This window comes from Coriobacteriia bacterium (assembly GCA_041658765.1).
Taxonomy (GTDB): Bacteria; Actinomycetota; Coriobacteriia; order Anaerosomatales; family JBAZZO01; genus JBAZZO01.
The window spans coordinates 1-48,341 of the sequence record JBAZZO010000017.1 but is presented as its reverse complement, the minus strand read 5'-3'; the positions used below and the strand labels follow the sequence as shown (position 1 = coordinate 48,341).

Genomic DNA, 48,341 nt, shown 5'->3' with positions numbered 1-48,341 from the left:
CTACAAGCTCAACGCCCGCAAGAACCCGAGATGGAAAGAGGAGGTGAAGGCGTCCGACGTCGAGTACCTTTATTGTGAGGCAACGAATCAGTCGCTCGAGTACCTTTTATTCTGAGGCATCACGGAGGTCGCCCGTCATCAGAGGGCGGCCGCGGCGACCTCCCGGATGCGGCGTAGAGCAGCCGAAGGGTCGGCGCTGCCGAAGACCGCGTTGCCCGCGACGAGAGAGCGGGCGCCCGCAGCTACGACCAGCGGCGCACTACGTTCGTCGATACCGCCGTCGACCTCGATGAGCGGAGACACGCGCGCTCGCTCGCACAGCCGCCGCACTTCCGCGATCCTCTCGACGGAGGATCCGATGAAGGCCTGCCCGCCGAATCCGGGCTCGACGCTCATCACGAGTATCAGGTCGAGGTCGCCCACCACCCTGGCGAGCGCCTCGACGGGGGTCGCAGGCTTGATCGAGACGCCCGCCTTCGCTCCGGCCGCGCGGATCGTCCGCACTAGGCCGGAAAGATCGCCGGAGGCCTCCGCGTGGACCGTCACCATATCGGCTCCCGCGTCGAGGTACCACGCCACGGTCCGGTCGGCGTCGTCGATCATCAGATGGACGTCGAGGGGCACGCGCGCCACGTCCTTCAGGGCGCGCACGACCGGCGGCCCGACCGTCAGATTCGGGACGAAGTGGCCGTCCATCACGTCGACGTGGATGAAGTCGGCGCCCGCGTCCTCCACGAGTGCCACGGCTTCGCCCAGGCGGGTGAAGTCCGCCGAGAGTATCGATGGTGACATGAAGATGGCCTCGGTCATCTCGCTCCCCTTCTGGACACTTCAGTCGTCGACGAGACCGAGCCCGTGGAGCTCGTCGCGTGCCTCTCTGCCCATCAGCGTCTTGCCGCCCTCGGAGGGAGAGAGCCCCTCGTAGAGGACGGAGCGGACCTGCTGGGTGATCGGAAGTTCCACCCCTGACCGCTTCCCGAGTTCGCCGACGGAGATGCACGAGAGGGCGCCCTCCGCGACCATGTGCGTGCGGTCGGTGAACTCTTCGACAGTGCCGCCTTGCGCGACCAGTTCGCCGAGAGCGCGGTTGCGCGAGTGACGCGAGGTGCACGTGGCGATCAGGTCGCCCATGCCCGCCAGACCCATGTACGTGAGCGGGTTCGCTCCCCGCGCGCGCCCTAGCCTGCTCATCTCGGCCAGGCCTCGCGTCATGAGGGTCGCCTTCGTGTTGTCGCCGTATCCGAGACCGTCGGACATCCCCGCAGCGACGGCGATCACGTTCTTGCTCGCCCCGCACAGCTCCACGCCGACGACGTCGGGATTCGTGTACACGCGGAAGGTGCGCGTCATGAACGCATCCTGGAACAGGCGGCCCACTGTCTCGTCATAGGCGGCGACCACGGTAGCCGAGGGGACGCCCTTGCCGACCTCCTCGGCGTGGTTCGGGCCGGAAAGACCCGCTAGGCGGCGGCGATCGCCGAGAACGTCCTCGAGGACCTCCGTCATGAGCATGAGCGTCTCGGCCTCGACGCCTTTCGAGAGGACCACCACCGGCGTCGTGGAAGGCAGGTGCGGCCGCATGGTCTCGGCCGTCGACCGCACTCCCGCGCTCGGAGTGACCATGACGACCGCCTCGCATCCCCGCAGCGCCTCTTCGATGTCTGTCGTGGCCGAGACGCGCTCGGGGAGGACGACGTCCTTCAGGTAGAGAGGGTTCCGGCGTCGCTCGGCGATCCCCTCGGCGATCTCCGGCTCGCGCGCCCAAAGGCCGACCTCGTGGCCCTTCCCGCCGAGCAGCCACGACACGGCAGTGCCCCACGAACCCGCACCGACGACCGCCACCCGCACGTCAGTCCCCTTCCCCCGCGCCCGAAGCGTTGCGACGTCCGCCGGGACGTCCGATACGTATCTTAGGCTCTTCGCCTCGGACGAGTCGTACGAGATTCGCGCGATGGCGCCAGACGACCAGCGGGACCCCCAGCAACGCGAAGACGAACAGCACCGGTCGATCCGGGTAGAGCACCCATATGGCGACGGGGAAACACAGGGCCGCGAGGATGGACGCGACCGAGACGATCCGGAACACCAGCACCAACACGGCGAAGACCGCGATGAGAAGGGGGAACGCCGCAGGCATCAGGACGAAGATCGCTCCGGCCGCGGTCGCGATGCCCTTGCCTCCACGAAGGCGGAAGTACGGCGAGTACATGTGGCCGGCCATCGCGGAGACACCCGCCGCGACCACGAGCAGGTCCGTCGCCCAGCGGCTCCAACCCGCCGCGAAACCGAGCGCGACGCCGGCGGCGGCGGCTCCTTTCGCGATGTCGAGCAGTGCGACCACGAGCGCAGGCTGCCAGCCGAGATTGCGCAGTACGTTCGTCGCGCCGGTGTTGCCTGACCCCATCGCGGTGATGTCCGCTCCGTAGCAGCGCCGCGCGATGACCACGCCGAACGGGACGCCGCCGACGAGATATCCCACCAGGATAGGGATGGCGATCCGCAGCGCCGTCGCCACCGCTACTCCTTGGACCTGAACTTCAGGATCACGGGCGTGCCCGCGAGGTCGAACCTCTCCCGAAGCCGGTTCTCGAGGAACCGGCGGTACCCGTCGTCGACCAGACGGGGATGGTTGGCGAAGAAGGTGAATCCGGGCGGTGCGTGGTGCGTCTGGGTCGCGTAGGCCAGGCGCAGCGTCGCCTTCCCCTTCGAGACCGTGTGACCGCCCGCGCGCAGGTCGGCCAGCAGGCGGTTGAGCGCGCCTGTGGCTGTGGTGCCGGTGTACGCGGCATAGCACGTGTCCACGGCGTCGAGCACCCGGTCGATGCCCGAGCCGGTCAGCGCGCTCACCCTCAGGAGCGGCGCGAAAGAGACGAACTGCAGCTTCTCCGCCGCATCGGCGACGAGGGTCTCCTTGCGTTCGGCATCCCCGGCTTCGTCCCACTTGTTCAAGAGCACCACCATCGCGCAACCTCGCTCCTCGGCGAAGCGGGCGACACGCTGGTCCTGATCGGTCACGCCGATCGTCGAGTCGACCATGAGGAGTACGACCGACGCGCGGTCGATCGCCTTCATCGCGCGAACGAACCCGAAGTACTCCACCGAGTCGTCTATCTTCGACGCGCGGCGAAGTCCTGCGGTGTCGACCAGGCGATACCGCACCCCATCGCGCTCGACGACGGTGTCGATAGCGTCGCGTGTCGTGCCCGCGACCTCCGAGACGATGGCACGCTCCACACCGCAGAGACGGTTGAGCAGGGAGGACTTGCCCGCGTTGGGGCGCCCGATGATCGCGACGCCGATCTCGCCAGGCTCCTCGACGTCGGGGATCTCGGGCAGAGCGGCGACGAGAGCGTCGAGCAGATCGCCGGTGCCGTGTCCGTGGAGCGAACTCACCGGCCACGGATCGCCGAGCCCAAGGGACCAGAACTCGTGGGCGGCGTCCTCGCGCCCCGGCGTGTCGAGCTTGTTGACGACGAGGAAGACGCGCTTCCCGCCGCGCTTGAGCATGCGAGCCACCTCGGCATCGCCGCCGAGAGGGCCGGTCGTGCCGTCGACGAGCAGGACGATCGCGTCCGCCTCCTCGGCGGCAGCCACGACCTGCTTCCTTATGTGGCCTGTGAACGCGTCCTCGGCGCCCGATTCGATGCCGCCCGTGTCCACGAGCATGAACGCGCGGCCGTTCCACTCGCTGCGGTGGTAGCTGCGGTCGCGCGTCACGCCGCGCGTCTCGTGGACGATGGCGTCCCGGGCCTCGGCGATGCGATTCACGAACGTCGACTTGCCGACGTTCGGACGTCCCACGACGGCGACGATCGGCAGAGCCACCGGTTCAGACCTTCCCATCAGTCGGCATGGAGTGTCCTCAGCGATGAGAGGAGCCCCGCGGCGTCGGCTCGAATGATGCGCACGTCCGCACCCGCGAGGCGGGGCAGATCGTCGGCGCTCACGTCGTCCAGCAAGAGCCCGTCGCAGTTTATCACGATGTCCGGGACGAGGTACGTGGCCGATGCGGACGCTTCGGCATCGCGGGAGACCGCCTGTGCGATGTCCCGGCCCGAGAGCAGACCGGCCACGGAGACGTTCCCGCCGAGAAGCGTGTTGCGGACCGCCAGGACGCGAACGTCGAGGCACGCCTCTTCGAGCACGCGGGTCAGGACGGGCGCGAACGACTCCCCCGTCACGAGCACGGCGGATGCCGTTCCGGGCACGCTCGCCGCCGCCTCCTCGAACTCGTCGAGGAAGGCCCTCACCATGCCGATCCCGTTCTCGTATTGGGGGAAGCCGTCGTACTCCTCGGCTGAGGGGACACGGCGGCCTGCGGCGAGATGGAGTTCGTCCGCGGCGTGTACCCAACGCCGACCCGTGGACTCGAGACGCGACTGCCGCCAAGGCGCGATGACGTCCAGCACGTCGCCGGACTCTCGCATGCCTGTGAACGAGCGGGTGATGCGGCTCTGGTGGCTCGTGAAGCCGACGGGCACGACGCCCACGGATGCGATGCCGTCGAGGTCGGAGAGCCAACGCAGCGTGTCGTCGAGGACGGCGCCATCGTTCTCGCCGGGGACGAGGACGATCTGCACGTGAGCGACGATGCCGTCCGCGGTCAGACGCGCGAGCGCCTCAAGGGCATGGTCCTCGACGGCAGGGCACACTAGGCGTGCGCGCACCTCGGGGTCGACGGCGTGGACCGAGACGTGCAGAGGGCTCAGACGCTGCTCTAGGATGCGCGCGATGTCGTCGTCGGTGACGTTGGTGAGCGTGACGAAGTTGCCGTCGAGGAACGAGAGCCGAAAGTCGTCGTCCCGCACGTAGAGTGATGGTCGCAACCCCGGCGGCAGCATCGAGACGAAACAGAACTCGCAGGCGTTCAGACACGTCCGCATCGGCTCGAAGAGCCGATCGTGGAAGGTAAGGCCGATCCGCTCACCCGGGTCCGGGTCCACGGTCGTGTGCCGCGTCGTTCCGTCGATCCCGGTCACGGCGACCTCGAACGGCGGCTCCGCGGTGAGCCACGCCCAGTCGATCACGTCCCGGACGGGCCGGCCGTCCACAGCCACGACGGTGTCTCCCGCGAGTATCCCCGCGCGTGCCGCCGCAGTGCGCCGGCGCACTGCGGCGACCCGGCCCCCGGTGACGTCAGTCCCGGTCATCGCCGCTGTCGAGCACCGATATCGCTTCGATGACGTCCGCCATCTGCTCGTGGGGCGTCGACGCGCCCGCGGTCACGCCTACCGTGGTGACGCCCGCGAACCATCCCGGCTCGAGTTCCTCGGACGTCTCGACGTGGTGGGTCCTCGGGTTCACACAGCGGCATATCTCGGCGAGACGCGTCGTGTTCCCCGAGTTGTGACCACCGACGACCACGATGGCGTCGACACGACGGGCGAGTTCCTCCGCTGCGCGCTGACGCTGCGCTGTCGCGCTACAGATCGTGTTGCAGACCTTCAACTCCGACACCCTCGGGAGCATCGCGGAGACGACCTCGTTCAACCTTGCCAGCGACTGCGTCGTCTGTACGACGACGCCGACCCTTCGCGATGGGAGCTCGTCGGGCAGGTCGTCGACGCTTTCCACGATCAATGCGGTCCCCCCGGCGTGCGCGAGGATCCCCTCGACCTCCGGATGGTCCGCCTCGCCGACGATCACGACCGCGTATCCCTGCTCGGTGAGGTCGGCGGCGCAACGGTGTGCGGCCGTCACGAAGGGACACGTGGCATCGACGACTCTGAGACCTTTTCGGGAGGCCGCCGAGATCGTGGCGGGATCGACGCCGTGCGAGCGGATGACCAGCGTCCCGCTCTCCACATCGTCCAGGGACGTCGCGACGTCCACACCCTGTTCCAGCAGAGCGCGTACGGCTTGAGGGTTGTGGATGAGAGGGCCGAGCGTCCGGACGGCACCTCCCGCGTGGGCGGCCTCACCTGCGAGCTTGAGTGCGCGCTCGACGCCGTAGCAGACACCCGCGTACTTCGCGACCTCAACTCGCACGATGCACGCTCCTTGCTTCCTCGACCTGTGCGGCGATGGCGTCCATGACCGTCGCTGTCAGTTCCGCCATGATCCCCCGCCTGTCACGTCCTTCGTATCCTTCGGAGATCAACGGCTCGCCGAACGCTATCGTGACGGGCGCTATCCGCGGCAGGCGCCTCCCGCGCGGCCACACCCTCTCGGTACCCACCAGTCCTACCGGCACGATCGGGACCCCGGCGCGCAGGGCCAGGAATGCGACACCGTCGTGCACGGTGCGTCCGTCCCCGCCGGCCCGTGTGCCCTCGGGGAAGATGCCCACGAGTACGCCGGCACGCAACGTGTCCGTCGCGACGGCGATCGCGGACCGGTCGGCCATGCCTCGCCGGACCGGAAAGGCACCGATCCGAGGCAGGAACCATGCGGAGATGGCGTTCCCCCAAAGCTCCGCCTTCGCCATGAAACGCACGGGCCGAGGCAGGCAGCACCATAGGAGGACGGGGTCCACATACGAGACGTGATTCCCGGCCAGGAGCGCACCTCCCTCGATCGGCACGCGATCGATACCGACGACGCGCACGCGGAAGACCGCGAGAAGCAGCGGCGCGACCGTCGCGCGCAAGAACCGCGCGAGGGCGCCCTCCATCAGGCCTCCCGAACGAGCGACGCGATGCGCTCGACCACCTGCTCGATGCTCAAGCCCGTCGTGTCGAGTATGACGGCGTCCTCCGCGACGGCGAGCGGGCTCGTCTCTCTCGCGCTGTCCGCCGCGTCCCGGGAATCGAGCCGCTCGCGAACGTCCGCTTCGTCGATCTCGTGGCCGGCGTCAGAGAGGTCGACCTGACGGCGTCGGGCCCTCTCCTCCGACGAAGCGGTGAGAAAGACCTTCACCGCCGCGTCCGGGAAGACCACCGTGCCGATGTCGCGGCCTTCGACGACCGTGTCGCTCGCGCCTGTCGCCGCGCGTTGCTGCGCCACCATCGCCGCGCGCACGAGCGGGATCCTAGCGACGGCGCTCACGGCGGCGTCCACCGCCGGGGCCCTGATGAGAGCGGTCACGTCCTCGCCGTCGGCGAAGACGCGCAAGGGGACCGGATCGCCTTCTTCGCCTTCGAAGCGGACGTCGACCGAGGCCGCGAGCGCCCCGAGCCGGTCAGCGTCGTCGAGAGGCACACCGCGACGCAGCGCGACGTGGGAAGCCGCACGGTACATCGCGCCGGTGTCGAGATACGCGAACCCGAGGCGGCGAGCAAGGGCACGCGCGACCGTGGACTTGCCGGATGCCGCGGGTCCGTCGATTGCGACGATCATGCTCGAGACTCCGCTCGTCTTGGGGTCGTCAAGATGGCGTGATGATACCACGCTCGACTCGCCGCTCTCACGGTCGCATGAGCGAGGAGACGTCCCGCATGAAGTCAGGGTACGAGACGTCCACGGCGTCGAAACGCGCGATGGCGACCGGCGCGAGAGCGACGAGCGCGGCCACCGCCCACGACATAGCCAGACGATGGTCCCCGAGGCTGTCGAGCCTGCCTCCGGTGAGTCTCGCCGGACCGTCTACCTCGAGCCAATCGGGACCGCTGCGGGCATCCGCGCCCAGCGAGCGAAGGCCGGCGGCGACTGCCGCCAAGCGGTCCGACTCCTTGACGCGCAGCTCGCTCACGCCCTCGAAACGCGTGGTACCGCGAGCGGCGGTCGCCACGACCGCAAGGATGGGGACCTCGTCCACAAGGCTCGGAACCTCCTCGGCGCTCACGACCGTGGCGCGCAGCGCGCCTCCATGCTCCGCGGTGACGGTGCCCACGGGCTCCCCCGCCATCACCTGTTCCGTGGACATGGACACTTTCGCGCCCATCCGCCTGAGGACCTCGAACGCGCCCGTCCTCGTGGGGTTCAGACATACGTAGCGGACGACGACCGTGCTGCGCGGGACGAGAAGTCCGGCGGCTACCAGGAACGCCGCCGAGGACGGGTCGCCGGGGACGTCCACGTCGCACGCGATCGGAACGCACGGCCCGTCGACCCACGCGGAACATGCGGCCTCGTCCGTCCCGACCTCCACCCCGAACGCGGGCAGCAGCCTCTCCGTGTGGTCGCGGCTCGTCATGGGCTCGCTGACGACGGTCCTCCCACAGGCGCGCAATCCCGCAAGGAGCACGGCAGACTTGACCTGCGCGCTCGCGATGTCGGAGACGAACGCCATGGGCCGCAATCCCCCGCCGCGCACCGTCACCGGGAGCATGCCGCCGCCCCGCGACTCGAACCGAGCACCCATGTGCGAGAGCGGATCCGTCACCCGCGCCATCGGACGCTTCGACAGCGATTCGTCGCCGACGAGGGTCGCCTCGACGTCCCATCCGGCGAGCACCCCCATGAGCAGTCTCGCGGTCGTCCCGCTGTTGCCGCAATCGATAGGCGCCGTGGGAGAAGTGGGTCCGCGGTCGCCCCATCCATCCACATAGACGTCGAGCCCGCCGCTCCCCGAGTCGCGGACCGCGATCCCGGCGCCGAGCGCCGCGACCGCGGAGAGCGTCGAGCGCACGTCGGCGCTGTCGAGCACTCCGGTGATGTGCGAACGGCCCTCGGCGAGCGCCGCGAACAGCACCGCGCGATGCGACAGCGACTTGTCTCCCGGAACGACGACCGCGCCGCGAAGAGGGCCGGTGGCGGAGCCTATGGTGCGGTCCGACGGGGTCACCCTCGAAGCCTCCGCATCCGTGGAGCGAAACCGTCCGCCTCGAGCGATGCCATGAGTCCCTCACGGTCGCCCTCTTCGGTCAGGAGCAACCTCAGCAGCGCCGTGTCCTCGGACTGATGATCGATCTCGATATCCTCGATGTTACACCCCGCCCTGCCGACCGCAGTCGTCACGGCGCTCACCATACCCGGACGGTCGGTGATCGGGATGACGAGTTCGCTCAAGGCATCCGCGTCGGCGACCCATCGCGCCGGAAGCGAGCGGCGGACCTCCGCTGCCTGCTCGAGGAAGGCGCGCAGCGCGCCCGCGTCCCCGGAGCGCACGGACGTCGCGAACGACAGCAGCTCCTCCGCGAGTTCCTCGGCACCTGAGGCGACGGCGTTCGCGTTGTCGAGGCAGATGCCCGTCCACAGGTCGGGACTGCCCGCGGCGATCCGTGTCGTGTCCTTGAACCCGCCGGCCGCCAGCCGCAGTATCTCCGCGTTCTCGCCGGCATGCCGATTCGCAAGCTGCACGAGGGCAGCGGCCGCGACGTGCGGGATGTGACTCACGACCGCCACCGCCTCGTCGTGGATCGCCGCGTCGATCGAGATGACCCGGGCGCCCAGCGAGACGGCGAACCGGTGGATCTTCCGGTATGCCTCCATGTCGGTGTCCTCGGTCGGCGTGAGGACGTAGTACGCGCCCGAGAACAGGTCGGGGTCGGCAGCCGCGATGCCACTGAGCTCCGAGCCGGCCATCGGGTGACCGCCGACGAAGGAGTATCCCCCTCCCGCGTATCGGCGTGCCGTCTCGACGATCGCGCCCTTCGTGGACGCGACATCGGTGACGACGCCTTGGTATCCGGCGTCCGCGAGCCGCTCCAGCCACGCTACTACGCCGCGCGCCGGCGTCGCGAGCACCACGAGATCGGTGGCGTCGCTCCCGAACCAACCTTCACCGAGAGCCTGGTCCGGCGACAGCGCCTCGTCCACGATCCCGTGCTCCATGGCGAACGAGCACGTCTCCTGGTCGACGTCGACACCGCGCACGAGCGGCGGCTCTCCGGATCGTTTCGCGGCCGCGGCAAGGGAGCCACCCACGAGCCCGATGCCGACGACGGTGAGCGAGCGGAAACTCACGCCAGGCCCCAATGCTTCTCCTCGAGCGCGGCGATGGGATCCAGCGCTCGCATCAACGCCTCGAAAGAGCGGACGTCCAGTGACTGCGGCCCATCGCAACGGGCATGTTCGGGGTCCGGGTGGACCTCGACCATGACGCCGTCCGCTCCGGCGACCAGTGCCGCGCGGCACATGGGCGCGACGAGGTCCCGCCTGCCGGTGGCGTGTGACGGGTCGACGATGATGGGCAGATGAGTGAGGGTCTTGAGAGCGGCGACGGCCGCAAGATCGAGCGTGTTGCGCGTGTACGTCTCGAACGTGCGGATGCCGCGCTCGCACAGGATGACGTCCCGGTTCCCGCCCTTGAGGACGTACTCCGCGGCCGAGAGCACCTCCTCGATCGTCGCCGAGAGCCCACGCTTGAGCAGCACTGGCCGGCCGATCGTGCCCAGTTCCTCGAGGAGCATGAAGTTCTGCATGTTGCGCGCTCCGACCTGCAACACGTCCGCCCATTCGGCGACCGTGTCCGAGTCGCGCACGTCCAAGACCTCCGTCACGACGGGCAGACCGACCTCGTCGCCCGCAGCCCGAAGGATACGCAGCCCATCGAGGCCCATCCCCTGGAAGGCGTAAGGGCTCGTCCGTGGCTTGTACGCTCCGCCGCGCAGCATCGTCCCGCCCGCCGCTCTGACGCCACGCGCCGCCGCGAGCATCTGCTCCTCGGACTCGATCGAGCAGGGTCCCGCGATCACCGCGAGGGCTCCTCCGCCAACCGACGAGCCTCTCACGCTCACGACCGTGTCCTCCGGCTGGAAATCCCGGCCGACGAGCTTGTAGGGCTTGAGGACCCGCACGACCTCTTCGACACCGGGCAGGCCTTCGAGCTCGAGGTTGTAGATGATCTCGCGCTCGCCGATGACCCCGATGATCGTCTTGACGTCGCCGCGGGACAGGTGAGCCTCGGCGCCCGCCTCTCTCAAGCGCTCGACGACGTGGTCTATCTCGAGCGTCGTGGCATGGTCACGCATCACGACGAGCATGTCGTTCGCACCTCCACAGGTCCATCGATCCAAGGGTCACGGAGCGCGGGCCGCACCCGACTCCTGGTCAGACGGTGCCGAGCCGCGCGACGATCGCCTCGAATGCCTCACACGTCGCGTCGGTGTCCTCCTGCGTGCCGACCCCCACCCTGAGAGCGGAGATCGCCGGGAAACCGCGCACGATGACGCCTTCCTCGAGCAGCGCCTCGAACACTTCGACCGGCCGCGGGGTCTTCACCCAGACGAAGTTCGCTTCGGAGCGGACGTACGCCACGCCGAGCCGGTCGAAGCACGCGTACAGGTACGTCTTCTGCTCCTGGTTCTCGGCGCGCCGGCGCCGTACCTCGGCATCGGCGTCGAGCGAGTGATACGCCCCGATCTGCGCCACCGAGTTCACGTTGAACGGCTCCCGAAGAGCCTCGACGGCGACGCGCAGCGGCTCCGGCACCACGGCATATCCTACTCGCGAACCCGCCAGCGAGTAGATCTTCGAGAAGGTCCTCGTGACGACGAGAGGGCGTTCTCCGTCGAGATACTCGAGTGCGTCCGGGTACTCGGGATCGGTGACGAACTCGAAGTACGCCTCGTCCACGACGACCAGCACGTGCGACGGTATCGCCTTCATGAACCGGTCGAACGTGTCGCGCCGGTAGATGGTGCCCGTCGGGTTGTTCGGGTTGCAGAGGAAGAGTAGACGGGTGCGGTCCGTCACTGCCGCGAGCATCGCATCGAGGTCGTGGGCGTCGCCCCCGTCGAGCGGGACTCGGACCCCTATGGCGCCTAGCTGCGCGGTGACCATCGGGTACACCACGAAGGACGGCCACGCGAAGACGACCTCGTCGCCGGGGCGGATCACCGCTTGCGCGATCAGGCGCAACAACTCGTTCGACCCGTTGCCGATGAGGAGTCGGCCTTCGTCCTGCGCCAGGTGCGTCGAAAGGCGCCTCTTCAGCGCTCGACATGCCCCGTCCGGGTATCGGTTGAGGTAAGGGAGGACGGCTCTCATGCCCGCGATGGCCTCGGGAACGGGACCGGCGGGATGTTCGTTGCTCGAGAGTTTGCGGATGATCTCGCGGCCGCTGCGCTCCCTGACCTCGCTCGCCCGAAGACCCGGGGCGTAAGGCGTCAGCCCCGTCAGATCCTCTCGGATGATCGTCTCCCAGGACACGCGTCCTCCACCCGCTCGCCCACCGCCGGCTCCCGGCGCGGGGTTGGGGTGGATTGTCGCGCCACCGGCGTCGGAAGGCAAGCGGCGGCGCCTGGTCAGGCCTGGTCGGTCTGCCACGGACACAGAACGGGACGCAGACCGAAGGTCTCGAGAGTACCCGTCGGACCGTGCAACGTCAGCGTCGCCACGGACGCCGGAGGGACCGCGAATCCCCATGCGGCCTGGTGCGGCAGTCCCAGCCAAAACGTCAGTAGCGCGCGCACGACGCCTCCGTGCGTGACGACGGCGACCCTGCCTCCGGCATGCGCGACGACCGCCGATGCGCGGGCGACCCGGGCCGCGAAGTCGTCCCACGTCTCTCCCCCGGGGGCGATCTCGCCCGTGCCCGGACCGCCCAGGTGGTCCATCTCGATCCCGGCGCGTTCCGTCTCCCGGTAGGTCAGCCCTTCCGCCGCACCGAAATCGATCTCGCGCAGGTCGTCCAGGGCCGTCACGACCGATCCCGACAGAGACGCGGCCTGAAGCGCCCGGCGCTGCGGGCTTGCGAGCACGGCGTCCGGGCCCCAGGAACGCAGACAGTCCCCCAGCGCCGCCGCCTGGACGGCGCCCGCCGAGGTGTACGGCGAGTCTCCTCGTCCGACGAAACGCCGCTGTGAATTGGCTTCCGTCTCCGGGTGCCTGGCCAGCAGCACCCTTACGGTCCTTTCAGCGTCGGCCTTGGTCATCCGAGCACCGCGACTACGACGAGCACGACGGTCTCGGTGAGCAGGACGCTGGCGCCCAGGACGTCTCCTGTCACCCCGCCGAACCGTCTCGCCAGCAGGTGCGGGAGGACCGGGGCCGCGAGCGCGCCCGCTGTGGGAGCGAGCCACCCGCCACCGGCGGCCGCGTACACGAACGCGCAGGCGGCGAGCGTGACGCACGTCACGAGCACGTCCACCGCGCGGGGTCGTCCGAGCACCGAGGCTCCGAGCCCGGAGGGCCTCGCCGGGGTCCCGAGCCACGCCCCGAAGGTCGCGGCGAGCCTCCCGAGAACGGGAGCGGCGATGAGCACGGCGAGTCTCCCGGACGCGATAGCCTCGCTCGCAGCTGCGACCTGCACGATCGCAACGAGGGCGACCGCCGTCGCTCCGAAGGCGCCCGTGTGGCTGTCCGCCATGACCTCGAGCCGTCGGGACGGATCGGAAGACGCCCATGCCCCGTCGGCCACGTCGGCCAGGCCGTCCCAATGCAGGAACCTCGTGAGCAAGCACCACGAAGCGACGACGAGAGCGGCGACGGTCAGGGGCGCACCGTGCGGCAGGGAGCCGAGCCGCGAGACGGCCTGCAGCCCGACCGCGAGAGTCCATCCGCACGCACCGAGGAAGAGTCCGACGAGTGGGAACCATGCGGCGGGCTTCACGACCAGCTTCTCCGTCATCCGGGTGGGAACGGGCACGACGGTGAGCAGACCGAGAGCGGCGGCCAGGTCGCGCACGTCAGTCCTCTCTCGTACTCACGCCGGCCTCGCCGAACGTCGCCATGCCGCTCATGACCCGACACGCCGCCTCCACGATCGACATCGCCAGGGCGGCGCCGCTCCCCTCTCCGAGGCGCATGTCGAGATCGAAGACGGGTTCGAGACCGAGCGCCTCGAGCACGACCCGATGACCCGGCTCGGCCGAGCGGTGTGAGGGAAGCACGTATCCCGCACACGCGGGACACATCCTCACGGCCACGAGCGTCGCCGCGCCGGAGATGAACCCGTCGCTGATGACACACACACCCGCGGCCGCTCCACCGACGATGACGCCCGCGAGACCGGCGATCTCCAAGCCTCCTACGCTCGCGACCACACCGAGGGGATCGCTCGCGTCGGGCGCGTTGACGGCGAGCGCGCGACGCACCGCGTCGGTCTTGCGCGCGACGCCGTCGGCGCCGAGCCCGGTCCCGGGACCTACGACGTCCTCCGGTCGGGCGCCGGTCAGCGCGGAAGTCACCGCCGCCGCCGCGGTCGTGTTCCCGATGCCCATCTCACCCGTCGCGATCAGGCGCACACCTTCGGCGGCGAGTTCGCGAGCGATGTCCACTCCGGCCATGAAGGCCCGCGAAGCTTCCTCGCGGGTCATCGCCGGTCCCTCGGTCATGTCCTTCGTCCCCCAGGCGATCTTGACGTCGCGGACGCCGGGCACGTTCGAGACGTCCGCCGCCACGCCGACGTCGACGAGCACGAGCCGCGCACCCGCGTGCGAGGCGAGCTGGGATATCGCAGCGCCCCCGGTGGCGAAGTTCGCGACCATCTGGGCCGTGACCGACTGCGGGTACGCGGCGACGCCCTGCGCCACCACACCGTGATCGCCCGCCATGAGCACGACGGCCTTGGTGGAGACGTCGGGCCGCACGTCGCGCTGGATCACGGCGACGCGCGCGGCGAGTTCCTCGAGCCTGCCGAGGCTGCGCGGCGGCTTCGTGAGCGAGTCCAGTCGCTCCCACGCCAGCCGCTCGAAGTCCCCGTCCACCGCCTCGACGGCGCGCACGGCCTCGAGCACGGCCATCTCCCACTCGGTCGGATTCACGTCGATTCCTCGGGCGAGGCGCTCGGCCACGCCGGTTCAGCGGGCAACGCCCGCAGGTCCACACATCTCCCGGCGACGACGAGGTACGCGGCGTCGGCGGCATCCACGAGTCTGCGGTTCGCCCGACCGAGGACGTCTCGGAAGAGCCGAGCCGAGGGGTGAACGGGCACGATGCCCGAACCGACCTCGTTCGTGACCACGACGGTGTCCTCGACTCGCGCGACCAGCGCTTCGACGAGAGCATCGACGGCGTCGGCGGCGTCTCGTTCGTACCGCCCGTCGGCGAAGACGTCCGCACCGAGCGGGATCCGTGCGTCTTGACCGACCGCGAGAGCTTCCATCAGCGACGAGACCATCGTGCCGAGACACTCGACCACGAGACAGCATCCGGTCGGCAAGGCGGCGCCGAACGCGACGACGTCGTCGATCTCGAGCGTCTCGAACCGCCCCGGACGATCGGCGAGGTGCCTCTCCACCCGGCGGACCATCTCCGGATCGTCGAGCACGCGCCCTCCCACAGCCACGACCACGCGACCGGTAGAAGCGGCGGCGAGGCATTCCGCGGCGGCCGACTTGCCGCACCGCGCTCCGCCGGTGAGGACGACGAGGCTCATTCCGGCCTCCGGGAAGGGTCCGTCGCCGCGCGGAGACCGGCCACCTCGTCATCGGAGAGCGGCCTCGATGCGCCTTCCGTGAGACTCCCGAGGGCGATCGGACCGTACGCCACGCGGCAGAGTTCGCGCACGGGATGGCCCACATGCGAGAACATCCTACGCACCTGGCGCTTCCTTCCCTCGGCGATCACGATCTCGACGTCCGAGCGGCCCTCGCCCGACGAGACGAGCCTCACCCTCGCCGGAGCGGTCACTCCGTCGTCGAGTACGATCCCGCGCTGCAACGATCCTAGGTCGTCAGCGTCGGGAACGCCGTCGACGACGGCGCGATACGTCTTCTCGACGTGGAAGCGCGGATGCATGAGCCGGTGAGCCAACTCCCCGTCGTCCGTGAGCAGCAGCAGACCCGTCGTCTCGAGGTCGAGCCTCCCTACCGGGAACAGCCGCGCCGAGGACTCGGGCAGCAGGTCGGCCACGGTCGGACGCCCATGGGGGTCGTCGAGGGTGGTGACGTACCCCGGCGGCTTGTTGAGCAAGAGATAGCTGCGCGCCACGGGCTCGACGACTAGGACGCCGTCGACGCGCACGTCGTCCTCTCCCGGAGCGATGCGGGTTCCCGGCTCGCTCACCACGACCCCGTTGACCGAGACCCTTCCGGCGAAGATCAGCGACTCGGCGCTCCGGCGCGACGCGACGCCCGCGGCCGCGAGGTGCTTCTGCAGCCGCACGCCACGCTCCTCGGCGGGAGGCTCAGTCGACCTCGGCGATGTCGTCATCGGGAAGCGACGGCCCTTCCAGTGCCTCGAGTCGGTCCCTTATCGACTGCTCGGTCTCCGAATCCGGCGAGAACTCCTCGAGCGGCGGAAGCTCCGACAGGTCCTTCAGGCCGAACTTCTCCAGGAATGCCCGCGTCGTGCCGTAGAGGACGGCGTTCCCGGCGTCGCGATCGCGTCCCACCTCGCGCACGAGGCCCTTCTCCACAAGGGACGCGACGACACCCTCGCTGTTGACGCCGCGCACGGCGTTCACACCCTGCCGGGTCACGGGCTGCCGGTAGGCGACGATCGACAGAGCTTCGAGAGCGGCTTGAGACAGGCGCCTCGTGTCCCAGGAGAGGACGTAGCGTTCGACGGCGTCGTGGTGCGCCGGATGCGAGTACAGACGCCACCCGCCCGCGACCTCTCTCAGCTGGAAGCCCCGGTCCTGAGTGGAATAGTCCTCAGCCAGCTCCGTCAGCTCGGCCCCTACCTCAGCCTCGTCGACCTCGAGCACCTCGGCGAGGCGCGCGACGGTCACGGGCTCGTCCGACACGAAGAGCAGCGCCTCGATCGGCCCTCGCAGTCCGCCGCTCACGCCGCACCCGCCACGTCGCAGGCGACGACCTCGATGTCGCCGAACTCTTCATCCTGGCGAAGACCCGCGCTCCCGCGCTTGTACAACTCGAGGACCGCGAGGAACGTGACCACAAGCACCTCCGGGCGCGGATCGGATGCGAGGAGTTCGCTGAAGAGCACCTTGCGACGCTCCGCGATACTGCGGGCGATACGCTCGACGTGTTCCTCCAGGCTGATGGGCATCGACGCCACGTGCTCGGCCTGAAGCAGGAAGACCTCGCGGCGCCTCAGCAGCTCCTCGCACGTGAGGGCCAACTGGCGCAGGCTGACGCCTTCGAGGTAGTCGGGCATCAGCCGAAGGAACGGCTCCTCGATCCCGGCGGCCCGCGGGTGCATGTGCGACTCCGCCTCGTGGCGCGCGGCCAGCTCCGCCGCTGCGTTCTTGAAACTCTTGTACGCCAGCAGACGCGCGACCAGCAGCTCGCGCGCGTCCTCAGGCGAGATGTCCTCGAAGTCCCCTTCCCAAGGCTCGTCCGAGGGGAGCATGCTGTGCGCCTTGATCTCCAACAGCGTCGCGGCGACGAGCAGGAAATCGCTCGCCACGTCGAGGTCGAGGGTGGTCATGCGCCCGATGTGCTCGAGGTACTCGTCGGCGATCGCGGCGACGGAGACCTCGCGCACGTCCACCTTCTGGCGGCCGACGAGATGCAGGAGCAGGTCGAAAGGCCCCTCGAAGACCTCTGTGCTCACACGATACGACACGCGTCTACCCCTCGCCGTCGATGCGCACGAGACGGCGACAGGCGCCGACGACCTCGCTGCCCACCGCCCTCGCGCGTCGCGCTCCGTCCTCCAGCACGTCCCACGCGAGGTTCGGCTGCGAGGCGAGCTGTGCCCTGCGCTGCCTGAAGGACGACAGGTAGCCGTTGAGGTCGTCCCCCAGCACGCGCTTGTGCTCCACGCACCCGACGCCGGCGCACCGGCAGCGCGCGTCGAAGTCCGCCACGACCGCGGGATCTCCGACGAGCTTGTGGATCTGCTGCAACGGACACACGTCCGGGTCCCCGGGGTCCGACTTCAGCTTGCGTGCGGGGTCCGTCACCATGCCGGCGACCTTCTTCGCGCTCTCCTCGGGCGTATCGGAGAGGAAGATCGCGTTCCCGTAGCTCTTCGACATCTTCCGGCCGTCGGTGCCGGGCACTCTCGCTCCCTCGCGTTCGATCAGCGAGGCGGGCTCGCGAAGGTACTCCCCGTATGTCGTGTTGAACCTCCGGACGATCTCCCGCGTGAGCTCTACGTGGGGCAGCTGGTCCTCGCCGACGGGAACGACGTCCGCCAACACGATCGCGATGTCGGCCGCCTGCAACACTGGGTAGAGGAAGAAGCCCGCGTTGCCGAGGTCCTTGTCGGTGATCTGCTCGCGCTGCTCCTTGTAGGAGGGGACGCGCTCGAGCCACCCCATGGGGGTCAGCATCTCGAAATAGAGGGTGAGCTCGGCCACCTCGGGCACGTCCGACTGGCGGTAGATGGTACACCGCTCGGGGTCGAGACCGGCCGCGAGCCAGTCGAGCACCATCTCCTCGCTGTACGAGCGCACCATGGTGGTGTCCGCCCAGTCGGACGTGAGCGCGTGCCAGTCGGCGATGAAGTAGTACGCATCGTAGTCGTGCTGCAGGCGCAGCATGTTCTGCAGGTTGCCGAACCAGTGACCCAGGTGCAGCTTGCCGGTGGGACGGTACCCCGTCAGTGCTCGCTTCTTCGTCATGCTGGGCGCGCTCTCCTCGGTCCCGCGGTCGATGCTCGGGCGTATTCTACCGCATGCCCGCCGTCAGACCCCGGACAGTAGGCGCAGCAGAGGATCGACGGTCACGGACAGGTAGGCTTCGATAGGGCTGAAACCCAGCAAGCGCGGTGCGAGCCAGATGAAAGCGAAGACGATCAGGATGCCGTACCTCTCCATCCGGTGGTAGGAACGCATGGCGCGGTCCGACAGGAAGACGGGCAGCACGCGCGAGCCGTCGAGCGGGGGGACCGGTATCAGGTTGAAGAACATCAGTACGAGGTTGACCATGGCGAACTGGTACGCGACGAGCGGGACGATCGCCGCCGCGCCGGGCATCCAGACGGTCGTGCGCACCACGACGCCTGCGACGGTCGCGAGCGCGAGGTTCGTCACCGGCCCCGCCAGTCCGGTGATCAGCATGCCCTTCCGATAGTCGCGGAAGTAGCGCGGATCGATCGGTACGGGCTTGGCGTATCCGATCACGGGAAGGCCCATGAACGCGAGGAGGAGCGGCAGCAGCACCGTCCCGAACGGGTCGATGTGGCGCAACGGGTTGAGCGAGAGCCTCCCCGAGGTCTTCGCCGTCGGATCCCCCAGGCGCCATGCTGCCCAACCGTGCGCGACCTCGTGGAAGACGATCGCGGGGATGACCAGGACGAAGAGCAGCCCGCGTTCGAGCAACAGCGACAAGGGGAGCTCCTTTAAGAAGAAGGTGTCGGCACCATCCCCGCCCGAAGGGCGAGGCGGCGGAGGTTCGCGAGCTCGTCCTCGCGTCCGACCGCACGCGAGTCGAGGCGGTCGTCGAGGGCTCGCTCAAGGATAGCGGAGAAAGCGGAGGAAGGCTCGAAGCCCATCTCGATGAGGTCTCGTCCGCTCACCGCCGGCCGCACGCCTGCCAGCTCCATCACGAACCTCTCGATGCGTCCCTTGGAGGTCTCGTCCCCCGTGCCCCAGATGAAGGGCAGCGTCTCGCCCGGGAGCCCGGCCAGCATCGTGTACAGACGGCTGTCCCGCATCCCGCGCCGGTCGCGCAACGCGCGCATCACCGCTCGACCGCGTCCCACCGCCGCAAGCGCCGGCTCGGCGTACTCGCGGCCGAAATGCAGCCGGCGCAACCATCGCTCGCACTCCGCGTGCCCCGCCGCGGTGCCCGCGAGCGCCGCGATGAGCGCCACGCGGCGGCGCGGCACGCGCGCAAGGACCCCGGAGAGCACGTCGAATCCCTCGACCGCTCCCTCGACCGCTGCGAGCGTCCGTGTGATGTCCGCTCCCTCGGGAAGCACCCGCGCGAGCGCGCCGAACTCGTCGAGCCGCCGCAGCGCGGCGACGACGGACGTCTCGTCGATGATGTCGAGGATCTCCTCGCGCAGTCTGGCCCCGCCGACCTCGTCGAGCATCCCCATCCCGATGGCCTCGCGCGCGAGCTGCTCGGTCGAGGGGTCCGTCCGGAAGCCGAAGCGGGCCTCGAAACGCGCGGCGCGCAGGACGCGCGTGGGGTCCTCCACGAACGACAGCGAGTGGAGCGCCCTGAGCGCGCCTCTCTCGAGGTCCTTGAGGCCCGCGAAGGGGTCGGCGATAGCCCCGAACAACTCCGGGTCGATGCAGGCCGCCATCGCATTGATCGAGAAGTCGCGTCGCAGCAGATCCTGCCGAAGCGAGGAGCGCTCGACTGTGGGCAGCGCCCCCGGACGCGTGTAGTACTCGGTGCGTGCGCTCGTCACGTCCAGATGGAGCGTCCGGCTCGCGACGAGCACGGCCGTCCCGAACCGGCGGTGCACCTTGACGCGATAGCCGAACTCCTCCGCGGCTGCGAGTGCGAAAGCGACACCGTCACCCTCGACCACGACGTCGACATCGAGGTTCTCGCGCCCGAGCAGCATGTCGCGGACGAATCCGCCCACCACGTGCGCGCGAAGTCCCCGCTCCTGCGCGAAGCGACCGAGGCGCTCTATCGCCTCGCGGTGTTCGGCGGGCAGGACCGTCCTGACCGACGCGAGGAACCGCTGGGACGCCTCGGAGCGGACCCGCGGGATACCGCGATCGAGATACGCGTCTCCGTGCTCCGCGCGCAGCACGTCCTTCCGTGTCACGATCCCGAGCATCTCGTCGCCTTCGACCACCGGCACACGTCCGATGCCCGCGCGGGCCAGGAGCCTCTCGAGTTCGGTCATCCCGACGCCGGGCCCGACGGTGATCACGTCGCGTGCCATGAATCCTTTCACGGGAGCGTGAGCGAGCCCGTGCCGGGTCGCCTTGTCCACGTCCTTCCGCGTCACCAGGCCCACGACGGCACCGCGAGCGTCCACCACCGGAAGGCCTCCATGACCCCAGCGCTGCATCAGCTCGGCGGCCCGCCGCATGGTCGTGCCGGGCCTGACGGTCCGCACCGGCCGCGACGCGATGTCTCCCGCGGTGAGCGGGGCTCGCACGGTCCTCTCGAGAGCGACGCGCAGACGCCTGAGGACGGCGTCGACGTCGTCCCCCCGGATCGCGGCCGAAGCGGCCTGGGCGTGCCCTCCCCCGCCGATCTCGGCGAGGACCGCCCCGACATCCACCTCGGCGACACGGCTGCGCGCCACGACCTGGATCCGGTCGCCCATCCTGACGACCGCGAGGACCACGCGATGGCCTAGATCCTCGCAGAGATGGTGCGTCACCACCCCCGCGGAGTCGACGTACGTGTCGAGAAAGGCTCGCCCGACCGCGACCGGTCTGCCGTTCACGTCCCAGATCTCCAGGGACGCGCTCAGCTGCTCCATCAGATCCCGCTGCTCGGCGTCGAGCGACCTGCTGAGGAACCGGTCGACTACCTCGAGGTCCGCCCCGCATGCGAGCAGGAACGCCGCCGCGTCCGCATCGTGGGCGGTGGTCGTCGGGTAGGTGAAGGAGCCCGTGTCCTCGTGGATGCCGAGGAGCATCACTGTGGCGTCGAAAGGCGTGATCGCCACCCCGCGCAGGCGTATCTCGCGCACGAGGATCGTGGTCGTCGCGCCGACGTCCATCGACCGGTCCTCGCCACGCGTGACATCGCCGAACCCGCGCGGATGGTGGTCGTAGACGACGAGGTCGACTCTAGGGTCGAGGGCGATCGGCCCGATCTCGCCGATGCGCGACGGGTCGCGGGTGTCGACCATCACAAGACCGTCGACCTCCGCGGGGTCGAGCGTCTTCAGGTCGACGAAGTCGAACAGGTCCTCGTGTAGGTTGTGGAACTGTCGCACGTTGGTGTTCTGCGATCCCAGGAACACCGCCTTCGCGCCCGGGTAGAGACGTGTCGCGGCGATCGTCGCCGCGTAGGCGTCGAAGTCCGGGTTCGCGTGGCCGACGACGAGGCGCACGCTGGGTTCACACGTCCTGGAAGAGGGGCCCGCGGGGCGTGAGGGCCTCAGATATCTGCACCGCCGAGAGGAAACGGCCGACACCGTCCTCGATCGCCGCTTCCGACGACGCATACACCGTGGCTAGAGCGTCACCCGCCGCGATCTCGTCACCCGTCTTCGCATGCAGCCGGATCCCCGCTCCGCGGTCGATGGGTCCGTCCTTCACGGTCCGGCCGGCGCCGAGCGCGAGAGCGGCGCGGCCCACGCCTTCCGCATCGAATCCGGAGACGGATCCCCCGGACGGCGCGACCACCATGCGCTCCAGCGGCGAAAGCGGCAGCAGGCTCGTGTCGTCGGCGACCCCAGGGTCGCCTCCCTGCGCCCCGACCCAGCGCTCGAACCGCTCCAGGGCGTCTCCGTCACCCAGCGCCTTGGCGGCCAGCACGCGTCCCGCGTCCACATCCCGCGCGCCGCCGGCCATCGCGACCATGCGCGCCGCGAGCTCGACGCACAGCGTCGTGAGGTCCGCAGGGCCTTCACCCCGAAGCGTCGCGATGGCCTCGCGTACCTCGAGAGCGTTCCCCACGCACATCCCGAGGGGCTGGTCCATGTCGGAGAGCACGCAGCGGACGCGCCTTCCGAGCGCTTCGCCGACGCGCTTGAGCTCGCGCGCGAGCGTGCGACCGTCCTCCTCCGTCTTCATGAAGGCGCCCGAGCCGACCTTGACGTCGAGCAGGATGGCGCGAGCGCCTCCCGCGACCTTCTTCGAGATGATCGAACCCACGATGAGCGGTACGGAAGGCACCGTCGCAGTCACGTCGCGCAATGCGTAGAGCATCTTGTCCGCCGGGTCCACGTCGTCGAGCTGCGCGATCACGGCGCATCCCACCTCCGCGACCTGCCGCGCGAACGCGTCGGGCTCGAGGACCACCGAGAATCCCGGGATCGACTCGAGCTTGTCCAGGGTCCCGCCCGTGTGCCCGAGACCCCTGCCGCTCATCTTCGCGACGGGAACGCCGCACGCGGCAACGAGCGGCGCCAGTACGATCGTCGTCTTATCGCCGACGCCGCCGGTGGAGTGCTTGTCGACCGGCGTGCCCGGGACCGACCCGAGGTCGATCGTCCTTCCCGACCTCGCCATGGCGTCCGTCAGCCATACGGTCTCGTCGGCGTCGAGACCGCGCAGGTACGCGGCCATGAGCCAGGCAGCCATCTGGTAGTCGGGCATCTCGCCGCCGACGAACCCGTGCACGAGACGCTCTATCTCCTCGACCGCGTGCTTGCGGCCGTCGCGCTTGACCTCGATGAGTTCCTCGAAGGTGAGCATCCTAGGCTCCCGAGACCGCATCCAGGAAGGACGTCCCTCGCCCGCAAGCGCCGGCGAGGCCGTAGAAGTCGAGGACCGTCTCACCGATGTCCGCGAAAGTGGCGCGTGTACCGAGATCGACGCCCCGGTCGACGCCCTTGACCTTCGCTATGAGCGGCGTGTGCTCCCTGCTGTGATCTGTCGACGCCGTCGTCGGATCGCAACCGTGGTCCGCCGTCACAACGAGCAGGTCCCCGTCGACCATGGCGTCGAGAAGCTCCGGCATCCTGGCGTCCACAGCCTCGAGACCGCGGGCGTAGCCCTCCACGTCGTTGCGATGGCCCCAGACCATGTCGAAGTCGACGAGGTTGGCGAAGACGAATCCGGGATCGGGGCCGCTCACACGCGAGAGCAGACGGTCGAACCCGTCCATGTTGTCGGTGACGTGCGGCGATTCGCACACGCCGCGCCACGCGAAGATCTCCCCTATCTTCCCCACGCCGTACGTCATCACGCCCGCGTCGAAGAGACGGTCGAGCACCGTCGGCTCGAAGGGCTCGATGGCGAAATCGCGACGCCGATGTGTGCGCACGTACTCCCCCGTCTCGTCGGGGCCGACGAAGGGTCGCGCTATGACACGTCCGAGGGCGTGCTCTCCCACGCAGACCTTGCGCCGCGAGATGTCGCAGACCCGGTAGAGTCCCTCGACCGGGATGACCCCTTCGTGCGCCGCGATCTGGAAGACGCTGTCGGCGCTCGTGTAGACGATCGGCTTCCCCGTCGCCACATGCGCGTCCCCCAGCTCCTGGATGATCGCGGTGCCGCTCGCGGGGCGATTGCCGAGCCAACCGAGACCGGTCTCGCGCTCGAACGCTTCCATCATCCCGGGCGGGAACCCGTCGGGATACGTCGGGAACGGGCGCCGCAGCACGACGCCCATCATCTCCCAGTGTCCCGTCGTCGTGTCCTTGCCGGCGCTCGCCTCGGCGTTGCGTCCGAACGAGGCGGTCGGCGCGAGGTTCGGAGGTACGCCGGAGATATCCGTGACGTTCCCCAGTCCCATCCCGCCGAGGTTCGGCATTCGGAGACCTCCGACCGCGCGCGCCGTGTTCCCCAGCGTGTTCGACCCTTCGTCTCCATAGGCGGCGGCGTCCGGAAGGGCTCCGCAGCCTACGCTGTCGAGCACGAGCACGACGGCTCTGGGCGCGCGTGACGATCCCACCTCACCGATCCGCTCGCGCGTGTAGTCCACTCCGCACACCCCCAGACGCGATCGGCCACCTGGAACGTCGCGATCACACGTCGCGCCGGACTCGCGACAGTACCGGCTGAATAGCCAAGAGGAACAGGACGGTCGCCGTGACGTCCATGTTGAAGATACCTCCGTAGGGCGTCTTTCTCGCGGCCAGACCGATCGGAAGGACGATGGGGTCCGACAGCCGGACGACGAGAGAGCCGAGCGGACCCGCTGCCATCGCCCCGAAGAAGTCGACGACAAGACGCGCCGTGAGGAGAACGGCGCACAGGACGGCGATATCCGTGGCCACGGTGAGCAGGGTTCTCACGAAACGCCCAGGCAAGGTGCCTCCTTCGCGAGCGCAGACATGCGCGCGGTGGAGCCGATGCTACCAGAAGGGGCGAAGCGTCGTGGAGAGCGCGGATCTCAGCGGATGGAGTCGGAGATTATCCGCCCGATCATCTTCACAGCCACATCATGCGAAGCGAACCCGCTCGACTCGAGGACGGCACGGGCTTCCGCGACCCGGTCCCCGCGCGTCTCGGGCATCGATTCGAGAGCCGACTTGACCCGCTCGACCAACTCCGGCGTCACACCGGAGTCCGCGGCGCGCCCTGGATCCCCAGGGCTCGCGACGCGTGGCGACTGGAGATACTCGAGTGCGAGTCGCACTTGTTCGTCAGAGATGATCATGCGCTCTGTATCGGAAGGACGGGCGAGTGACTTTACCCGCCATCCGTTCCGGCCCCGAGAAAAGGGGGAGCCCCAAGGCCGGCACCTTGAGGCTCAGGGGTAAGGGGGTTGCTTTCGCAACTCTCTATGTGCATAGTATCCCCACCCAAAGTGCAGTTCAAGCATCTTTGTGAAAATTCTCTCATGCAATCGTTCGGCCCGCGATCACCCGAGACCGAAGATCCTGTATAGAAGGTTCAAGCCAGACACTAGCGGGAGCGCCCCGACCGCCGCGACCGCGACCGCGAGCACGATCACTCCCGCGCTCGCCGTCGAGAGCCCGCCCGACTCGCCGACCAACGCGTCGCGACCCTCCAGGTACATGGCCCGCAAGACCGCCCCGTAGTAGCCGAATGAGACCACCGAGCCGATAAGGCCGACGAGCGCGAGCCACCAAGCGCCGGCGCTGACGGCCCCGCCGAACACCGCGAGCTTTCCCCAGAACCCCGCCAGCGGGGGCATCCCGATCAGAGAGAACATGCATACGGCGATAGCCGCCGCTAGGATCGGTCGGCGCCGTCCGAGACCGGCCAGCCCGGCGATCGAGCCGTCCCACCCCGCGTCGCGCTCCCGCACGGCGGAGTCCGCCAGGAAGGCCCCGGCGGTGGCGAGAGCGTAGGTGACCGCGAAGACGGTGGCGTTGCCCGCCGCGGCAGGGCCGGCAGCCGGACCGACCAAAGCGTATCCGACCTGCGCGATCCCCGAGTACGCGAGCATCCTCGCGTAGGACCGCTGACGCAATGCGCCGAGGTTGCCCACGACGATGGAAGCGACGCAGAGGACCGCGATCACCACCGCAAGGCGGCCGGACGCGACCCCGGAGAACCCGGTGCGGCTGAAGAGCACCACGAGAGCGGTCAACGCCGCGATCTTCGGGCCCGTCGCCAGGACCGCGGCCGCAGGCGCCGGCGCGGCTTCGTAGGCGTCGGGCGCCCACGAATGGAACGGCACGGCGCCCGCCTTGAACGCGAGGGTCGCCAACACCAGCACGCCCGAGGTGGCCGCGGCGGCGAGGAGCGTCGTCCGGCTCAATGCCTCAGCGATCGTGCCGTATCCGGTCGAAGGGCCGGCCAGGCCGACCGCGGCGGCCAGGCCGTAGACCGCAAGGCCGCTAGCCACGGCTCCCTGGACGACGTATTTCAGCGCGGCCTCGCCGGATCCGCGGTCGCCCCGCGACACGACGAGCGCATATCCCGCCAGCGCCGCGATCTCCAGCCCAGCGAGAGTCAGCAGCAGGTCCACCGAGGACAGAGCGAGGGCCGATCCCGCGATGACCGCCGGGACGAGGGCGGCGATCCCCCGCGCCTCGGCATCGGGTGTCGCGCCGAGACCTGCCAGCGCGATGGCTGCGATGATCGCTATCGCCCCTGCCAATCCCGAGAACGGGCCGCCGGCAAGGACCACCCGCGCCACCACCGTCACAGTAGAGAACGCGCCGACGATCCCGAGTACGCCGGCGACAGCCAGGACCGCAGCCCCGACCAGGGCAGCCGTTCGCTCGTGACCCGCCCCGTCTATGGCAAGGGCGAGAAGGAACGCGAGGAGCGCGCCGGTGAACGGGGCCGTGGCGATCAGGATCGGCATCGTGCTGCCCACACTCACCGCCCCCCCAAGGTCGCCAGGACCGGTTCCACGAGTCCGACGAGCACCTGCGGCCACACTCCGAGCGCCACGATCCCCACGCACAGAAGTGCCGCCGAGACGGCGATGCCGCCGCCGAGATCCTCGACCGCAGCGGTTCCGCTCGGGCCGAACGCCACGCGGCGCAAGGTCCACGTGCCGTAGGCGGCCGACAGCACCACGCCGAGTGCGGCGAACGCCGCCCACCAGCCCGCTCGGCCGAACGTCTCAAGCACGGCGAGCGCTTCGCCCGGGAAGCCGGAGAGAGCCGGCAGGCCCGCGCTCGCCAGGAACGCGAGTGTCAGAGCAGCGCCCATCCGCGGAGCACGCGTGGCGACGCCGCCGAACGAGTCCACATCCCGTGTCCCAGCCGCCTCACCGAGTGTGCCTACCAGCAGGAACAGCAGCGCCGAGACGAGACCGTGGCTCACCATCCCGAGCACCGCCGCGGCGCGCGCCAGCGGCGTCCCGACGCCGATGGCCAGGGTCACGAAGCCCATGTGCGCCACCGACGAGTATGCGACGAGACGCTTGAGGTCACTTTGTGCGAGCGCCATGAGCGACCCGTAGACGATGCCCGCGATCCCGAGCCCCATCAACACCGGCCCGGCTTGGGCGGCGGCGTGAGGCGCGATGGGGACCGCCAGCCTCAGCAACCCGTATCCGCCCATCTTCAACAGGACGCCCGCAAGTAGCACGGACCCCGCGGTCGGCGCCTCCGTGTGCGCATCCGGAAGCCAGGTGTGGAACGGGACGACGGGTATCTTCACCAGCATCCCGATCGCGAGCAGCCAGAACACCACGGGCTCCAGCGCCGGACGCAGACCCACAGCGAGAGCGAGATCGATGCGCACCTGACGGGTCGCGTATACGGCGAACAAGATCCCCAGGAGCATGAACGCGCTTCCCGCGAACGTGTACACGAAGAACTTCGCGGCCGCGTGCTTCCGGTTCTCGTGGCCCCAGACCCCGATGAGGAAGTACATGGGGACGAGGACCGCCTCCCAGAATACGTAGAAGAGCACCAGGTCACCGGCGAGGAAGACGCCGGTCACCATCGCAACGAGCAGGAGCAGGAGACCCAGATGCGCCCCGGGCGACTCCTCGACGTTCCACGACGCGCAGACGGCGACGACGCCGAGCACTGCGGTGAGGCACACGAAAGGCAGCGATAGGCCGTCCGCGACCAGGAACCAGAACGAACCCGGGATCCCCTTCCCGGTGAGGCCGGTCGTCACGTACGCGAACGTCACGCCCGCCGAGAGCAGGACCTGGCCCAACGCCGCGACCAGCGCCACGCGCCGCGCCGTGTCGTGCGAGGCGCGACCGAACACCCAAGTCACGACGGCCCCGAGCACAGGCCAGGCTATGAGCGTGGACAGGAGCGTCTGCGGGCTCATCGGCTCACCCACGTTCCGAGCGCGAGCATGACGATGACGCCCGCTGCCATGAGTGCCGCGTACCACTGTGCGTCGCCGCTCTGGAGCGCGGACACCAAGCCGCCGGCCCGGCGTGCCCCCTTGGCTGTCCCTTCGACCGCACCGTCTATCACGCGGCGGTCGACGGAGTCATGCAGCGCTCTAGCCACCGCCGGCACCGTCACGCGGGCGAAGCCGCTCAGGACCGTGTCGACCCCGTACGCCTCGCCCGCCCACCGCCAGATGGGTCCCAGGCGCGAGGAGACACGACCGTCGGCCTCGGGACCACTGCGATACGTCCTCCACGCCGCGAACGCCGCGAGAGCGGCGACGAGCGTCACGCCGACCATGAGCGCGATGGCCGCCGGTTCCGCCTCTCCCCCGAGGGCTTCCGCCAGCGGCCGGCGCACGGCTCCGAGACCCGCGGCCAGACACGCCAGCACCACGAGCGGGACCGTCGTCGCGAGGCCGCCCTCATGTGCGGCCGATCCGGAGCGTCGTTCGCCTCCGAAAGCCAGCACGGTGGCACGCGTCACATACCACGCCGTGAGCATCGAGACGAGGATGAGCGCGGAGCCCCACACCGGGGAGACGCGCCATACGGCGTCGAGAACGCCGTCCTTCGACCAGAAGCCGGACAGAGGCGGCAGGCCGGCGAGCGCGGCCGCTCCCACGCACCACGTCGCCGCCGTCACGGGCATTCGCCGCCACAGCCCACCGAGTTCGGAGAGCTCCTGGGACCCCGTCGCGTGGATGACGCTCCCCGCCCCCAGGAAGAGAAGGGCCTTGAACGCGGCATGCGTGACAAGGTGGAAGAACGCGGCTCGCCACGCGCCGGCGCCGAGTCCGGCGAACATTATCCCCAGTTGGCTGATCGTCGAGTACGCAAGGACGCGCTTCAGGTCGGTCTGGGTGATCGCGACGCTCGCCGCCCCCAGCGCGGTCACCACGCCGATAGCGAGCATGACCTCGCGCGCTACCGGGGCCGCGGCGAACACGGGCCACACCCTCGCGACGAGGAAGACGCCGGCGGCCACCATCGTCGCAGCGTGGATGAGGGCACTGACCGGAGTCGGGCCCTCCATCGCCTCCGGGAGCCAGATATGCAGAGGGAACTGAGCGGACTTGCCGGCCGCTCCCGCGAAGAGCAGAAGCGCGACCGCCGTGACCGTCGCCGTCGGCATGGCGGGCACCGCGTGCAGGACGGTCGCGAACGAAAGCGACCCGGTCTCCCGCCAGAGCAGGGCGAGACCGACGAGCATCGCGGCGTCGCCGACCCTGGTCACGAGGAACGCCTTCATCGCGGCCGAGGCCGCGGAAGGGCGTTCGAACCAGAAGCCGATCAGCAGATACGAGCACGCCCCTACGAGCTCCCAGCCGATGAAGAGTCCCAGGAGGCCGTCCGCGATGACGAGCCCCGCCATCGAGGCCGTGAAGACGCACAGTAGGGCGAAGTAGCGCGTCCAACCCCGGTCGCCCGCCATGTACGCCGTGGAGAAGACGACGACCGCGAGACCGACCGTCCCGACCACGACGAGCATGATCGCCGACAGCGCGTCCACGGAGTAGCCCACCTCGAGGACTCGCCCGCCCGCGGCGAGCCACGCAACGGACCCCGAGGCCCCCGGAGACGCCAACGCGGAGACGCCGCACGCAAGCGCCGACAGGGGCGCCAGTACGGCGGCCCAGGCCGCGCCGCGGAAGTTTCGCCCGAAGACGGCGATGAACACGCCCGCGAACAGAGGGACGACGATCACCAGCCACGGTGCCGAAGCGAGAGCGCTCATCCGCGCACCTCCGTCAGGTCCTCGACGCGGGACCTCCCGCTCGACCTTGCGACGGCCACGACGACCGCGAGCCCGACCGCGGCCTCCGCGGCGGCGAGGGCGACGAGCACCACGCCGAGGGCCTGGCCCTGGGCGGCATCCGGCCGCCCGGCGGCGAACGCCATCGCCTGCACGGTCGCCGCCCCCAGCATCACCTCTGCGCACGCGAGCACGGCCACGACCTCGCGCCGTGTCAACACCCCGTAGAGTCCGATCGAGAAGAGCGCTGCGCAGAGCACGATCACGCTCATCTGCGTGCTCCTCTCGCCATGACAGCGACCACCGCGGCGAGCGCCACGAGGAGAAGCAGGCCGACGGCCTCGAACTGCCACACGAACGGGCCGAGGAGCGCGGTGGCGACGCGATCGGCGCCGGAGCCGACGGGCGCGCCCACCGGCACGTCGCGCAAGCCGTTCGCGAGCAGCAGGAACGTGCCCACCGCAGCGACCGCGGCGGTGAGGTCGTGACGCGACCCGGTGCCCGGTCTCCCGGAAGGGTCGCGACGAACCACGTCGAGCGCGAAGAGCACGAGGACGAGAACGCCTCCCACGTACACGAAGACCTGCGCCGCGGCGAGGAAGGACATTCCCTCCCACAGGTATAGACCGGCCACTCCCAGGAGGAACGCCCCGAGTCCGAGCGCCATCCGCATCACATCGCGAGCGAAGACGGTCGCGACGGCGCCGATGAGCGCGAGCGCTGCGGGGACTGCGAACGCGACGAGGCTCACGGGCTCGCCTCCTTGCGTTCTTCGGAAGGTCCGGCATCGCGGCCGGTGGCCCTCGTACCGGACGGGTCGCGCAACATCTCACGCCGATCCAGGACCATCAGGTCGCGATGGAAGAACGTCAACTCGTACTGCCCGGTATGCGTGAGCGCATCCGTGGGACACTGCTCGGCGCAAAGACCGCAGAAGCAGCACTTCGTCAGGTCGAGATCGTAGCGCGTCAGCACTCTCTGTCCGGGATCGTCGACTCGCTCGACCTGGATGGCGTAGTCGGGACACGTCCTCGCACAGAACCCGCACCCCACGCAGACCTCCGACTGGCATCGCAGGCAGCGAGCGGCCTCCCTGTAAGCCTCGAGTCGCGTGAATCCTAGCTCGACCGGCCTGAAGTCCGTCCGCCGCTCCTCGGGCCGCGCAAGCGGCATCTCCAGACGCCGTCGCGCGGGCTCGACGCCTTCCAGCGAAGCCCGTTCGTACTTCGGATCGATCGGCACCGGTCTCGCGACCCGCCCCTGAGCCAGGTCTTGCCCCGCCAGATAGCGATGGACCGACTCGGCTGCCTCGTGACCGGTCGCGATCGACCCTATCGCGCTGCCCGGGCCGGTCACGACCTCGCCGCACGCGAAGACGTTCTCGACCGATGTCGTGAACAGAGTCCCGTCGACCTCGAGTTGTCCGCGTCCGTTGAGCATCAGCTCGGTCCCGGCGATCATCGTCTGAACCTCGGCGGCCTGCCCGATCGAGAAGACCACCACGTCGCATGGGATGTCCGTTCGTTCCTCTCCGAATGCTGGAGCGAACCGGCCCATCTCGTCGAACACGGAGACGCACTCCCGCAGACGCATCCCCACGACCTTACCGTGTTCTTCGAGCACGGCCTCCGGCCCGAGGGAGCACATCCCGATGACGCCTTCGTCGAGGGCCTCCTCGATCTCCCAAGGGTGGCAGGGCATCTCGCTCTCGGACTCGAGACACGACAGGCGCACCTCGGCCGCGCCCACGCGCAAGGCACAGCGCGCGACATCGACCGCGACGTTGCCGCCGCCGACGACCACGACGCGCTTGCCCTTGACTCCCGCGTCGCCCTTCCAGTTCGCGGCCCGAAGGAACGGCAGCGCGCCGACGACGCCCTTGGCCTCGGCCCCTGGAAGAGGCAGTATCCTGCTCGTCTGGAGACCGACAGCCACCAAGACCGCGGCGTGCTCGCGCATGAGAGCGTTCATCTGGACGTCCCTGCCCACCTCGACACCGAGCCGCAGGTCCATCCCCATCCCCACCAGGTCCTCGATCTCGTCGAAGAGGACCTCCCGCGGAAGGCGGTAGGAGGGCACGCCGGAATAGAGAGCTCCGCCCGGCTTCTCCTCTTTCTCGTAGACGACGACACCGTATCCCAGACGCATCAGGTCGAACGCTGCGGCAAGACCCGACGGGCCCGATCCCACGATCCCGACCGTCTGCTCCCGCGTGCGCGGCAGCGGTACGATGCGCTCGTCGCGTACCTTCGCGAACTCCTCGGACACGAAGCGGTGAAGCGGCCGGATGGCGAGCGGCTCGTCGTAGTACCCACGGCGACAAGCGCTCTCGCAGGGATGGTGACATATCCGCCCGAGGACTCCCGGCAGGATGTTCCGCTCCCGAACGAGCTCGTAGGCGTCGACCGCGCGATCGTCGGCGACGTGGAATCCCTGACCGCGCGCGTCGACGTTGGCGGGGCAGGTACCGACGCACGGAGGAAGCCGGTCCGCTCGATGGAGACCCTCGATCATGGCGTTGTACGCCGGCGGCGTCTCGCTCAGCAACGGGATCTCGTCGCGACCCAGCGTGCCTCGCAGCCGCAAGGCTCCCCTCCACCTGGCGGAGAGCTTCACGCGCTCGAGGGGATAGCGCACTGTGACCGGCGGCCGAGACGCGTGGCGCGCGGTGATGCCGAGGCCCGTGAAGATCGACGAAGCGGCCTCGAACCAGCCGCGCAGCCCAGGCGAGTACGCATCGCTGACGACGCGCACGTACTTGCCGTTCCCGTTGTGGTTCACAGCCACGCGACCACCAGCCCCACTACGACCAGCTGCACGATCGCAACGGGAGTCAGCACGGTCCAGGCGAAGGACATCAGCTGGTCGGAACGCATGCGAGGCAGGGTCCACTTCGCCCACATCATCGCGGTGACGATGACGACGGCCTTCACGAGCATCAGGAGGACTCCGGCTATCCCGGGGAGGCCACGGTATCCGCCAAGGAAGACAGCGGCGCCGAACAGGGAAGCCGCGAGCATGCCGCCGTACTCGGTCATCATGAAGATGGCCCAGCGGATGCCCGTGTAGTCCGCGAAGTACCCCGCCACAAGCTCCGACTCCGCCTCCGGGATGTCGAAAGGACCGCGGTTGAGTTCGGCGACTGACGAGATGAGGTACACCACGAAGCCGACGATGGTGAGCGGGAGCCACCACCACGTCCAGCGGGCGACGACGACCGTCGGGCGCAACGACCCCGCCAGGACGGCGAGCGACGCCACTGACAGCGCCCTGGGCACCTCGTAGCTGATCATCTGAGCGGCGGCGCGCAGCGCGCCGATCGTGGCGTACGTGTTGCGCGACGCCCATCCGCCGAAGAGCATCCCGAAGACGGACAGCGCGGGCACCGCAAGGAAGAACACGAGGCCGACGCTGCTGTCGAGCGGCGCCCACCCGGTGGCCAGCGGGATCACTGCGAGCGACATCGCGACGGGCGCGAACGCGAGCAGCGGGGCCATCCGGAAGAGCATCACGTCTGCCGCTGCCGGGGTGACGTCCTCCTTCAGCACCAGCTTCAAGGTGTCCGCGAGCGTCTGCAGGAGCCCCGCGGGGCCGGCCTCCTGAGGTCCGAACCGCATCTGGATACGCGCGGACACCTTGCGCTCCCACCAGACGCCGAAGAGAGCCGCGAGCGCTATCGCGATCCCCGCCGCGAGCCCCATGATCGCGCCTCGCGCCAGCCCGCTCATCGGTCCACCTCGCCGAAGACGGGATCGAGGCTGCCGAGCACGACGACGAGATCGGACAGCGTATGACCGACCGCGAGCTTCGGCAGGAGCGCGAGGTTGCAGAACGCCGGCGAGCGGACCTTCATCCGATAGGGTCGCGGAGAACCGTCCGAGACGAGGTAGACCCCAAGGCTGCCGCGCGCCGATTCGATGTGGTCGTAGGCGTCTCCGGGCCGCGGACGAAGGAGTCGCGGAAGCCCCTCGGCGCGCACGGGCCCGGGCTCGAGCTGCCGCAACGCCTGGGTGACGATCCGGCACGATTCCGCGCACTCGAAGAGCCGCACGCGCGCCCTGTCGTAGGCGTCGCCGTTCTCCCCCACCGGTATGTCGAAATCGAACCGCGGGTAGACGGAGTACGGATCGTGCTTGCGCAGGTCCCACACGACTCCGGAACCGCGCGCGACCGGACCAGACGCTCCCCACGCTATCGCATCCTCCGCCGATAGGACTCCCACACCCTTGAGGCGCCCTCGCGCGATGGCGTTCCCGAAGAAGAGCCGGTCCAACTCCGCGAAGGCCGCGGGCATGCGTTCGCAGAGAGCGGCGCAGCGCTCGGCCCATCCCTCGGGCAGGTCGAACGAGACGCCGCCGGGCCTCACGTAGTTGTACGTCAGACGAGCTCCGCACAACTCCTCGAAGAGCTCGACGATCCGCTCGCGCTGATCGAACGTGTACAAGAACATGGTGAACGCGCCCGTGTCCGCCCCGGACGAGCCGATCGACATCATGTGGCTCGCGATGCGCTGCAGCTCGCACACGATCACGCGGAGATACTCGGCCCGCTCCGGGACGCGGATGCCGGCGAGCCGCTCGACCGCGCGGCAGTACGCCCAGTTCGCGTACATCGAGCCGACGTAGTCGAGACGGTCCGTGAGGGGGACGACCTGCAGGTACGTCCGGTTCTCGGCGATCTTCTCGATACCACGGTGCAGATACCCGATCACCGGCTCCGCGTGCGTCACCACCTCGCCGTCGAGGCGCACGATCACGCGGCATACACCGTGCGTGGAGGGATGGGACGGCCCGACGTTGACCACCAGTTCGTCGCCGTTCGTCGATTCGATCGCGATGGTCAAGAGTGAGCCTCCCTTCCCTGCTAGATGTGGTCCGGACGCCGCAAGACGTGCTCGTCCTCGTAGTCCTTGCGCAACGGGTGCCCGACCCAGTCGTCCGGAAGAAGGATCCGCCGAAGGTCGGGATGACCCTCGAAGTAGATCCCGAAGAGGTCGTAGACCTCGCGCTCGTGCCAGTCCGCGGCAGGCCACAGGTCGACCACGGAACCGATGCTCGCCGAGGAACGCGGGATGCGCGTCTTCACGATGAGACCCACGTGCATCGCACGCGACCGTACGCGATAGAGGATCTCGAACTCCTCGCCATAGTCGACGGCGGTCACCATGCCGATGAAGTCGAAGCCGAGCGCCTTGAGATCGGCGGCGGCGGCATGAAGGCCGTCCGAGGGGACGGTGAGAACGCCGTCTCCGAACTCGATCGAGAACAGAGGACACAGGTCCGGGTGTCGGGCGCACAGGTGCTCGCGAAGCTGCTCGATGTTCACGAGGCCTCGCCGCCTTCGCCCGGGCGGCCGGGCAGCGTGAGACGACTCGGTCTCGTCCTCCCCGGCGCGATGGACCCCTCACCGACCCGTTCGCGCAGCTTCAGTATCGCGTCCTGCAGAGACTCGGGCCTCGGCGGGCATCCGGCCACGTAGACGTCGACGGGGATTATCTCGTCGACACCGCGCACGACGGAGTACGAGTCGTGATAGAAGATTCCTCCGGAGACGGCGCAGTTGCCCATCGCGACCACCCATTTCGGGTCGGGCATCTGCTCGTACAGGCGCCGCACCGCGGGTGCCATCTTCAGAGTGATCGTCCCAGCGACCACCATCACGTCGGTGTGCCGGGGATCCGGCCGCGGGAAAGTGCCGAGACGGTCGAAGTCGAACTTGCTGAACGACGCCGAGATGAGCTCCATCGCGCAGCAGGCCGTCCCCATCGGCATCGCCCACAGGGATTGCCCTCGCGCCCAGTCGGCCACGGCGTCGACACTCGTGAGGATGACGCCGCCCCCGGGGACGCGCTCGAGAAGGCGCCCTACATCGTCTACGAGCGCCACGCGAGACACCCCTTCCGCCACGCGTACCAAAGGCCGAACGCGAGAGCGGCGACGAAGACGCCGGCCTGCAGGACGGCGACCGGCGAACCGCGAAGCCCGGACGCGATCCCGAACAGCAGGGCGGACTCGGCATCGAAGATGACGAGGAGGACGGCGAGCGTGGTGTACCTCAGGTGGACCGGAGCCCACGGACGACCCGCCGGCGGCATGCCGCACTCGTAGGGCTCCCGCTTCAGTTCCGTGGGCAGCCGTGGCGACAGGAGTGCATTGGCGCCCAGAACGAGCAGCACGAAGAGGACGGCAGCCCCCGAAAGACCTACCAGGTAGAGCACTCCATCAGAGCCTACCGGCATCGCCACCCCGTCCAGAGAGACGCATCGCGACCGCTCGTAACTCCGAGTTACGAAGATGGGCCATCACTGGCCCGCCAGTACAGATGCATCTGTTCCCCTGTGCCCCGGTCCCGGAACACGCGACTCCGGTCCCGAGGCGATTCTAACGGTAAGCCATAACGTTTGTAAATATTGTTACAAGCACCTTCCTACCGCTGCTCCGAAGTCTCTCCACCATGCATCACCTCGGCGGCGGCAAGCCATTCTCGCTCGGCCGCCTCAAGGCGACCCTTCACGGTCTCGTACTCCTCCGTCACCGCGAAGAACGTCGTCCGATCGTCGTACGTCGTGGGATCGGCAAGGATCGCGATCAGCTCGTCGTGCCGGGCTTGGATCTCTCCCAGCACTCGCTCCGCGGTCTCGAAACGAGCCGTCGACTCCTTCGAATCCCGGAACGCCTTGTTGCGCGACTCCGCTTCGACACGGCGCTGCTCTTTGCTCTTGCGCCCCGGGCTACTCGGTACCGACTCGGGAAGACCCGGCGCCGCGACGGTGGCGCGGGCGTCCGAAGTCGAGACCCGCTCGCGCTTGAACAGGTAGTACTCCCAGTCCCCCTCGAAGACCGTGATGCGCCCGTCGACGACCTCGACGATCTTCGTCGCCACGGCCTGGATCAGGTGGCGGTCGTGCGTGATCAGGACCAGCGTCCCCTCATAGCGTCGCAGCGCCTGCTCCAGGACGTCGCTCGAAGCGATGTCGAGATGGTTCGTCGGCTCGTCGAGACAGAGCAGCGGGGCGGGCGCGACGAGCATCTTCGCGAGCGCGAGGCGTGCCCGCTCCCCTCCCGACAGCACACCGACCTTCTTGTCGACGTCGGTCCCCGTGAACAGGAAGGCGCCGAGCAGACGCCGCGCCTCCTCCTGGGTCCACGCAGGTGCGACAGCGCGAATCTCCTCGAGCACGGCGCGCGACGTGTCGAGGGCCTCTAGCTGATGTTGGGCGAAGTACGCCACCGAGACGTGATGTCCGTACACGACTTCCCCCGCGTCGGGAACGATCGCGCCCGCGATCAGCTTGAGCAAGGTCGACTTGCCCGCGCCGTTCGGCCCGACAAGCGCGACGCGGTCGCCTCGGTACAGACGCAGGTCGACACCGTCGTAGACACGCAAGTCGCCGTAGGACTTGGAGACGCCATCGAGGGAGATGACGACTTCACCGGTCCGCGGCGGCTGAGGGAAGGCGAACCGCACCGTCTTGCGCCCCTCGGGGAGTTCGATCCGCTCCACTTTCCCCAGTGCTTTCACGCGACTCTGCACCTGCCGCGCCTTGCTCTCCTTGTATCGGAAGCGATCGATGAAGCGCTGCGCGTGCGTGATCTCGCGCGCCTGTCGCGCGGCGGCGGCACGCAGGCGCTCGAGCGCGTCCTCGCGCTGCCGTTCGTACGCTGCGTAGTCTCCCGTGTAGAGCGTCAGACACGCTCGGTCCACCTCGGCGACATGGTCGACGAGGCCGTCCATGAACGCGCGATCGTGGCTCACGAGCAGGACTGCGCCCTCGTAGGAGCGCAGGAACGACTCGAGCCAGATCACGGACTCGACGTCGAGGTGGTTCGTCGGCTCGTCGAGGAGAAGCACGTCGGGCTGCTCGAAGAGGAGCTTCGCGAGCGCGATCCGCATGAGTTGGCCCCCCGAGAACTCCCCGCAGTCCCGCTCGAGATCGCGGTCTCGGAAGCCCAGCCCGCCGAGGACCGCTCGAGCATCGCCTTCGAGAGAGTAGCCGCCGAGCTGCTCGAAGCGCTCCCGCACGCGGCCGTACTCCGCCAACAGCCTCTCGAGGTCGGGGCCCGGCGGGGTCGATCCCATCTCCGCCTCGAGCAATCCAAGGCGATGCTCCGAGGTTGTGACCTCGCGCGCCACCGACAGCACCTCGGAAAGGACGCTGCGCCCGCCCAACTCGATGGCCTCCTGGCGCAGGTAGCCGACGACGACACCCTTCGCCCGCGCAACGGAACCCTCGTCGGGCGTCTGCTCACCCGCGAGGATCTCGAGGAGCGTCGTCTTGCCGGCGCCGTTCGGCCCCACGAGCGCGATCCTGGCACGGCCACCGATACGAAGCGAGACGTCTCGGAAGAGCACGCGTGCTCCGAAGGACTTCCCTACGCCGTCGAGCGAGAGCAGCATGGCGGCTTCGTGACCGCTAGCGCCGGTACTGCTGGTCGAAGTCGGAGACGGAATCGCCCGCGAACTCGACGAACTCGTCGTCGACGATGACATTCACGACGGCCGGTTCGTTGCCCCGCATCATCGCCCGTGTGATCTTGATGGACGTCGCGAAGCGCTTCCCACTCCTGCCACGAGGATAGATGTAGAGCTTCACGACCTTGCCGACCGGAACGCCGGCGATGATGCCTCCGTCACGCTTGGCTCCAGGGCCAGGTCTCCAGGTGCCCGCGCCGTCGGCATCCACGCCGATCACCACGTCGCGCAGCCCCAGCCTGCGAGTATCGTCGTACCACTTGATCTCGATCCGATAGGTGCTCGCGGCGGTCGTCCCGCCGGAGTCTCCCGCGGCAGCGGAGCCGCCGCCGTCGACATCGCGTCCGCCGGCGCCCGCAGCCGTGGTCGCGTCCGTTGTGGTCGCCTTGCCGGACGTGCTGCTCATCTCGAAGCCGAAGAGGCTGATCCCCGAACCCGCCGTCCGTGCGCGGGACGCCGCAATGACGAAAGCCAACGCGACGAGCGCCGCAGCGATCCCGACGACCCACCAGCGCCTGCCGTGTTTCCCGTTCGAAGTCATTCGCTCTCCGTTCCTAGGCTCCCCGATATCCTATCACGGGCCTGGGAGACTACCTCACCGTCACGTAGTCGTAGCCGCTGGACCACGCGGAAGCGTGCCCGCTATCCGCGGGAGCGCACGCCTGCAATCTCCAAGTCCCGGCGGTGGGCAACTTCAACGAGATCGAGTACTTCGTGTAGGTCGAGTAGTCGGACGCTCTCGCGCTCACATACCCGTAGCTCGTCCAGCCGCCCGATGGCGTCCTCTTCCACTTGTAGATGCGCACCGGGTACGAGCCCGCCGCATGTCTCGGCTTCAGCCAGCCCCAGACCGTGGAGTTGGCGGTACGCGACATCGTCACGGGCGCGACGGGAACGCCTACATACGTGCATGGCAGCGCGTAGACCGAAGCTGTCGAGAGCGCTGCGGCGTACCCGTTCGAACCGGGGAACCGCACGCGGTAGTAGGTCCGGCTCGCGGGCCTCACCGACAAGGAGAACAGACCGTCGGCACCGGTCGTCGCCTCGTTGGAGGTGTCTCGGAAGGACGCGCCCGGCGCGGCTGACTGAAGGATCACGCGCTGGCCCAGAAGACCGCCGCCCCCGCTGCGAAGCGTTCCTTCGACCACGAACGTGGATCCGAAGCCGAGCGAAGCGGAAGAGACACTCGACACATCGATCGTGCACGGATCGAGTCGCGCGACGGTGATCGTGACCGTCACGGGCGTCGAATAGGCGGCGCCGTCGAAGACTCGGTAGGTGAAGGAGTCGACGCCGCGGAAGTCCGGCGCCGGGACATAGGTGTAGGAGCCGTCGGCGGCCAGCGCGAGAGTACCGTGCGTCACTCCCGCGACCGCGACGGAACTCAGCGCGTCCCCATCGACATCGGTGTCGTTGCCGAGCACGCCGGGAGCCGCAACGGAGAGTGTGGTGTCCTCTGCGGCCGTGACTTCATCGGCCACCGCGACGGGCGCGTCGTTGACCGCCCTCACGGCGATCGTGACCCTCGCTGGAGCCGAGTAGGCGGCGCCGTCGAAAGCACGGTAGGTGAAGGAGTCGGTGCCGCGGAAATCCGGGGACGGCCGATAGGTGTACGAACCGTCGGCGACCAGCTGAAGGGTACCGTGGGTCGTCCCCGTGACCACGGAGGCGCGAAGCGCGTCCCCGTCGACATCGGTGTCGTTGCCGAGTATGCCGGGAGCCGCCACGGAGAGCATGCCGTCCTCGGCGATGGTAGCGGTATCGGCCGACGAGACGGGCGCGTCGTTGACCGGCGTCACGGCGATCGCGACGTTCACGGGTACCGAGTAGGCGACACCGTCGTAGGCGCGATACGTGAAGGAGTCCGTGCCGTTGAAGTCCGCGGCAGGCCTATACGTGTACGAGCCGTCGGCCCTCAGCGCGAGCGTACCGTGGGCCACTCCGGTGACCAGGCCGGCGCGAAGCGCGTCCCCATCGACATCGGTGTCGTTGCCGAGCACGCCGGGAGCCGCCACGGAAAGCGTGGTGTCCTCGGCGACGGTGGCGACGTCCGCCAAGGCGACCGGGACCGGGTAGATCGCGCGGATACCCGCGATGTCGCCCCACCCGAGGGTCCGATGACTCGTGTCGCCAGTCGAACCGCGACCGTACATGACCTCTTGCAAGTTCTCGGCGTCGTACATGTCCATCAGGCGAAGGGTGTGCCCCAATTCGTGCGTGCTGACCACCTGGACGTCGTAGGACGACCTGCTGCCGTCCGTGGCGAAGGTGTAGGCGCCGGTGTTGAACGTGATGTCGGACTCGATGAAGTGATGCGTCGAGGTGTAGTACCACGATCTGCACTGCCCGACGGCGCTCGAGGAGCCGAATGAGCCCGAGCCGATGACGAAGATCCCATCTCTGGCACCGGGTGCCGCGCTCGTCGGCCCCATGTAGGTGTAGTCCATGTAGGAGCCGGAGTCGTCCTCCCACGTCTGAGCCGCCGCGGTGATCGCGGAGGCCGCACCGACGGGCAGGCCATCCGGATTCACGTAGAACCGGAACGGCAGGTCTTCGTCCGCCCAGTGGATACCGTCCAGGACGTATCCGGCTGCGACACGGTCCGCCTTCGCGATGGGCGCCATGACCGCAGCAAGTTCGCCATCCTTCTCCGTCACCCCGACGATGACCGGATCGCCGACGCGCAGGTCCGTGTACTGCTCGGACCACATCCCGATCTCGCCGACCTCTCCACCCTCCATGGTGAAGCCGGTCAGCTCGGTCCCGCCGACCGCCCGGCTCTCGACCACCCGCACGTCGGTGACGATGACACCCGTCTCCCCCACGACACGCGGCTCGAGAGACACCACGACTCCGCACACCACGTCGGGCGCAGCGTCTGGAGCTGACAGAGCGAACGCCGGAGCCGCATCGAGCGCCAGGAAGGACGCGGCGCTGACGAGACACACCATTACGAGCACACGGACTCTCGCGAACAAGGCGTTCCTCCGTTGAGAGCGTACGCACCACAAGGCCATGGATGCATTACGTGGCCTTCTTAGTGAATCGGCACAACCGCGAACAGCCTCAAGCGACCTCTATGCGCCGTCTAGTCGGCTACTCGCCTCCAGCTCGCTTGCCGAACGCCCTGGCGATGACGCCGGCCACCCCCGACTTCGGCGGCGGCGGCGCGGGTCGCCCAGCGGTAGTGTCGTCGGCGACGCCGGTCGCTACGTAGCGGATCTTGGCGAGATCGAGGCGATCGTCGTCCAGGACCGACGGATCTATCACATAGGCGATACCGACCGGAAGTCTGTATACGCCGGGGTAGATGCTGGTGTTCTCCCACTGCGCGGCGATCACGAGGTGCGATATCTCGAACGAGCCGTCCGAGTCGCTGTCCCAGTGAAAGGGCTGCTTGAGCTCTCCCAGCCAGTAGTCGGTCCGGTCGGGACCGGGGAGTTCATGCAGCAGCGTGACCGTCAGCGGCACCTGGTCGGAACGGTCTCCGGGCCCGAAGGCCACGCCGCGGATCGTCAGCTCCATCTATGTCTCCCGACGGTGATCATGCGGCGTCTTCTACACGACACGATACGCCTTGCAGTTCCCACCGTCAGGCAACGGCCGTCTGCTGTTCGGACTCCACAACTGCCAGAATTCGGGAATACACTGACGACACGACGCGTGGGACCGGGACCGGTCGGTGAGTGGAGCAGAGATGAATGTGATCGAGACCGCGAAGCTGACGAAGTACTACGGCAAGACGAGAGGCATCGTCGACGTCGACATGACCGTGATGGAGGGCGAGATCCTCGGCTTCATCGGCCCGAACGGCGCCGGGAAGTCCACGACGATCAGGACCCTTCTCGGCCTCATCCACCCCACGAGCGGCTCGGCGACCATCTTCGGGAAAGACGTCACCAAGTACGGCCCGGAGATCCGGCAGGAGGTCGGCTACCTGCCCTCCGAGGTCTTCTACTACGACGACATGCGGGTGATCGATCTCCTGAGGTACTCGGCGAGCTTCTACCGCAAGGACGGCAAGGCCATCCTGAAGCGGATAAAGGACCTCGCCGAGATGTTCGACCTCGACCTGAAGAAGAAGATCGACGACCTGTCCTACGGCAACAAGAAGAAGGTCGGCATCATCCAGGGGCTCGCGCACGAGCCGAGGCTCATCATCCTCGACGAGCCGACCGGCGGACTGGACCCTCTCATCCAACAGGAGTTCTTCAACCTGCTGAAGGAGGAGAACAAGCGGGGCGCCGCGGTGCTCTTCTCCTCGCACATCCTGAGCGAGGTGCAGAGACTCTGCGACCGGGTGGCGATCATCAAGGACGGCTCGATCATCAGGGTCGAGGAGATCCGGACGCTCCTGGAGAACCAGACCAAACGCTTCACGCTCGAAACGTCCGGTGCACCCGACATGTCGCGATTCGCCATCGAAGGCGTCGGCGATCTGACGACGGTCGGGAACTCCGTGAGCTTCCTCTATCGCGGCCGCATCAACGACATCACGAGGGTCCTCGCCGAGCAGGACCTTGTCGACCTTCTGGTCGAGGAACCGGACCTGGAAGAGATCTTCATGCACTACTACCAGAAAGAGGAAGTACGGTGAACGTCTTCCTCCACGAACTGAGGTCTTACCGGAAGTCCACGATCATCTGGGCGTCGTCTATGTGCGCCCTCATCGTCGTCTTCATGGCCCTGTATCCCGCCTTCACCAAGGACGTAGCGGCCACCAAGAATCTCCTCAGCCAGTTGCCTCCAGCCCTGAGGACCGCGTTCAACATCTCACTGGGGAACTTCTTCACTATCTACGGCTTCTACGGGTATCTTCTGAGCTTCGCCATCCTAGCGGGAGCGATCCAGGCCATGAACGTCGGTACGGGCGTCATCTCGAAGGAGATATCAGGCAAGACCGCCGACTTCCTGCTGTCCAAGCCGGTGACCCGCACTCGAGTGGTCTCCGCCAAGCTGGCCGCGGCGCTCACGGTGATCGTCATCACCGACGCGGTCTTCGCGGCGGTCTCGTATCTCACTGCGCTGACCGTGGCCAAGGAACCGTTCGCCGCGAAGACCTTCTTCCTGATGACGTCCACGCTTCTTCTCGTCCAGGTGATGTTCCTGGCGCTGGGGGCGCTGTTCTCGGTGGCCATCCCGAAGATCAAGTCGGTGGTCTCGGTGTCCCTGCCGACCGTCTTCACCTTCTACATCGTCGGTATGCTCGGCGACGTGTTGAAGAACGACAAGGTCCGCTACGTCTCCCCGTTCAAGTTCTACGAGGCCGACTACATCATCGATCACGTCGGCCTCGAAGGCAGATACCTAGTCATCGAGGTGGTGTTCGTCATAGCGGCGATCGCCCTGTGCTATGCGATCTACGTCAAGAAGAACGTCCGCGCCGCGGTATAGGTGGCAGACATGAACATGTTTCTGCGAGAACTGAAGGCCCACCGCACCGGCTTGATCTGGTGGTGCCTCGGCATGGCGGCCCTGGTCGCCTCGGGTATGGGCAAGTACGCCGCCTACTCGGGAGCAGGGCAATCCGCTACGGACATGCTCTCGGCGCTCCCCAAGGCGATCCAGACGGTCTTCGGGATGTCCGGGTTCGATCTCACGACGGCGAGCGGCTTCTACGGCGTGCTGTTCATGTACATCGCGCTGATGGGCGCCGTGCACGCGGCCCTACTGGGTTCGAACGTCATCTCGGAAGAGGAGCGGGACAAGACCTCCGAGTTCCTCTACTCCAAGCCCGTCCCCCGCGGGACGGTCCTGACCGCGAAGCTCCTGGCCGGGCTGTTCAACGTCGTCGTCTTCAACCTCGCGACTCTGGCCTCGTCGTTCTACTTCGTCGGCTACTTCAGCAAGGACGGGCAGTCGTCCAGCAGGGACATCCTCGTCCTGATGGCCGGCCTGTTCTTCCTGCAGCTGATCTTCTTCTCGATCGGCGCGATGATGGCCGGAGTCGCCAGGAGACCGAAGTCCGCGCCCTCGAGGGCGACTTCGATCATGTTCCTGACCTTCATGCTGGCGTATCTCGTGAACCTCAACGAGAAGCTGGACTTCCTGAAGTACCTCTCGCCGTTCAAGTACTTCGACGCCGCCACGCTGATGGCGGACGGACGGCTCGACCCGCTCTACGTCGCGCTGTCGGTGGCCATCGTCGTCCTCGCAATCGCCGGGACGTACCGCTTCCACTCCGAGCGAGACCTGGGCGCGTAGAGGCTAGACTAGCCGTATTGCGTCCAGATCTGCCACATACCGAAGACGACCAGAGTCAAGACGGCGATGAACATGCAGAACAGACCGAAGTGGTCCCACCAGACATTACCGGAGTCACATCGAGGACACATGTCATCCACCGTGTCGTCGTAGACCTCGCCACAATCCGGGCAGCGCGCCATCATCACAGATATGCCGCTAGCCGGTCTTCACACGACGCCGTGCTGATTCAGGAACGGTCCGAACGCTCTGTCGCTGCCCTGGATGTGCTCGACAAGCCACTCACTCAAGAAGTCCATCACATCCATCGACAGGAAGAGTCGTCCATCATCGAAGCCCTGCTTGAAATCTCCGACTTGCGCGACGAAGCGGCGATGCTGTTCCTTGTGGTCCTCAGCCTGGGGATAGCCGAACTGATCGAAGTAGGCTTCCTCGGTGCCGAAATGGATCACCGTGTACCGGATCAATCCACCCATCAACTCGCCCATGATCTCTTTGCTGCGGCCATCGGCCATGGCGTCGTGCAGCGTATTTATCATCTGGACGAGCTGCTGGTGCTGCTCGTCCACGTTCGCCACGTTCACGCGCAGACTCTCGTTCCACTCCAACAATGCCATCCTCTGCTCCCTCTGCTTGTCAGACTGCGTATTCCCACGTGAGCTTCCGCCCTACTACGCCGAGGGGGCCGTGGTACCCTCGCCTCCGATGCCGCGCTTGAGGACATCGCGCATCAGTATGATCCCTGCCATGCCGATCTCCACGAGGGCGAGCGCGTAGGCGACCATCAACCCGACCACCAGTGCCATCACCGACTCTGTCACCGCGGCCGCATCCGCAGCCATTCCGGTGGCCACCGCGATCGCGATAGCTGCCACCCACGCGCTCACGGCTACCGCGAGACCCCAGCCGATGAGGCCTTGCCTCGAGTGCGCACGAGACGCGGCCCAGACGAGCAGCCAGCCACCGACGAGTGCAGACGGGAAGAGCGCGGCCGGCACGTACCAGTAGACCTGCGACGAGCCTCCGCCAATCCTGAGTGCGGTAGCCAGAAGGGGCGCCAAGATAGGCAACCACACGAGCACCGCTCCGATCACGGCGAGGTTCTTGGTGAGTGTCCTCGTCTTCTCCATCGCGAGTACTCCTTTCGGCACGCCTAGATCCTACTCCTGGCCCGTCCGCGCATCTTCGGAGGGGCCAACTGGTTCGCCCGACAGAACGGCACGACGTGCGCGAACGATTCGAACGACCGATCCGACCGCCGCCGCGACAAGGAGCGCGAATCCTGCTAACAGGGGCATCAGGAACACGCGCTGCATCGGTGGCAGGAGGACCGGCAGGCACTGCGCTCCGACGTAGGACGCCATACCCCCGATGCCCTGCTCGGGTATTGGGGGAGCAGGCGGAGGTCGGTTCGACGCAAGCCGCGCCAGCGTCAAGACGGCCGACCCCGGCAGGCTCGCCACCATCAGGACGATGCCCGCGCTCACCAGTCTCCCGGAGCCGCGGCTGAAGAGCACGAGCGGCACCGCGAGCAGCATGGCGACGAACCCCAGAACCACGGCGGTCACGACCAGCGCGTTGTGGTTCGACGCGCTCACGATGCCGAGCGGCCCGGCCTGGTCCGCCAGCTTCTTGCTGTTCTTGGGATTCGTGGCGAGCCGTCCGAAGGCCTCGGGCCCGCCGCGGTACAGCGGCAACGCCATCTTGCCGAAGAACGCGATCCGCATCTCACGGGGAGGAAGTGCGAGGTCCTTCGCGGTCACCGTCACGTCGATCCCCGCGATCGGTCGAATCCCCTCAGGGCTCTTCGCGAGCATCGCTTCGAACTTCGCGATCTCCGTGGCGTCGTCCAGGCCCTTCGGGCTGAAGGCCGCTGCCATCGCGATCGACAGCGCCGGGACGACGACCTTCTCGGAGGTGGCGGCGGCGAGGGATGCCGCTACGAGACACAAGGAAAGCACAGCCGACAACAGGAGTCCGGCGGTCCACTTCGCACCGACATGCCGATACGGGCGCGGCCGCGATGCACGATCCGGCTTCATTGCGCACACGGTCCCGGGTCGTCTCCCGCTTTCTGCGTGACGCGACATGCTTCGGGGATTTCCGCTGGCAGGCGTTCGTGAGCATTCATCGTGATACCTCCTGCCAACGGATGAGGGCGGCGCGCAGCTCCCGGTCGGCTACTGCACCGCCAGCCATTCCGTCTTCGCGCCACCATCGCGCCTTGGTGGACACCTTCAGCTCGTGCGTACCCTCCGCCGCCTCCACCACGTCCAACAAAGCAAGGATGCGCTCGGGTGAGCAGGCGGCAGCGAACGCCAGCACGGAATCATCCTCCAGCGGCCACGTCTTCTTCGCCGTTTCCGCAAGCTCCCGGAGGTTCACAGCGTCCCCTTCCCGTGACAGGCGAGCCACGTCGACGTGGCTCGTGATCGCCTAGTCACACAGGTCCCGCCTTCTACGTTCCACGATACGCTCCGGGAGTTCCCGCCGGTAGACATTCAGACTGGGAGGCGTCTCGCAAGCTCGAGGCACACGGCGCAGTCGCAACGGAACGAGACCCGCCACCTTCGTCTTCCACGGTGGCGGGTCTCGTGTGTGTCTGGTGGGCGATTGTGGAGGCGCTTGTTACAGCTCAGGGGTACTAGGACTGGCAATAGTTCCCGAAGCGTTCACGACTGTGCGTTCGCCCTGCGGCTCAGGAGCTTCTCGCAGAGAGAGCTTCAGTACGGCTATCGTCGGCCAGCGTTGTTCTTTGACCGACTCCTCGGTCGATTCTTTGACTATCTCCTCGAACAAATGCGCCTTTGCCAATGGTCCGGAGTTCTTTCTCGTTGCTGGAGTTGCTCCAAGGAGATACTCGAACAATGCGGTGTAGGACTCATCGAAGAGGTTGTAGGAATCAGGGTAGGTGAAATAGTCCCATGTCTGTTGTGCTTCGTCCTTCTCATCTTTCGACACAACACGGACGATGCGCGAAGCGACAAAACGGTGGTAGTGGATTGCCTCTGTTAGCTGGTAGCCGAACACGCCGAGAACATGTCGAGCCCTGCGCTTCTTCAGCCAATCAATGAAGGCCGTCATACACCCCAACCGGGGCTCGCAGAGCCTAGAGTGCTCGGGCGAACTAAACCACGTGTTCTCTCTCATGTCCTTGAACCAGTGCCAACCACTCCCGAGCCAATAGGTGATGCGCATGGCGAGCGCAAGGAAGTTGTCCATGTCAGCACGGTATACGCCACGGTCAACGCCACGGTAAACGCCCAGGGTATGACCTAGACCGAGCATTTCGTCCCAAGTCAACTCCCACGTACGTCCTCTCCCGTACTCGCGAAGGATTCCCTGCGCCTCCCGGGCCGGGAGAACCGCTCTGGATTCGCGACCTTTGCAGGCAGGGTAGACTTCGTGATCCTCGCGGCGTTCGTGGTCTTCGCAGCCTTCGCAATTCGGGCAGTCTTTCCAGTTTTCGCGGTTCGGCCAATACTGGAAACGCTGTCCGGACTTAGACTTAGTATCGACGGCAATCACAAAAAGCCGCGCGTTGTTCGAAGCGTTCAATAGGCGAGCATGGTACGCGTTCCTCTCGAACTCCCGAGCGAAGCAGTGCAGCTGCTTCATCCGATACCCACGGTAGGCAACCCCGGCAGATACGACTGCAGCGACGAAGAGACCCGTATCCCAGTTCAGCCAAGGACTCGTAATCGTTAAGGTGGTCACCACTCAGGCAACTCCAATGCTTCCGTCAGACACGGACCGGCCGGTACCTCCCGGTAGCCACTCTTGCCATTGCGCGCATCGACAGTGTTGGCGCAGCTCGCTACTTCTCTTCAAACGATACACCCGCAACCCCAGGCCTGCGTTCCGCAGCTAATTGCCCTTCTGGGCCACGTCCGAGGATAAAAGTGCAGGTCAGGGGTTTGCGACCAGTCGGAAATCGCGAAATGTCATAGATACACGTTTCGTGAATT

General features: G+C 67.7%; 49 protein-coding genes. 3 read left to right on the top strand and 46 right to left on the bottom strand.

What is annotated here, in order from left to right:
* Positions 1 to 138: 138 nt before the first annotated feature.
* The 41 genes from rpe to WC971_09565 form a co-directional block, all read right to left on the bottom strand.
* Positions 139 to 810, bottom strand: a complete 672-nt coding sequence (gene rpe, locus WC971_09765; protein MFA5845100.1) for a ribulose-phosphate 3-epimerase — start codon at positions 808 to 810, stop codon at positions 139 to 141.
* A 21-nt stretch (positions 811 to 831) separates the two neighbouring features.
* Positions 832 to 1,848: an NAD(P)H-dependent glycerol-3-phosphate dehydrogenase gene (locus WC971_09760; protein ID MFA5845099.1), complete on the bottom strand. Its 1,017-nt coding sequence runs from the start codon at positions 1,846 to 1,848 to the stop codon at positions 832 to 834.
* Position 1,849: 1 nt separating this feature from the next.
* Positions 1,850 to 2,515 carry a glycerol-3-phosphate 1-O-acyltransferase PlsY gene (gene plsY, locus WC971_09755; GenBank protein ID MFA5845098.1) on the bottom strand — a complete coding sequence of 222 codons (666 nt, stop codon included), beginning with the start codon at positions 2,513 to 2,515 and terminating at the stop codon, positions 1,850 to 1,852.
* A gap of 2 nt (positions 2,516 to 2,517) precedes the next feature.
* Entirely contained in the window at positions 2,518 to 3,825 is a 1,308-nt protein-coding gene (der, locus tag WC971_09750; protein ID MFA5845097.1) for a ribosome biogenesis GTPase Der, read from the bottom strand.
* A gap of 17 nt (positions 3,826 to 3,842) precedes the next feature.
* Positions 3,843 to 5,150, bottom strand: coding sequence for a DUF512 domain-containing protein (locus WC971_09745; GenBank protein ID MFA5845096.1), 1,308 nt, complete (start codon positions 5,148 to 5,150; stop codon positions 3,843 to 3,845).
* Positions 5,137 to 5,988: a 4-hydroxy-3-methylbut-2-enyl diphosphate reductase gene (ispH, locus tag WC971_09740; GenBank protein MFA5845095.1), complete on the bottom strand. Its 852-nt coding sequence runs from the start codon at positions 5,986 to 5,988 to the stop codon at positions 5,137 to 5,139. The genes WC971_09745 and ispH overlap by 14 nt, the downstream gene beginning before the upstream one ends.
* The gene (locus tag WC971_09735; GenBank protein MFA5845094.1) at positions 5,978 to 6,613 is read right to left on the bottom strand and encodes a lysophospholipid acyltransferase family protein; all 636 of its coding nucleotides are present in this window, start codon (positions 6,611 to 6,613) and stop codon (positions 5,978 to 5,980) included. Before WC971_09735 ends, ispH begins: the two co-directional genes overlap by 11 nt.
* Positions 6,613 to 7,278 (bottom strand): (d)CMP kinase, encoded by a 666-nt coding sequence (gene cmk, locus WC971_09730; protein MFA5845093.1) that lies wholly within the window; start codon positions 7,276 to 7,278, stop codon positions 6,613 to 6,615. The genes WC971_09735 and cmk overlap by 1 nt, the downstream gene beginning before the upstream one ends.
* Positions 7,279 to 7,345: 67 nt before the next feature.
* Complete coding sequence (gene aroA, locus WC971_09725) at positions 7,346 to 8,665, bottom strand: 3-phosphoshikimate 1-carboxyvinyltransferase (GenBank protein ID MFA5845092.1); 1,320 nt, start codon at positions 8,663 to 8,665, stop codon at positions 7,346 to 7,348.
* Positions 8,662 to 9,786, bottom strand: coding sequence for a prephenate dehydrogenase (locus tag WC971_09720; protein MFA5845091.1), 1,125 nt, complete (start codon positions 9,784 to 9,786; stop codon positions 8,662 to 8,664). Before WC971_09720 ends, aroA begins: the two co-directional genes overlap by 4 nt.
* Complete coding sequence (gene aroF / locus WC971_09715; GenBank protein ID MFA5845090.1) at positions 9,783 to 10,793, bottom strand: 3-deoxy-7-phosphoheptulonate synthase; 1,011 nt, start codon at positions 10,791 to 10,793, stop codon at positions 9,783 to 9,785. Before aroF ends, WC971_09720 begins: the two co-directional genes overlap by 4 nt.
* Before the next feature lie 79 nt (positions 10,794 to 10,872).
* Complete coding sequence (hisC, locus tag WC971_09710; protein ID MFA5845089.1) at positions 10,873 to 11,973, bottom strand: histidinol-phosphate transaminase; 1,101 nt, start codon at positions 11,971 to 11,973, stop codon at positions 10,873 to 10,875.
* 95 nt (positions 11,974 to 12,068) lie between these two features.
* A complete protein-coding gene (locus WC971_09705; GenBank protein MFA5845088.1) occupies positions 12,069 to 12,665 on the bottom strand; it encodes a histidine phosphatase family protein in 597 nt (198 codons plus the stop codon).
* A 29-nt stretch (positions 12,666 to 12,694) separates the two neighbouring features.
* Positions 12,695 to 13,450 carry an adenosylcobinamide-GDP ribazoletransferase gene (cobS, locus tag WC971_09700; GenBank protein ID MFA5845087.1) on the bottom strand — a complete coding sequence of 252 codons (756 nt, stop codon included), beginning with the start codon at positions 13,448 to 13,450 and terminating at the stop codon, positions 12,695 to 12,697.
* A 1-nt stretch (position 13,451) separates the two neighbouring features.
* Positions 13,452 to 14,528: a nicotinate-nucleotide--dimethylbenzimidazole phosphoribosyltransferase gene (gene cobT / locus WC971_09695; protein MFA5845086.1), complete on the bottom strand. Its 1,077-nt coding sequence runs from the start codon at positions 14,526 to 14,528 to the stop codon at positions 13,452 to 13,454.
* Positions 14,525 to 15,142 carry a bifunctional adenosylcobinamide kinase/adenosylcobinamide-phosphate guanylyltransferase gene (locus WC971_09690; protein ID MFA5845085.1) on the bottom strand — a complete coding sequence of 206 codons (618 nt, stop codon included), beginning with the start codon at positions 15,140 to 15,142 and terminating at the stop codon, positions 14,525 to 14,527. Before WC971_09690 ends, cobT begins: the two co-directional genes overlap by 4 nt.
* Entirely contained in the window at positions 15,139 to 15,870 is a 732-nt protein-coding gene (locus WC971_09685) for a pseudouridine synthase (protein MFA5845084.1), read from the bottom strand. Before WC971_09685 ends, WC971_09690 begins: the two co-directional genes overlap by 4 nt.
* A gap of 22 nt (positions 15,871 to 15,892) precedes the next feature.
* Positions 15,893 to 16,495 (bottom strand): SMC-Scp complex subunit ScpB, encoded by a 603-nt coding sequence (gene scpB, locus WC971_09680; GenBank protein ID MFA5845083.1) that lies wholly within the window; start codon positions 16,493 to 16,495, stop codon positions 15,893 to 15,895.
* The gene (locus tag WC971_09675) at positions 16,492 to 17,238 is read right to left on the bottom strand and encodes a segregation/condensation protein A (protein ID MFA5845082.1); all 747 of its coding nucleotides are present in this window, start codon (positions 17,236 to 17,238) and stop codon (positions 16,492 to 16,494) included. The genes scpB and WC971_09675 overlap by 4 nt, the downstream gene beginning before the upstream one ends.
* Before the next feature lie 4 nt (positions 17,239 to 17,242).
* Positions 17,243 to 18,241 (bottom strand): tryptophan--tRNA ligase, encoded by a 999-nt coding sequence (gene trpS / locus WC971_09670; GenBank protein ID MFA5845081.1) that lies wholly within the window; start codon positions 18,239 to 18,241, stop codon positions 17,243 to 17,245.
* Between the two features lie 63 nt (positions 18,242 to 18,304).
* On the bottom strand, positions 18,305 to 18,949 hold the full coding sequence (locus tag WC971_09665) for a site-2 protease family protein (GenBank protein ID MFA5845080.1): 645 nt from the start codon (positions 18,947 to 18,949) through the stop codon (positions 18,305 to 18,307).
* Positions 18,950 to 18,960: 11 nt separating this feature from the next.
* Positions 18,961 to 21,597 (bottom strand): CBS domain-containing protein, encoded by a 2,637-nt coding sequence (locus tag WC971_09660; GenBank protein ID MFA5845079.1) that lies wholly within the window; start codon positions 21,595 to 21,597, stop codon positions 18,961 to 18,963.
* 7 nt (positions 21,598 to 21,604) lie between these two features.
* Complete coding sequence (locus WC971_09655) at positions 21,605 to 22,906, bottom strand: thymidine phosphorylase (protein MFA5845078.1); 1,302 nt, start codon at positions 22,904 to 22,906, stop codon at positions 21,605 to 21,607.
* Position 22,907: 1 nt separating this feature from the next.
* Positions 22,908 to 24,137 carry a phosphopentomutase gene (locus tag WC971_09650; protein ID MFA5845077.1) on the bottom strand — a complete coding sequence of 410 codons (1,230 nt, stop codon included), beginning with the start codon at positions 24,135 to 24,137 and terminating at the stop codon, positions 22,908 to 22,910.
* Between the two features lie 43 nt (positions 24,138 to 24,180).
* Entirely contained in the window at positions 24,181 to 24,465 is a 285-nt protein-coding gene (locus WC971_09645; GenBank protein ID MFA5845076.1) for a hypothetical protein, read from the bottom strand.
* A gap of 83 nt (positions 24,466 to 24,548) precedes the next feature.
* Complete coding sequence (locus WC971_09640; GenBank protein ID MFA5845075.1) at positions 24,549 to 24,815, bottom strand: hypothetical protein; 267 nt, start codon at positions 24,813 to 24,815, stop codon at positions 24,549 to 24,551.
* Positions 24,816 to 25,019: 204 nt separating this feature from the next.
* Positions 25,020 to 26,450, bottom strand: a complete 1,431-nt coding sequence (locus WC971_09635) for a proton-conducting transporter membrane subunit (GenBank protein MFA5845074.1) — start codon at positions 26,448 to 26,450, stop codon at positions 25,020 to 25,022.
* A gap of 2 nt (positions 26,451 to 26,452) precedes the next feature.
* Complete coding sequence (locus tag WC971_09630; protein ID MFA5845073.1) at positions 26,453 to 27,886, bottom strand: NADH-quinone oxidoreductase subunit M; 1,434 nt, start codon at positions 27,884 to 27,886, stop codon at positions 26,453 to 26,455.
* A complete protein-coding gene (gene nuoL / locus WC971_09625; GenBank protein ID MFA5845072.1) occupies positions 27,871 to 29,679 on the bottom strand; it encodes an NADH-quinone oxidoreductase subunit L in 1,809 nt (602 codons plus the stop codon). Before nuoL ends, WC971_09630 begins: the two co-directional genes overlap by 16 nt.
* Complete coding sequence (gene nuoK / locus WC971_09620) at positions 29,676 to 29,969, bottom strand: NADH-quinone oxidoreductase subunit NuoK (GenBank protein MFA5845071.1); 294 nt, start codon at positions 29,967 to 29,969, stop codon at positions 29,676 to 29,678. The genes nuoL and nuoK overlap by 4 nt, the downstream gene beginning before the upstream one ends.
* Entirely contained in the window at positions 29,966 to 30,448 is a 483-nt protein-coding gene (locus tag WC971_09615; GenBank protein ID MFA5845070.1) for an NADH-quinone oxidoreductase subunit J, read from the bottom strand. Before WC971_09615 ends, nuoK begins: the two co-directional genes overlap by 4 nt.
* A complete protein-coding gene (locus WC971_09610) occupies positions 30,445 to 32,484 on the bottom strand; it encodes an FAD-dependent oxidoreductase (protein MFA5845069.1) in 2,040 nt (679 codons plus the stop codon). The genes WC971_09615 and WC971_09610 overlap by 4 nt, the downstream gene beginning before the upstream one ends.
* Positions 32,475 to 33,425, bottom strand: coding sequence for an NADH-quinone oxidoreductase subunit NuoH (nuoH, locus tag WC971_09605; protein ID MFA5845068.1), 951 nt, complete (start codon positions 33,423 to 33,425; stop codon positions 32,475 to 32,477). Before nuoH ends, WC971_09610 begins: the two co-directional genes overlap by 10 nt.
* Positions 33,422 to 34,540, bottom strand: a complete 1,119-nt coding sequence (locus tag WC971_09600; protein MFA5845067.1) for an NADH-quinone oxidoreductase subunit D — start codon at positions 34,538 to 34,540, stop codon at positions 33,422 to 33,424. The genes nuoH and WC971_09600 overlap by 4 nt, the downstream gene beginning before the upstream one ends.
* Positions 34,541 to 34,560: 20 nt before the next feature.
* Positions 34,561 to 35,022, bottom strand: coding sequence for an NADH-quinone oxidoreductase subunit C (locus WC971_09595; protein ID MFA5845066.1), 462 nt, complete (start codon positions 35,020 to 35,022; stop codon positions 34,561 to 34,563).
* Entirely contained in the window at positions 35,019 to 35,582 is a 564-nt protein-coding gene (locus tag WC971_09590; protein ID MFA5845065.1) for an NADH-quinone oxidoreductase subunit B family protein, read from the bottom strand. The genes WC971_09595 and WC971_09590 overlap by 4 nt, the downstream gene beginning before the upstream one ends.
* Positions 35,570 to 35,935 (bottom strand): NADH-quinone oxidoreductase subunit A, encoded by a 366-nt coding sequence (locus tag WC971_09585; GenBank protein ID MFA5845064.1) that lies wholly within the window; start codon positions 35,933 to 35,935, stop codon positions 35,570 to 35,572. The genes WC971_09590 and WC971_09585 overlap by 13 nt, the downstream gene beginning before the upstream one ends.
* Before the next feature lie 188 nt (positions 35,936 to 36,123).
* The gene (locus tag WC971_09580; GenBank protein ID MFA5845063.1) at positions 36,124 to 38,094 is read right to left on the bottom strand and encodes an ABC-F family ATP-binding cassette domain-containing protein; all 1,971 of its coding nucleotides are present in this window, start codon (positions 38,092 to 38,094) and stop codon (positions 36,124 to 36,126) included.
* A gap of 16 nt (positions 38,095 to 38,110) precedes the next feature.
* On the bottom strand, positions 38,111 to 38,710 hold the full coding sequence (locus WC971_09575) for a hypothetical protein (GenBank protein MFA5845062.1): 600 nt from the start codon (positions 38,708 to 38,710) through the stop codon (positions 38,111 to 38,113).
* Positions 38,711 to 38,759: 49 nt separating this feature from the next.
* Complete coding sequence (locus WC971_09570) at positions 38,760 to 41,147, bottom strand: Ig-like domain-containing protein (protein MFA5845061.1); 2,388 nt, start codon at positions 41,145 to 41,147, stop codon at positions 38,760 to 38,762.
* A gap of 118 nt (positions 41,148 to 41,265) precedes the next feature.
* Positions 41,266 to 41,694, bottom strand: a complete 429-nt coding sequence (locus WC971_09565; GenBank protein ID MFA5845060.1) for a hypothetical protein — start codon at positions 41,692 to 41,694, stop codon at positions 41,266 to 41,268.
* Between the two features lie 172 nt (positions 41,695 to 41,866).
* Here WC971_09565 and WC971_09560 point away from each other — a divergent pair, with 172 nt between their 5' ends.
* Genes WC971_09560 through WC971_09550 form a run of 3 tightly spaced genes read left to right on the top strand, consistent with a single transcriptional unit; the run spans position 41,867 to position 44,373 of the window.
* Positions 41,867 to 42,766, top strand: a complete 900-nt coding sequence (locus WC971_09560; GenBank protein ID MFA5845059.1) for an ABC transporter ATP-binding protein — start codon at positions 41,867 to 41,869, stop codon at positions 42,764 to 42,766.
* A complete protein-coding gene (locus WC971_09555) occupies positions 42,763 to 43,563 on the top strand; it encodes an ABC transporter permease subunit (protein ID MFA5845058.1) in 801 nt (266 codons plus the stop codon). The genes WC971_09560 and WC971_09555 overlap by 4 nt, the downstream gene beginning before the upstream one ends.
* 9 nt (positions 43,564 to 43,572) lie before the next feature.
* A complete protein-coding gene (locus tag WC971_09550; protein MFA5845057.1) occupies positions 43,573 to 44,373 on the top strand; it encodes an ABC transporter permease subunit in 801 nt (266 codons plus the stop codon).
* Between the two features lie 209 nt (positions 44,374 to 44,582).
* Here the strand turns inward: WC971_09550 and WC971_09545 are convergent, their stop codons facing one another.
* The 5 genes from WC971_09545 to WC971_09525 form a co-directional block, all read right to left on the bottom strand.
* Positions 44,583 to 44,990 (bottom strand): bacteriohemerythrin, encoded by a 408-nt coding sequence (locus WC971_09545; protein ID MFA5845056.1) that lies wholly within the window; start codon positions 44,988 to 44,990, stop codon positions 44,583 to 44,585.
* Positions 44,991 to 45,044: 54 nt separating this feature from the next.
* On the bottom strand, positions 45,045 to 45,524 hold the full coding sequence (locus WC971_09540) for a hypothetical protein (protein MFA5845055.1): 480 nt from the start codon (positions 45,522 to 45,524) through the stop codon (positions 45,045 to 45,047).
* A gap of 9 nt (positions 45,525 to 45,533) precedes the next feature.
* Entirely contained in the window at positions 45,534 to 46,325 is a 792-nt protein-coding gene (locus WC971_09535) for a hypothetical protein (protein ID MFA5845054.1), read from the bottom strand.
* 175 nt (positions 46,326 to 46,500) lie between these two features.
* Positions 46,501 to 46,758, bottom strand: a complete 258-nt coding sequence (locus WC971_09530; GenBank protein MFA5845053.1) for a hypothetical protein — start codon at positions 46,756 to 46,758, stop codon at positions 46,501 to 46,503.
* Positions 46,759 to 47,001: 243 nt separating this feature from the next.
* Positions 47,002 to 47,931 (bottom strand): hypothetical protein, encoded by a 930-nt coding sequence (locus WC971_09525; GenBank protein ID MFA5845052.1) that lies wholly within the window; start codon positions 47,929 to 47,931, stop codon positions 47,002 to 47,004.
* Positions 47,932 to 48,341: the final 410 nt, after the last annotated feature.

What these genes read in the sequence shown, in the direction of transcription:
- nuoL (MFA5845072.1), bottom strand. Translation starts at nt 29,679, where the DNA reads ATGAGCGCTCTCGCTTCGGCACCGTGGCTGGTGATCGTCGTCCCTCTG.
- WC971_09735 (MFA5845094.1), bottom strand. Translation starts at nt 6,613, where the DNA reads ATGGAGGGCGCCCTCGCGCGGTTCTTGCGCGCGACGGTCGCGCCGCTG.
- trpS (MFA5845081.1), bottom strand. Translation starts at nt 18,241, where the DNA reads ATGACGAAGAAGCGAGCACTGACGGGGTACCGTCCCACCGGCAAGCTG.
- WC971_09640 (MFA5845075.1), bottom strand. Translation starts at nt 24,815, where the DNA reads ATGATCATCTCTGACGAACAAGTGCGACTCGCACTCGAGTATCTCCAG.
- WC971_09745 (MFA5845096.1), bottom strand. Translation starts at nt 5,150, where the DNA reads ATGACCGGGACTGACGTCACCGGGGGCCGGGTCGCCGCAGTGCGCCGG.
- WC971_09545 (MFA5845056.1), bottom strand. Translation starts at nt 44,990, where the DNA reads ATGGCATTGTTGGAGTGGAACGAGAGTCTGCGCGTGAACGTGGCGAAC.
- aroF (MFA5845090.1), bottom strand. Translation starts at nt 10,793, where the DNA reads ATGCGTGACCATGCCACGACGCTCGAGATAGACCACGTCGTCGAGCGC.
- WC971_09550 (MFA5845057.1), top strand. Translation starts at nt 43,573, where the DNA reads ATGAACATGTTTCTGCGAGAACTGAAGGCCCACCGCACCGGCTTGATC.
- WC971_09580 (MFA5845063.1), bottom strand. Translation starts at nt 38,094, where the DNA reads ATGCTGCTCTCGCTCGACGGCGTAGGGAAGTCCTTCGGAGCACGCGTG.
- nuoH (MFA5845068.1), bottom strand. Translation starts at nt 33,425, where the DNA reads ATGAGCGGGCTGGCGCGAGGCGCGATCATGGGGCTCGCGGCGGGGATC.
- WC971_09560 (MFA5845059.1), top strand. Translation starts at nt 41,867, where the DNA reads ATGAATGTGATCGAGACCGCGAAGCTGACGAAGTACTACGGCAAGACG.
- WC971_09690 (MFA5845085.1), bottom strand. Translation starts at nt 15,142, where the DNA reads ATGAGCCTCGTCGTCCTCACCGGCGGAGCGCGGTGCGGCAAGTCGGCC.
- cmk (MFA5845093.1), bottom strand. Translation starts at nt 7,278, where the DNA reads ATGATCGTCGCAATCGACGGACCCGCGGCATCCGGCAAGTCCACGGTC.
- rpe (MFA5845100.1), bottom strand. Translation starts at nt 810, where the DNA reads ATGACCGAGGCCATCTTCATGTCACCATCGATACTCTCGGCGGACTTC.
- nuoK (MFA5845071.1), bottom strand. Translation starts at nt 29,969, where the DNA reads ATGAGCGTGATCGTGCTCTGCGCAGCGCTCTTCTCGATCGGACTCTAC.
- WC971_09565 (MFA5845060.1), bottom strand. Translation starts at nt 41,694, where the DNA reads ATGGAGCTGACGATCCGCGGCGTGGCCTTCGGGCCCGGAGACCGTTCC.
- WC971_09575 (MFA5845062.1), bottom strand. Translation starts at nt 38,710, where the DNA reads ATGACTTCGAACGGGAAACACGGCAGGCGCTGGTGGGTCGTCGGGATC.
- WC971_09655 (MFA5845078.1), bottom strand. Translation starts at nt 22,906, where the DNA reads ATGCTCACCTTCGAGGAACTCATCGAGGTCAAGCGCGACGGCCGCAAG.
- WC971_09585 (MFA5845064.1), bottom strand. Translation starts at nt 35,935, where the DNA reads ATGCCGGTAGGCTCTGATGGAGTGCTCTACCTGGTAGGTCTTTCGGGG.